This window comes from Paracidovorax sp. MALMAid1276 (assembly GCF_049198005.1).
GTDB lineage: Bacteria > Pseudomonadota > Gammaproteobacteria > Burkholderiales > Burkholderiaceae_C > Acidovorax.
This window is the reverse complement of record NZ_JBMIRS010000249.1, coordinates 1-56993: the sequence shown is the minus strand read 5'-3', so window position 1 is coordinate 56993 and position 56993 is coordinate 1. Positions and strand designations below refer to the sequence as shown.

The window sequence follows — 56993 nt, the reverse complement described above, 5'->3', positions numbered from 1 at the left end:
GTAGGTTCGTGCGCAAAGTGGTTGCTCCGTGGCGCCAAGCAACTGTCTCGGGACTGATGAAGGCTTGTTTGACCAGTGCCAGTTCCTGATCCTGAGGAACGAGCGCTTGCCGGCGCCCTCCATGCTTAAGTGGCTTCTGCTCACGAATGAACAGGTTGCGCGTGCGGGAGACCCAATAGCGATCACGGCCGAGTAGGAGGGCGGTCTGGTCCAGCGTCAGACCCGCGAGTGGCAGGAGGTATGCCTGCGCAGCTCGCAGCTCTTCGATGTCCGAAGTCTTTTGCAAGATCCGGTGGGCGCGCTGTTCGGCGCCAGCAGAGTGGTTCACTGGGCGGGGCATGTTGTCCTCAATAGGGCAGGGGCGACAATGGTAGGCGGCACCAAAAAACGGCACGAGAGCCAGGGAGTGCAGGCGAGATGCCAAGTGCGGCCGATTTGGGCTAGCCGCAGCATCTATCTGCAGTCGGCCCGGGCAGCCCACGCATCGTGCCTACTTTAGGCGGTTGGGCCAGTCGCCAAATCGACCGACTGACTGCTAACGCTGCCAAGCAGCCGGAGCTCTGAGAATTCAGTCTTTTGGGCCACTGAGCTAACTAGCGCCCCCGCCCCCCACGCCCCCTCCGCGCCCCCCCCGCCACCTGACAAGCCCTCCGATACCCCCGCAGCGTCACCTCCGCCCGCTGCATCACCGTGTCCTCCACCGTAGCCGCCCCCCCGGCCAGCTCGACAGCCTGCGCCGGCAGCAACTCCGCCGGGCTCATGCCCGATGCCTCGCCCGTCAGCAGCGCAATCCCCTCGCTCACATGCCCCATGGTGTAGACGTGGAACAGCCCGCGTTCTACCGCGTCCAGCACGCTGCGGTCCAGCATCAGGTGGCGCTGGTTGCGGGCGGGGATCAGCACGCCGTGGGTGCCGTCCAGCCCGGCCGTTGCGCAGGCGCGGAACCAGCCTTCGATCTTTTCGTTGATGCCGCCCACGGGTAGCACCTCGCCGTGTTGGTTGAGCGCACCCGTCACGGCAATGCCCTGGCGCAGGGGCAGGCCTGACAGGCTGGACAGCAGCGCGTACAGCTCGGCGCACGAGGCCGAGTCGCCTTCCACGCCGCTGTATTCCTGCTCGAACACGATGGAGGCGTTCAGCGCCAGCGGTGCGACGTGGCTGAACAATGCGGTGAGGTAGCTGTGCAATATCAGCACGCCCTTGTCGTGGATGGGGCCGGACAAATCGACCTCGCGCTCGATGTTGAGCAGGCCCTCTTGCCCGGCAAAGGTGCGCGCGGTGATGCGCACGGGGAATCCAAACCGGTAGTCGCCCAGGTCGATCTGCGTCATGGCGTTGATCTGGCCGGCCACGCTGCCGGTCAGGGTGATCAGGCGCTCGCCTTCGGTGATGGATTCGTGCAGTTGCTCTTCGGGATAGTTGTGGCGCAGGCGGCGGGCGTGAATGGCGGCTTGCACGTCGGTGGCGTCCACCAGGGTGCCGCTGCGCTGCTGGCACTGGGCGGCGCTTTCGATGAGCAGCGCCTCGGTGTGGGCGAAGAGGGCGCTTTGGCGGCCCTGGTCGTCGGCTTCGCGGTGCGATTGCTCCAGCAGCAGGGCCACGGCGGCGGGGCCGAAGTGGGGCAGGCCGCGCTGGTGGCAGGTCTGCGCGACAAAGATGGCGGTGGCCTGGCGGGTGGCGGGGGTGGCGGCAAAGCGCTCCACAAAGTCCACCTTGGCGCGAAAGCGGCGGGCGGCGTCGGGGTCGGCCTCTTGCAAGGCGTAGTAGTCCTCCACCGATCCGATCAGCACGATCTTCACGTCCACATCCACGGGCTCGGGCAGCAGCGCGGCGGGCGCGCCGGGGATGTGGGCAGCGGCAGCGCCACCACCACCACCGCCTGCGCCTTCTTCGATCTGTAGGCGCCCGCAGCGCAGAAAGCGGCGCAGGCGCGGCCACAGGCCTTCTTCCGCCGCCAGGTCTTGCAGGTGCAGCAGGATGAAGCCGCCGTGCGCCTTGAGCAGGCTGCCCGCCAGGATGCTGGTGTGGTCGGCCTGCACGGTGTCGGCGTCCAGGCCGTGTTCGATGCTGCCGAACAGGGTGCGCGCGGTGGGGTGGTCTTCGACGATGACGGGGGCGGCGGTGCGGCCGTCGTTGTCCACCACCAGGTTCACCTGGCAGCGCGCCAGCAGGTCGTCCAGCGCGTCCTTGCGGTCGGCCTCGGCGTCGCCGTGGTCGCTGTGGTCGCTGTCGGGGGCCTGGTCGTGCAGGGGCTCGAAGAGGTCGATGTGCTCCAGCAGCGCGCGCTCCACGCGGTCCAGCCATTGCGATAGTTTGGCGCCGTCCTTGATCTGCTTGCGCAGGCTCTGGCGCACGGCGTGCAGGTGCTGCTCGACCAGCGGCTTGACGGTGCGTTTGCGCAGCGTGGCCACGGCCTCGTCGCGGGCACGCTCCAGCGGGCGCAGGGTGTCCATGAATCGGCCGATCTCGGCACGCAGGGCCTGCTCGGCCTGTTCGATCTCTGCGCGGCGCTCGGGCGTCAGGGCGCGGGCTTCGGCTTCGGTCAGCGGCTCGCCCTGTGCGCCGGTGAGGGTGAAGACCATTTGCCCACCGTCGCGCGACAGGTTGAACTGCCGCGCCTGCGCAAACTGGTCGAGCTGCGCAAACGCTGCCGATTCTTGCGCCTGCCACTGCTGCTGGATGCGTTCGGCTTCGGCCTTGAAGTCGGGGCTGGCCAGGCGCTTGGGGATGTCGGCTTGCAGGTGGCGCGCCACATCGGCCATGGACTGGCGCAGCTCTCGGCCTTGGCCCGGCGGCAGGCGCAGGGCGCGCGGGCGCTCGGGGTGGTCAAAGTGGTGCAGGTAGCACAGGTCGGGCGGCACGGGGCGCAGGGCGGCGGCTTCGTGCATGGCCTGGCGCAGCAGCGATGCGCGGCCGCTGCCCACTTCGCCCAGCACAAAGAGGTTGTAGTCGGGCTGCTGCAGGTTCAGGCCAAACTGCGCGGCGGCGTAGGCGCGCTCCTGTCCGATCCAGGGCAGGGGCAGGCCCGCCAGCTCGGCCGTGGTGGCAAAGCCCAGGCTGTCGGGGGCGATGGTGAGGCGCAGTTGCTGGGGGGCGAGGGCGTGGGCGGGCATGGGCGGTGGTGGGTGCGGCGGGGCCTGGTCAGAAGGAGGGCCAGCGCGCAATATGGATGAAAAAGGCCGGGTGGGGTAGCGGTGTCAGTGAGGGTTGTCACTCCCTCTCCCCTCGCGGGAGAGGGTCGGGGAGAGGGGGTGACACGTGGTGACTGGGGCCCGGTGCGGGTGCTGCCCCCTCTCCCCAACCCTCTCCCGCGAGGGGAGAGGGGGTAAGACCGGAAAGCCGCTGTGGGTGGGCGGGGTGGTGTCCTGGTTTGAGAGGGGAAATTATTTGGATAAAAATGGCCGTTAGCGCTTATTGGGTAAGCGCTGAAAGCTATAAAAATAATAGTGATTGATCAATGGACCACGGGACAGGTGCCCTGCGGCGCGCCGCCGGCCAGTGCATGGCTGCGCGCGTCGGCCAGGGCCGCGGCGGTGGGCGCCTCGGTGGGCCAGCCGGCCAGGTGCTGCTGCGCGATGCGGCTGAGCGCGGTGATCCAGTGGTTGTTGTCGTTCAGGCAGGGGATGTAGTGAAACTCCTGGCCCCCTGCGTGCAAGAACGCCTCGCGCACTTCCATGTTGATCTCTTCCAGCGTCTCCAGGCAGTCGCTGGTGAAGCCGGGGCACACCACGTCCACCCGCCGCGTACCGGCCTTGCCCAGCGCTTCGATGGTGGGCTGGGTGTAGGGCTCCAGCCACTTGGCCTTGCCAAAGCGCGACTGGAAGGTGATGCGGTACTGGTCGGGCCGCAGGCCCAGGCGCTCGGCCAGCAGGCGGCCGGTCTTGCGGGCTTCGCAGTGGTACGGGTCGCCCAGGTGCAGGGTGCGTTCGGGCACGCCATGAAAGCTCATCACCAGCTGGTCGGGCTGGCCGTGGGTCTTCCAGTGGGTCTCGATGGTGCGGGCCAGCGCGTCGATGTAGCCGGGGGCGTCGTGGTAGCGGTTGACGAAACGCAGCTCGGGCACATGGCGCGTGCGTGCGGCCCAGGCGTACACCGCGTCGAACACGCTGGCCGTGGTGGTGGCGGAGTACTGCGGGTACAGCGGCAATATCAGGATGCGCGTGGCGCCCTCGGCCTTCAGCGCATCGAGCTGGCTGGCGATGGAGGGGTTGCCGTAGCGCATCGCATGGCGCACCAGCACGTTGTGCCCGGCCTCGCCCAGCCAGCCGCGCAGCAGCGTGGCCTGCTTGGCCGTCCACGTCGCCAGGGGTGAGCCTTCGGGCGTCCACACGCTCGCGTACTTGGCGGCCGACTGGGCCGGGCGCGTGCGCAGGATGATGCCGTGCAGGATGGGCCACCACACCAGCTTGGGAATCTCCACCACGCGGTGGTCGCCCAGAAACTGCGCCAGGTAGCGGCGCACGGCGGGGGTGGTGGGCGCGTCGGGCGTGCCCAGGTTGCACAGCAGCACGGCAGTGCGCTCGGCCTGACCGTGGGTGTAGGGGGGTTCGGGGGCAAAGGTGGAGGGCATGGGGCATTTTCGCCCAGGCGCGGCGCGTGCCCGGTGCGGGTTCTTGTGGGTGGATAAAGCAGCGGTTTTTGCGTGCCTGGGGTAATCCCCAATGCCTTTCTGAAACCGGTTTCATACACTGGGCGCACTTCGGATCAACGCCTTCTTGCACCGTGAATTACCAGTTCCAGTTCGATGCCGTGTTTGCAGCGTGGCCCTTGTTGCTCAAGGGCACCTGGATCACCGTGCAGCTGTCGCTCACCGCCACGCTGCTCGGGCTGGTGGTGGCCATTTTTTGCGCCTGGGGCAAGACGGGCGGGCCGGGCTGGCTGCGGTTTCTGATCAACGCCTACATCGAGGTCATCCGCAACACGCCGTTTCTGGTGCAGCTGTTTTTCTTCTTCTTTGCGCTGCCCACCATCGGCCTGCGCTGGTCGCCCTACACGGCGGCGCTGACGGCCATGGTGGTCAACCTGGGGGCCTACGCGGCCGAGATCGTGCGGGCGGGCATCGAGTCGATTCCCAAGGGGCAGATCGAGGCCGGCCGGGCGCTCAACCTCAAGCCCTGGGAGATCTTCCGCTTCATCATCCTCAAGCCGGCGCTCAAGGCCATTTACCCCGCGCTCACCAGCCAGTTCATCCTGCTGATGCTCAGCTCGGCCGTGGTGTCGGTGATCTCTGCGGACGACCTCACCTCGGTGGCGGCCAACCTGCAGTCGCAGACCTTCCGCAGCTTCGAGATCTACATCGTGGTGACGGCCATCTACCTGGCGCTGGCGCTGTCGTTTTCGGCGCTGTTCAAGCTGATCTACGAGCGCACCCTGAACTACCCCGACCGCCGCTGAGAAGCGCCCGCCCCGGATCTCTTTACAGCTTCTGAGCCAGGACCGCACCCATGCGTACTTTCGGACTCTCCGAGTTTCTTTTCATCGTGCAGGCCGCGCAGTGGACGCTGGCGCTGTCGGCCATCGCCTTTGTGGGCGGGGCGCTGCTGGGCCTGGTGGTGGCGCTGTCGCGCACGTCCGAGAACGCCCTGGCGCGCAATGCGTCGCGCGTGTTCATCCAGGTGTTCCAGGGCACGCCGCTGCTGTTGCAGCTGTTCCTCATCTTCTTTGGTGCGCCGGTGCTGGGGTTTGACATCAACCCCTGGGTGGCAGCAGGCGTGGCGCTGGTGCTCAACAGCGCGGCGTTTCTGGCCGAGATCTGGCGCGGCTGCATCGAGGCGGTGCCGCGCGGGCAGTGGGAAGCGTCCCACGCGCTCAACCTCAAGTATGTGGACCGCATGCGCTTCGTGGTGCTGCCCCAGGCTTTCAAGATCGCGCTGCCGCCCACGGTGGGCTACATGGTGCAGATTATCAAGGGCACGTCGCTGGCGGCCATCATCGGCTTCACCGAGATCACGCGGGCCGGGCAGATCATCAACAACGCCACCTTTCAGCCGCTGCACGTGTTCACCACCGTCGCGGCGCTGTATTTCATCATCTGCTGGCCGCTGTCGCTGCTGGCCGCGCGCATGGAGCGCAAGCGCGCCCGGGCGCTTGCCCGCTGAGGTGGCCTGCAGGCCTGCCCTTTCCAGATTTCCCTTCCCCTTCCCCTTCCCTTGACCGACCACCACCACAGGAGACATTCCATGCGCTTTTCAGCCACACGCCGCACCGCTGCCACCACACTCGCCGCCATCGGCCTGGGCGCCGCGCTCTCGGCCTTTGCGCCGCTCGCGTCGGCGCAGAGCATTGCCGACATCAAGAAGAAGGGCGAGATCACGGTTGGCATGCTGGTGGACTTTCCGCCCTACGGCACCACCAACGCGCAGAACCAGCCCGACGGCTATGACGCCGACGTGGCCAAGCTGCTGGCCAAGGACCTGGGCGTGAAGGCCAACATCGTGCCCGTCACCGGCCCCAACCGCATTCCGTTCTTGCTGACCAACAAGGTCGATGTGCTGGTGGCGTCGCTCGCCATCACGCCCGAGCGCGCCAAGCAGGTGCAGTTCTCGCAGCCCTACGCGGCCGCCACCATCGTGCTGTATGGCAAGACCGGCGCCAACATCAAGAGCGCGGCCGACCTGAAGGGCGTGCGCGTGGGCGTGGCCCGTGCCAGCACGCAGGACGTGGCCGTGACCAAGGCCGCGCCCGAGGGCACCGAAATCCGCCGCTTTGACGACGATGCATCGGCCATGCAGGCGCTGATCTCGGGCCAGGTCGATGCCATCGGCTGCTCGGTGACGGTGGCGGCGCAGATCGCCAAGCGCGTGCCCGCCAACACCTTTGAGAACAAGTTCAACCTGCTGCAGCAGGCCATGGGCATCGCCATGCGCCCCGGCCAGGACGAGCTGGCCAAGGCCGTGAACGACTTCGTGGAGCGCAACACCGCCAACGGCGAGCTGAACAAGCTGTACCAGAAGTGGCTGGGCGCCGACCTGCCAAAACTTCAGTAAGCCCGGCACGCACAAGGAGCCTTTTGATGAGCGACGCAGTCACGAGCACCCCCGCCACGCCACCCATCATCCGCATGGAAGGGGTCAACAAGTGGTATGACAGCTTTCAGGTGCTCACCGACATCCACCTGTCGGTGCGGCCCGGCGAGCGCATCGTGATCTGCGGCCCGTCGGGCTCGGGCAAGTCCACGCTGATCCGCTGCATCAACCGGCTGGAGACGGTGCAAAAGGGCCGCATCGAGGTGGATGGCATCGACCTGACCGCCGGCGGCAAGAACGTGGACGCCGTGCGCGCCGAGGTGGGCATGGTGTTCCAGCAGTTCAACCTGTTCCCGCACCTGACCATTCTGGAAAACTGCACGCTGGCGCCGATGCGCTCGCGCGGCATGTCCAAGGCCGAGGCCGAGGACGTGGCCATGAAGTACCTCACGCGGGTGCGCATTCCCGAGCAGGCGCACAAGCACCCCAGCCAGCTGTCGGGCGGGCAGCAGCAGCGCGTGGCCATTGCGCGCGCGCTGTGCATGGCGCCCAAGGTCATGCTGTTCGACGAGCCCACCTCGGCGCTCGACCCCGAGATGGTGAAAGAGGTGCTCGACACCATGATCAGCCTGGCCGACGACGGCATGACCATGCTGTGCGTGACGCACGAAATGGGCTTTGCCCGCAGCGTGGCCGACCGGGTGATCTTCATGGCCGAGGGCAAGATCCTGGAACAGGCCCCACCCCAGCAGTTCTTTGGCCAGCCGCAGCACGACAAGACGCGGCAGTTTTTGGGCCAGATTTTGACTTCGCACCACGCGCATTGAGACCCGACGGGTCGTGCGATAGATGGCCCGCGCCCCCGGGGCCGGGCCTGAAAGAAACACATGAAGGTTTTGATTTCCCTGTCCTCCTTCGGCGCGGCCGAAACAGGACGCCACGGCCAGCTGTGGTGCACCGACCTGGCTGCGCAGGCGGGTGCCGATGGCGTGGAGGTGCGCGGCGAGCTGCTGCGCGATGCCGCCACCGAGCTGCCCGCGCTGGCGGGCCGCGCGGCGGTGTATTCCAGCCCCGAAGGCCTGTGGTCGCCGGTGGGCCAGCTCGATGAAGCGGCGCTGGCGCGCGGCCTGCAGGCGGCGCAGGTGCTGGCCGCGCCGCGCCTGAAGATGTCGATTGGCGGCTTTGGCCCGCACGCGCATGCGTCGCTGCCGCGCCTCCAGGCCCTGCTGCAACAGGCGCCGGGCGTGGAGCTGGTGATTGAAAACGACCAGACTGCCACCGCAGGCACGCTGTGCGCCATGCAGGCCTTCTTTGCCGCGCAGGCGCAGGCGGGGCTGGACCTGGGCATGACCTTTGACATGGGCAACTGGCACTGGCAGGGCGAATGCCCGCTGCAGGCCGCGCAGGCCCTGGCGCCGCATGTGCGCTATGTGCACTGCAAGGGCGTGCAGCGCCTGCCGGGCAAGTGGGTGGCCGTGCCGCTGGCCGATTCGGCCGCGCCCTGGCGGGCCGTGCTGCGCGCGCTGCCGGGCAACGTGCCGCATGCCATTGAATATCCGCTGGTGGGTGACGACCTGGTGGCCGTCACACGCGCGCAACTGGCCTTCATCCGGGCCGCACGGGAGACCACCGCATGAGCGACACGGCATTTGACGTTGCCCTGTTTGGCGAGGCCATGCTGCTGCTGGTGGCCAACGAGCCCGGACCGCTGGAGAACGCCACCGGCTTTCACAAGCGCACGGCCGGGGCCGAGACCAATGTGGCCATCGGCCTGGCGCGCCTGGGGCTGAAGGTGGGCTGGGCCAGCCGCCTGGGCACCGATTCCATGGGCCGCGCGCTGCTGGCCGCGATGCAGGGCGAGGGCATCGACTGCTCGCACGTGGTGTGCGACGCAGCGCAGCGCACGGGCTTTCAGTTCAAGGAGCGCGTGACCGACGGGCGCGACCCCCAGGTGGAATACCACCGCAAGGGCTCGGCCGCCAGCCAGATGGGGCCTGCCGATGTGGACGAGCCCTGGCTGCGCTCGGCGCGCCACCTGCACGCCACGGGCGTGTTTGCCGCCATTTCGGACACCAGCCTGCAGGCGGCCATTCGCACGCTGGAGGTGATGCGCGCGGCGGGCCGCACCATCTCGTTCGACCCCAACCTGCGGCCCACGCTGTGGTCGTCGGCCGACACCATGCGCCACTGGATCAATACGCTGGCCACCTATGCCGACTGGGTGCTGCCCGGCATGGAAGAAGGCGTGCTCCTGACGGGCGAGACCACGCCCGAAGGCGTGGCGCGCTTTTACCGCGAGCGGGGTGCCAAGCTGGTGGTGGTGAAGCTCGGGCCCGACGGCGCCTATTACGACAGCGATGTGGCCGGCACCGGCCGCGTGCCCGGCGTGCCCGTGGCCGAGGTGGTGGACACCGTGGGCGCGGGCGACGGCTTTGCGGTGGGCGTGATCAGTGCGCTGCTCGAAGGCCTTGACGTGCCCGCCGCTGTGCGCCGCGGGGCCTGGATTGGCGCGCGCGCCGTGCAGGTGCTGGGCGACACCGAGGGGCTGCCCACCCGGGCCCAGCTGCAGCAGGCGGGCCTGTGAGCTTGCAGGCCGCTGCGGCTGCTGCCGGGGGCGCGCCACAGCGCAAGCAGGTGCTGGTGTTTCGCCCCCTGCCGCCCGACCAGCTTGCGCGGCTGACGGCCGTGCACGACGTGACGGTGGCCGACCCGCGCAAGCCCGATGAGCGTGCGCGGTTTGATGCCGCGCTGGCGCAGGCGCACGGGCTCATCGGATCCAGCTTTCCCATCGATGCCGCCCTGCTGGCGCGTGCGCCCCGGCTGCAGGTGGTGTCGAGCATCTCGGTGGGGGTGGACAACTACGCGCTCGACGTGCTGCAGGCGCGCGGCATTCTGCTGTGCCACACGCCGGGGGTGCTTGACGAAACGGTGGCAGATGCGGTGTTTGCCCTGCTCATGGCCACGGCCCGCAGGCTGGTGGAGCTGTCGCAGCTGGTGCGCGAGGGCCGGTGGACCCGCAACATTGGCGAAGACCTGTTTGGCAGCGACGTGCACGGCAAGACGCTGGGCCTGCTCGGCTTTGGCCGCATCGGCCAGGCCGTGGCGCGCCGTGCCGCGCTGGGGTTCGGCATGCCGGTGATGTACCACGCCCGCCGTGCGGTGGACCTAGCCACGCAGGCGCCTGAGCTGCAGGGCAAGGCCATCCACACACCGCTGGCCGCGCTGCTGGCGCAGGCCGATTTCGTGGTGGCGCTGCTGCCCTTGTCCGCCAGCACGCGGGGCATGGTCAATGCCGAGCTGTTTGCGGCGATGAAGCCCGGCGCCATCTTCATCAACGGCGGCCGGGGCGCCACGGTGGTCGAGCCCGACCTGCTGCACGCGCTGGACCACGGCCCGCTGCGCGCGGTGGGGCTCGATGTGTTTGCCACCGAGCCGCTGCCGCTGGCATCGCCCTTGCGCACCCACCCGCGCGTCACGCCGCTGCCGCACATCGGATCGGCCACGCACGGCACACGCCACGCCATGGCGCAGCTTGCCACCACCAACCTGCTGCAGGCGCTGGCGGGCGAGCGGCCGGCCGCCGTGTATAACCCTGCGCAGACATGAGCACGCCACTGCCCGCAGCCCTCCGCGCCCGCCCCACCATTGCCGATGTTGCAGCCGAGGCCGGCGTGTCCAAGGCCACGGTGTCGCGCTACTTCAACCACCGCGAGCGGCTGCTCAGCCCCGACATCGCCGCGCGGGTGGAGGCCGCCATCGCCAAGCTGGCCTACGTGCCCAGCCCCATGGCCCAGGCGCTGAGCCACGGTCGCTCGCGCCTCATCGGCCTGGTGGTGGCCGACATCACCAACCCCTATTCGGTGGCTGTGCTGTGCGGCGCCGAGAAGGTCTGCCAGGAAGCGGGCTACCTGGTCATGCTGTTCAACCTGGGCAACGACCGCGAGCGTGAACGCGCGGCCATCGACGCGCTGGCCAGCTACCAGGTGGACGGCTTCATCCTCAACACCCTGGGCGAGGGCGAGGCGCACCACGACCTGCACCACCTGCACGGCAAGCCCGCCGTGATGGTGGATCGGCGCCACGCGGGGCTGGCGGCCGACTTTGTCTCGCTGGACAACCGGGGCGCCATGCGCGAAGCCTGCGCCCACCTGCGGCAGCAAGGCTGGCAGCGCCTGCTGTACATCACCCAGCCCCTGCAGGGCGTGAGTTCGCGCGTGGAGCGCGCCAAGGCCTTTCGCGCCATGGTGTCGGCCAAAGGCTCGGCCGTGCGGGGCGAGGTGCTGGAGCTGGCCGCGGAGCAGGGCGACGACGTGCTGGACCAGGCGCTGGCCGAACTGCGCCGCAAGGCACCGCCGGGCGAGCGCTGCGCCGTGGTGGCGGGCAACTCGGTGGTCACCCTGCGGGTGGCGGCGAGCATGTCGCGCCTGGGCTGGACGTTCGGGAACGAGCTGGGGTTTGTGGGCTTCGATGACCCCGACTGGGCCTCGCTGATCCGCCCCGGGCTGAGCGCCGTGGCCCAGCCCACCGACGCGATCGGGCAGCGTGCGGCCCAGTGCCTGCTGGAGCGGATCGGCGGCCTGCAAGGGCCCGCCCGCGAAAGCCTGCTGCCGGGCCTGCTGGTGGTGCGCGGCTCGTCGCTGGCCGCGCCCGGCCTGGCGGCGGCCGTCTGACCGCGCACCTTGCCCTGAGAACGTGTTTACGATCTCCTAGGGGATCCCCTGCGAGATCGTAAACACGGTCAGAGCGCTGCAGTATGCTGTGCGGCCCGCGCGGCACGCCCGCCGCCGCATCCAGCAATCCCGCAACTTTGCAATCCCGCGCAGCGTGCGGGATGTCTTTCACCATTGCCTTCCATCTTCAGGTGCGCGCCGTGCCCACACCCCCTCTGGACCTCTCCCGCATCCGCGCCATCTCCATCGACCTGGACGACACGCTGTGGCCCATCTGGCCCACCATCGCGCGGGCCGAGGCGGTGCTGCTGCAGTGGCTGGGCGAGCAAGCGCCGGCCACGGCGGCGCTGTTTGCCAGCACCGAGGCGCTGCGCGCCATCCGCAACCAGATGGTGACGCTGCGGCCCGACCTGCAGCACGACCTGAGCGCCATGCGGCGCGAATCCATCCGCCTGGCGCTGACGCAGGCGGGCGACGACCCCGCGCTGGCCGAGCCCGCGTTCGACCTCTTTTTTGCCGAACGCCAGCGGGTGGAGCTGTTTGCCGACGCGCACGACACGCTGGCCTTTTTGTCGGCCCGCTACCCGGTGGTGGCACTGTCCAACGGCAACGCCGATGTGCACCGCATCGGCATCGGTCACTACTTTCAGGCCAGCATCAGTGCCACGGTGTTTGGCGTGCCCAAGCCGGATGCGCGCATCTTCCACGCGGCCGCGGCGGCGGCCAAGGTGCTGCCCCACGAAGTGCTGCATGTGGGCGACGATGCCACGCTGGACGCCCACGGCGCCCTGAACGCGGGCATGCAGGCCGTGTGGATCAACACCCCCGGCCACCCCTGGCCGCACGATGCGCTGCCGCACGCCACGGTGGACGGCCTCACTGCGCTGTGTGCGCTGTTTCGCTGACGCAGTGATGCGATGACGCAGAGATGCGGTGATGTGCCTCCATGGGCGCCACGGTCGGCCCACATCTGCTCGCTATATTTTTTATAGCTATCAAGTCAATGTGGATAAGCGGTGGGGCCTTGAAAGGCTTCAAGTTTTGTGCGCTGTGCAGCTCTGCGCACGCCGGGCTGCATCAGCGGGGCTGCGGTAAGCCTGCGGACAGTTGCCGGGCCACGCCCGTGCCGCTCAGCACTGCGCCTTCCAGCGTGGCGGGGTAGGGGCCTTCGGTGTAGTCGCCGCAAGCCCACAGGCCCGGCGCCACCACCGTGGGGGGGCGATGCAGCGCGGGGGTGCAGGCAAAGGTGGCGCGCTTTTCCACCACCGTCTGCAGTGCCTGCAGGCCGGGCAGGCCCAGCTGCTGCGCCGCCTGGTGCAGCACACCGGCTTCGAGCGTGGCGCGCTCGCCTTCGGCGGCGCTGACCACAAAAGCCAGAAGCCCGGGCGGGCCACCCAGCTGGCCCCGGTCGAACACGAACTGCGCCGGCTGGCCCGGCGCGGGGCGCAGTGCGAGCATGGGCTCGGGCAGCACGGCACCGTTGGCGCCGATGTGCGGAGCGCTCGCCTGCGCATACACGGTGGCAATGGCGGTGAACCGCAGGGCCTCGGCCGTGGCGGCCCAGGCGCCTGCGCGGGCAGCATCGGGCGCGGGCAGGGTGGGCTGGGCCACGCGCACCAGGCGCGCCGCTTCGGTGCTGGGCGTGGCCAGTACCACGGCGTCGAACAGGGCGCCGTCCACGCGCCAGCCCTCGGCCGTGAGCGCCAGTGCCTGCACGCGCTGCCCCATGTGCATCACCGCCCCGCGCGGCTGCAGCCAGCGGGCGGCGGTCTCGGGGAACAGCGTGCCCAGGTCGGTGCGCGGCAGCAGCAGGTTGGAGCCGCCCCGGCCGCTGAACAGGCTGTCGCGCAGCACGCGCAAGAACACCTGGCCGCAGGCCTCGGCCGCTGGCGTGTTCAGCGCCGACACGCACAGCGGGTCGATGAATTCGTCGACGAGCCGGCGCGGCAGACCCGCGCACAGCTGTTGCACCGTGGTGCCGGGCGCGCAGCGAAAGCCGCGCAGGCGCCACAGCGCGGCGGTGCGCAGCAGGGCCAGCTTGTCGCCCGCCCGCCAGCCGCGCGCGTGGGCAATGCCCCACAGCGCGTCCCAGGGCGGCGCGGCATCGGGCAGGCGCAGGCCGGTGCCGTCTGCAAAGGCCAGGGCCAGCGGGGCGCGCAGCAGGGCGCGCTCCACATCCACGCCCACGAGGCGCATCAGGCGCAGGCTTTCGGCATAGGCGCCAATCAGAATGTGCTGGCCGTTGTCCAGCACCAGCGGCTGGCCGCCTGCGCCCTGGCCCGCCGCGAAGGCCCGCGCCCGGCCGCCGATGGCGCGTGCGGTTTCGAACACCGTGGGCGCAAGCCCCGCCTGCGCCAGGCCCACGGCGGCGGCCATGCCGGCCCAGCCGGCGCCGATGACGGCGACCTTCACGGCCTGTACCACGTCGCCATCACATCCTGCCCAGCGCCTGCACCTTCCACGCCAGCCAGAACTTGCGCAGCGGCGTGAGGCGGATGCGCTGGTGCAGCACCTGGAAGTTGTCGCGTTCGATCTCGCGCAGCAGCGTGCGGTAGATGCTGGCCATCATGAGGCCGGGCTTCTGCGCGCGGCGGTCCGCATCGGGCAGCAGGGCCAGGGCCTCGTCGTACAGGCGGTGCGCGCGCTCGGCCTGAAAGCGCATCAGCGCGGTGAACCGGTCGGAGTAGGTGCGCTTCAGGATCTCGTGCGCCTTCACATCAAACTGCTGCAGCTCGTTCACCGGCAGGTAGATGCGGCCCATCATGGCGTCTTCGCCCACGTCGCGGATGATGTTGGTGAGCTGGAAGGCCAGGCCCAGCGTGTGGGCGTACTGCGTGGTGCGCTCGTCCGTCTGGCCGAAGATGCGGGCCGTGACCTCGCCCACGATGCCCGCCACCAGGTGGCAATAGCGGGTGAGGCCTGCAAAGTCGAGGTAGCGGGTCTGCTCCAGGTCCATCTGGCAGCCGTCGATGACGGCTTGCAGGTGGCGCTGCTCGATCCCGTATTCGGCGGTGTGCGGCATCAGCGCCTGCATCACAGGGTGGCTGGGCTGGCCGCCATAGGCCTTGGCCACCTCGGCCTGCCACCAGGCCAGCTTGGTGCGGGCCACGCCCGGGTCGCTGACTTCGTCGACCACATCATCCACCTCGCGGCAGAACGCATAGAACGCCGTGATGGCCGCGCGGCGCGGCGCAGGCAGGAACAAGAAGGCGTAGTAGAAGCTGCTGCCCGAGGCCACGGCCTTTTGTTGTACGTACTGCTGGGGGGTCATGGGGCGCGATTGTCCCACGCAAGCGATGCCCTGCCGGGCTACTGGGAGGGGGCTTCGGCAGCGTCCGGAGCGTCCCCGGCAGGGGCCGACATCTCCCGCATCAGGGCGTCCAGGTCGTCGCCGTCGATGGTCATTTCGGGCACCGTGGCGGGGTTGGTGCGCAGCCAGTGGGTGGTGGCCGGCACGGCCAGCACCAGCGCCACCACACTGGCCAGCGATAGCAGATAGGGCGCCAGCGCGCGCACCATGTCGCGCAGGGGGGGGCGCGGGTGGGCCTGGCCCATGGCCAGCACCAGCGCGTAGCCCAGCGGTGGCAGCAAGAAGCCGGCCTGCAGCACCAGCAAGGCCAGCGCAGCCACCCAGGCCGCGTCACCCACCAGCGCCAGCAGCGGTGGCATGACGATGGGCACCACCAGAAAGATCAGCTCGAACGCGTCCAGCACAAACGCCGACGCCAGCAGCACCAGCAGCACCACGGCCATGGCCAGCGCGGGCTGGGCTTGCAGGGTGCGCATCCATTCGGCCACCAGCACGTCGGTGCCAAAAGCGCGCAGCAGCAGCGAAAACGTGACGGCCGCTACCAGCAGCGCAAACAGCGCACCAGTCAGGGCGAGCGCATCGTCCAGCACCCGCGCCATCACCGGGCGGGTGAGCTGACGCGACACCAGGCCCCATATCAACAGGGCCACGCCAGCGGTGGCGGCGGCTTCCACCGCGCGGATGCGGCCGGCGGTGACCAGCGCCAGCAGCGCAATGATGAAGGCGGGCACGATGCACAGCGTCCAGCCCTCGCCACGCGTCAGGGCGCTGGGGGCGGCCGTTGCAGTGGGTGTAGAGGGCGGGGCGGACCGGTCATGCCGCCGCGCCACCCACCAGGTGACGGCCAGCCAAGCCAGCAGCAGCAGGGCGCCGGGCGCAAGGGCCGCTTGCAGCACGTCCTGCGTGTTGATGATGCGCGTGCCGGCCTGCGCCGCGGGCAGGCTGAGCTGGCGGGCCAGCGTCAGGCCCTCGGTATGGGCGCGCAGCATGGCGTCGCCCAGCAGCAGCAGCACCAGCGAGGGCGGCACGATCACGCCCAGCGTGCTGGCCACGGCCACCAGCGTGGCGCGCCGCGCGGGGGGCAGGCCTTCGGCGGCCCATGCCCGCCCTGCGGTGCGCGACAGCGTGACCAGGCTGGCGCCCACCGATCCGTTCATGGGCGCCATCAGCATGCCCACGCCCAGCCCCGCCATTTCAGAGGCAGCGCGCCGCCCTGTCAGCCGCGCCAGCGTCTTACTGAGCCCGCCGTAGAGGCCGTTGACCAGGGCCAGGTGGTTGAGCAGCGCGCCCACCACGGCATACAGCACCAGGGCCTGCAGCAGGTCGTGCTCCAGCAGGCCCACCATGCGCTCGGGCAAGGTGCGAAGCACGCCGGTATCGAATGCGCCCAACGCCAAGCCCATCACGGCGCCCAGCGTGCTTACCGCCAGCAGCACGGCGTAGGTAGCCCATCCGGTGGTCATCATCAGCACCAGGGCCAGCACCAGCAGCAACAGCCCGAGGGCGCTCATGCGGCGCCGCCTTCCGCGCGGGCCACGGCCAGGCGCACCGCGCGCCACAGGTCCACCAGCGCCTGCAAGGCCATCAGCGCTGCCAGAAGCAAGAGCGCTGCCTTCACCACAAAGTAGCCGGGGTTGGCGGTTTCAGGAAAGCTCTCCAGCCCTCGCACCGAGCGCAGCACCATGGGCGTGCCCTGCCAGCACACGAAGACTGCCCAGGGCAGCACAGCCAGCGGCGCGCCCACGCTGCGCAGCGTGCGCAGCCACCGCCCGCCCGCGTGGGTCAGGTCGGGGCGGCTGACGAGGTGGGCGTCGCGCCGCGCCGCATGGCGCAGGGCTACCGCCACATACAGCGCAAACAGCGCCTGGGCCAGGTCGTTGGCCTTGCTGGACCCCGCGCCGATCCCGTCGCGCAGCGGCCATTGCATGAAAAGCAGTACCACGATGGCCAGAGCCACAGGCATGAACAGCCCCGTGAGGCGGTCAAGCCAGCGTTCCAGCCGGGGGGAGGGGGCGTTGTGTGCGTCTGGGGCGGTGGTGGCTGCGTGCATGGGCGGGACGGTGGCGGAAGGCGGTCAGCATTCCACCACATTCACCGCCAGGCCCCCCCGCGAGGTTTCCTTGTATTTCACCTTCATGTCCGCGCCGGTCTGCATCATGGTCTTGATGACCTTGTCGAGCGAGACCACGTGCGTGCCGTCGCCGCGCAGCGCCATGCGGGCGGCGTTGATGGCCTTGATGGCGCCCATGGCGTTGCGCTCGATGCAGGGGATCTGCACCAGCCCGCCCACCGGGTCGCAGGTCATGCCCAGGTTGTGCTCCATGCCGATCTCGGCGGCGTTCTCGATCTGCTCGGGCGTGCCGCCCATGACGGCCGCCAGCGCGCCAGCGGCCATGGAGCAGGCCACGCCCACCTCGCCCTGGCAGCCCACCTCGGCGCCCGAGAGCGATGCGTTTTCCTTGTAGATGATGCCGATGGCGCCTGCGGTGAGCAGAAAGCTGGCAATGCCGTCGTCATGGGCGCCGGGCACAAAGTTGACGTAGTAGTGCAGCACCGCCGGGATGACACCTGCCGCTCCATTGGTGGGGGCCGTCACCACGCGGCCGCCGGCGGCGTTTTCCTCGTTGACGGCCATGGCGTACAGGTTGACCCAGTCCAGCATGGACAGCGGGTCGCGCAGCGAGGCCTCGGGCGAGCGGCTGAGCTTGTGGTGCAGCTCGGCCGCGCGGCGGCGCACATGCATCGGGCCGGGCAGCTCGCCCGTGCTGGCACAGCCGCGCTGCACAGCGCCTGCCATGGTGCGCCAGATGGCCATGAGCCGGCGGCGCACCTCGGGCGCGCTGCGCCAGTGCTCTTCGTTCGCGGCCATGAGCTGGGCCGGCGTGAGGCCGGTGGCGCGGCACTGCGCCAGCAGCTCGGCGCCGGTGCGGAACGGGTGGGGCAGCCCGCGCGCGTGGCCCTCGGCGTCGGCGTCCTGAAACGCCGGGTTGAGCACGCGCTCGCCGGACGCGTCCACCACAAAGCCGCCGCCCACGGAGTAGTACTCGCGCTGCGCAATCTCCCGGCCCTCGGCGTCGAAGGCGTGGAACGCCATGCCGTTGGGGTGCAGGGGCAGGCTCTTGCGGCGAAACAGCAGGTGCTCCTTCTCGACGAAGGGCACGGGGTGTGTGCCCAGCAAGGCCAGCGTCTGGCGCGCGCGGATGTCGGCAATGGCGGTGGCGATGTGGTCGGGGTCGATCTGGTCGGGCTCGTGCCCGGCCAGGCCCAGCATCACGGCGGTGTGGGTGCCGTGGCCCACGCCGGTGGCCGACAGCGAGCCGAACAGCTCCACGCTGACATGGTGCACGGCGGCCAGCCCGGCCGTGTCCCGCAGCAGGCAGGCGAACTGGCGCGCGGCGATCATGGGCCCCACGGTGTGGGAGCTGGACGGGCCGATGCCGATCTTGAAAAGGTCGAAAACGCTGACGGACATGGTGGGTGGTGTGCCGGCTGAAGGCCGTGGCCCGGCGCTTGTGGCGCGCAGGCCCCGGCGGGTGGGGGGTGGGCAGGGGTGTGCGACGGCGCCGGCGCCACGCTCGGGCGACTTCGAGTGTTCCCCGTCGGTGTGTGCAGGCTAACCGCGCGCGGCCGCGGCGGCATGCTCGCTATCCCTGCCCGGCGCGGCGCGCGGGCCGGGGCGGGCTGGTGGCTTTGCGGATGTTTGCTATTAATGTAATAGCTTGAAGTGCTTGATGGATAAGCGCTGAAGACTGTTTTTGTTCAAAGTTGGGCAGGCTGCGGCCACCCCGGCAGCGCAGCTTGCGGCCCATGAATCTTTCTTCTGGCGCGCGGCCGATGCGCTGGGTTCAGCGGACCAGCGCCCGGCCCGCCATCACCAGCCAGTCCCACGCGTGCAGGCGCGGGCGGGTGTGCAGGCTGCCGCCCTTGAGGGCGTCGACCTTGTCGAGGATGCGCAGGCCGCCCTGCACCACCAGCCGCAGCTCCCAGCCGGCGCGGCCGGGCAGGCGGCGCGCCAGCGGGGCGCCGCTTTGCATCATGGCGCGCGCCCAGTGCGCGCAGTCCTGGATGAGGCGGGCGTTCTCGGGCGTGCTTTTGAGCGCCAGCAGCTCGGCCTGGCAGGCGCCGTGCGCTGCGCAGTCGCCGCGCGGCAGGTAGTGGCGGCCCCGTGGGATGTCGACGGACAGGTCTTGCCAGAAGTTGATGAGCTGCAGCGCAGTGCAGATGGCGTCGCTTTGCGCCAAGGCCTTCGCATCGGTCACGCCATACAGGTGCAGCAGCAGGCGGCCCACGGGGTTGGCCGAGCGGCGGCAGTAGTCGAGCAGTTCGTCGCGTTCGGCATAGCCCTCGCCGTCGCGGGTCTTCTCCACATCCTGCGCAAACGCGCTCAGCAGATCGGCCAGCAGCGCCACCGGCAGCCGATGGCTGTGCAGCACGGCCTGCAGCGGCACAAAGACGTCCGCCCAGCGGGGCGAGGGCGGCTGGCCGGAAGCAGCCGCCATCAGGTCGGCGTGGTAGGCCGCCAGATCCGCGAGGCGGGCGGCTGGCGGCGCGTCGCCTTCGTCGGCAATGTCGTCGGCCGTGCGCGCAAACGCATAGATGGCCGCAATGGGCTGGCGCAGGTGCGGCGGGCACAGCACCGAGGCGACCGGAAAATTCTCATAGTGCGTGACGGGGGCGGCCTGCATGGCGGCGTTGACGGAGGCCGGGCTGGGAGACTGTGGCGCGGAAGTTGCGGCGCGCGGCGAAGAGGTGCGGGGAAGGTCGTTCACCCCGGGATTGTCGCTTGACAACACGGGGCGTGTTCTCATAGATTACTAACCGGTCAGTCAGTAAACAACGATAACCCTGCACCCGGGACAAGGGGCTGGCCCGGTTTTCAAAGTTCGGCGCAGGCCAGGAGGCCCACCCTGGGCGTTGCGCCGTGATTCCCTTTTCCCTTTTCATCACCGGATCTCCCATGCGCATACCCACAGCCTTGCGGCCCCTTCAACGGCCTTCGCGCACACTGCTGTTGCTGGCCACTGCGGCAGTGCTGGCCGCCTGTTCGCGCCCCGAGCCGCCGCCGGAGCCCGTGCGCTCCGTCAAGCTGCTCACCGTGGGCGTCGCACCGCTGCAGTCCAGCCTGGAATATGCGGGCGAGGTGCGCGCGCGGGTGGAGTCGCGCCTGGGCTTTCGGGTGGCGGGCAAGATCGTCAAGCGCCAGGCCGAGCTGGGCCAGCCGGTGAAGGCGGGACAGGTGCTGGCGCAGCTCGACCCCCGCGACTACCAGCTGGCGGCCGACGCGGCGCGTGCGCAGCTGGCATCGGCCACCACGCAGCGCGACCTGGCGGCTGCGGACCTCAAGCGCTATCAGGTGCTGAAGGACCAGAATTTCATCAGCGGGGCCGAGCTGGAGCGCCGCGAAGCCTCGCTCAAGGCCGCGCAGGCCACGCTGGACCAGGCCCGCGCGCAGCTGTCGTCGCAGGGCAACCAGGCGGCCTACACCACGCTGGTGGCGGACGCGGCCGGCGTGGTGACGGGCATCGACGCCGAGCCGGGTCAGGTGGTGGCCGCCGGCTCGCCGGTGGTGCGCATCGCCCAGGACGGCCCGCGCGACGTGGTCTTTGCGGTGCCGGAAGACAAGCTGGCGCAGCTTGAGGTGGGATCGGAAGTGGCGGTGCGCGGCTGGTCGGGCGGGGCGCCGATGACCGGCACCGTGCGCGAAGTGGCGGCCAGCGCCGACGCGGCCACCCGGACCTTCCAGGTCAAGGTGGCCATCGACGGCGAACAGCTGCCGCCGCTGGGCGCCACCGTGTATGCCACCCCCAAGGCGCTGAGCCACGCAGGCATCCCGGCCATCAAGCTGCCCACGACTGCGCTGCGCCGGGAAGGGCAGGCCACGGCGGTGTGGGTGTTCGACCCCGCCACCAGCACCGTGAAGTCCCAGACCGTGCAGATCGCCACGGCCGATGGCAATGAAGCGGTGGTGGCGTCGGGCCTGGCGCCCGGCATGCAGGTGGTGGCCACGGGCGTGCATGTGCTGTCGCCGGGGCAGAAGGTGTTGGTCTATCAGCCAAAAACGGCTGCAGCGCCTGCCAGTCAAGCGCAGAAAGCTCCTGAATCAGTAGCATCTTCGGCCTCGGCGGCCAACTGAGGGGCGCCCCATGACACAACAACAACCCAAAGAGGGGTTCAACCTCTCCAAATGGGCGCTCGACCACCCGGCGCTGACGCGCTATCTGATGGTGGTGCTGATGCTGCTGGGCTTTGCGGCGTATTTCCAGCTGGGCCAGGACGAGGACCCGCCCTTCACCTTCCGCGCGATGGTGGTGCGCACCTATTGGCCAGGCGCCACGGCGCAACAGGTGGCCGAGCAGGTCACCGACAAGCTCGAGCGCACGCTGCAGGAGGTGCCCTATGCCGACAAGATCCGCAGCTATTCGAAGCCCGGCGAGTCGCAGATCATTTTCCAGATCAAGGATTCGTCCAAGCCTGGCGACGTGGCCAACGTCTGGTACACGGTTCGCAAGAAGGTGGGCGACATGCGCTACACCCTGCCGCAGGGCATCCAGGGGCCGTTTTTCAACGACGACTTCGGTGATGTGTATGGCGTGATCTATGCGCTGGAATCGGAAGGCTTCAGCTATGCCGAGCTGAAGCAGTTTGCCGACGACGTGCGCCAGCAGCTGCTGCGTGTGCCGGACGTGGCCAAGGTCGAGTTGTTTGGCGTGCAGGACGAGAAGGTCTTCATCGAGATCTCGCAAAAGCGCCTGGCCCAGCTGGGCCTGGACATGAACCAGGTGCTGGCCCAACTGGGCCAGCAGAACGCGGTGGAAAGTGCCGGTGCCATCCAGACGCCGCGGGACCAGGTGCAGGTGCGCGTGCAGGGCCAGTTCAACGCGGTGCAAGACCTGGCGGCCATGCCCATACGCGGGCCTTCGGGCGCGCAGCTGCGCCTGTCGGACATCGCCGAAGTAAAGCGCGGCTATGTGGACCCGGCCACGGTGAAAGTGCGCCACCAGGGGCGCGAGGTGATCGCGCTGGGTGTCTCCATGGCCAAGGGCGGGGACATCATCCGCCTGGGCAAGGCGCTGCACGAAGCCACCGACCGCATCGACAGAACGCTGCCCGCAGGCGTGAAGCTGGTGAATGTGCAGGACCAGCCCCAGGCCGTGTCCACTTCGGTGAACGAGTTTGTCAAGGTATTGATCGAGGCCGTGGTCATCGTGCTGGCGGTGAGCTTCATCAGCCTGGGCTTTCACCGGCGGCCCGGCAACCACCCGCTGTGGAAGCGCTGGTACATCGACCCGCGCCCTGGGCTGGTGGTGGGCATCACCATTCCGCTGGTGCTGGCCGTCACCTTTCTGGCCATGTGGTACTGGGGCATCGGCCTGCACAAGATCTCGCTGGGCTCGCTGATCATTGCGCTCGGCCTGCTGGTGGACGACGCCATCATTGCCGTGGAGATGATGGTGCTCAAGCTCGAAGAGGGCTATGACAAGGTGCGTGCCGCAACCTTTGCCTACGAGATCACGGCCATGCCCATGCTCACGGGCACGCTGATCACCGCGGCGGGTTTTCTACCGATCGGCCTGGCGAAATCGACCACGGGCGAATACACCTTTGCAATCTTTGCCGTGACGGTGATTGCACTGGTGCTGAGCTGGATCGTGTCGGTGTACTTCGTGCCCTACCTCGGGACGCTGCTGCTCAAGCGGCCCGCGCACGTGATGCATGCGCAGGAGCACCACGGCGTGGGCGAGGGCGCGCATGAGGTGTTCGACAGCCCGTTCTACCGCACCTTCCGCCGGCTGGTGAACTGGTGCGTGGCGCACCGCTGGCTCACCATCGGCGCCACCATCCTCACTTTCGTGCTGGGCATCGTGGGCATGGGGCAGGTGCAGCAGCAGTTCTTCCCCGATTCGAGCCGACCCGAGATTCTGGTGGACATCTGGTTCCCTGAGGGCACGTCGTTTGCGGGCAACGAAGAAGTCACCAAGCGGGTGGAACAGCGCCTCATGGCCGAGCCCGGCGTGACGGCCGTGAGCACCTGGGTGGGCTCGGGCGTGCCGCGTTTCTACCTGCCGCTCGATCAGGTGTTCCCGCAAAGCAACGTGTCGCAGTTCATCGTGTTGCCGCAAGACCTGAAGCTGCGTGAATCGCTGCGCGTAAAGCTGCCGGCGCTGCTGGCCGAAGAGTTCCCCGAGGTGCGCGGCCGCGTCAAGCTGTTGCCCAATGGGCCGCCCGTGCCGTACCCGGTGCAGTTCCGCGTGGTGGGCCCCGACCCGCAGGTGCTGCGCGAGCGTGCCGATGAGGTGAAGGCCCAGCTGCGCCAGAACCCCGACATGCGCGGCGTGAATGACAACTGGAACGAATCCGTCAAAGTGCTGCGCCTGGAGGTAGACCAGGCCAAGGCGCGCGCGCTGGGCGTGACCAGCCAGTCGATCGCGCAGGCGTCCCGGACCATCCTCTCGGGCATGCAGGTAGGCCAGTTCCGCGACGGCGACAAGCTCATCGACATCGTGCTGCGCCAGCCGCTGGACGAGCGCAACGCCATCACCGACATCGCCAATGCCTACCTGCCCACGGCTTCGGGCAAGTCGATCCCGCTCACGCAGATCGCGAAACCCGTATTCACCTGGGAGCCGGGCGTGATGTGGCGCGAGAACCGCGACTACGCGATCACGGTGCAGGGCGACGTGACCGAAGGCCTGCAGGGCGCCACCGTGACGGCGGCGCTGTTGCCGGGGCTCAGGGAGATCGAGGCGAAATGGCGCGCGGCAGGGCAGGGCGCCTACCGCATCGAGGTGGCGGGCGCGGTGGAGGAGAGCTCCAAGGGCTCGGCTTCGATCGCGGCGGGCCTGCCGGTGATGCTGTTCATCACGTTCACGCTGCTCATGCTGCAGCTGCACAGCTTCAGCCGCGCGATGCTTGTCTTCCTGACCGGTCCGCTGGGCCTGGCAGGGGTGGCGGCGGCGCTGCTGGTGCTGAACCGGCCCTTCGGGTTCGTGGCGCTGCTGGGCGTGATTGCGCTGATGGGCATGATCCAGCGCAACTCCGTGATCCTGATCGACCAGATCGAACAGGACCGCGCACGCGGCGTGCCCGCGTGGGACGCTATCGTCGAATCGGCTGTGCGCCGCTTGCGCCCCATCGTGCTCACGGCGGCGGCGGCAGTGCTGGCCATGATCCCGCTGTCGCGCAGCGTGTTCTGGGGCCCGATGGCCGTGGCCATCATGGGCGGCCTGATTGTGGCGACCGTGCTGACGCTGCTGGCGCTGCCCGCGATGTACGCGGCCTGGTTCCGCGTGAAGCGGTCCACGCCGGGCAACCTGCAAGGGGTTTGATTCCCACCCTCTCCGCATCAGGGTAAAATAGAAGGTTGACCGATTTCATGCAGGCGGCAGCTGAAGGGTTGCCGCCTGTTTGTTTGTAGAACCGCGCGGGTGGCGAAATTGGTAGACGCACCAGGTTTAGGTCCTGACGCCAGCAATGGTGTGGGGGTTCGAGTCCCCCCCCGCGCACCACCCAGTGAGACTTTGCGGAACACGGCGCTGCTGCGCTGCAGCCAGCACGATCCACATCCATAAGAGGAATAGCCATGGCCGTTACTGTTGAAACCCTTGAAAAGCTCGAGCGCAAGATCACGCTGAGCCTGCCTGTCACCCTGATCCAGTCCGAAGTGGACACGCGCCTCAAGCGCCTGGCCCGCACCGTGAAGATGGACGGCTTCCGTCCCGGCAAGGTGCCCATGAACGTGGTCGCCCAGCGCTATGGCTATTCGGTGCAGTACGAAGTGCTGAACGACAAGGTGGGCGAAGCCTTCGCCACGGCGGCCAACGAAGCCAACCTGCGTGTGGCCGGCCAGCCCCGCATCACCGAGAAGGAAGGCGCCCCTGAAGGCCAGGTCACCTTCGACGCCGTCTTCGAAGTGTTCCCCGAAGTCAAGATCGGCGACCTCGCCGGTGCAGAAATCGAGAAGCTGTCGGCCGAAGTGACCGACTCCGCCATCGACAAGACCGTGGACATCCTGCGCAAGCAGCGCCGCAGCTTCGCCCAGCGCGCCCAGGGCGCTGCCGCCGAAGACGGCGATCGTGTGACCGTGGACTTCGAAGGCAAGATCGACGGCGAGCCGTTTGACGGCGGCAAGGCCGAAGACTTCCAGTTCCTGGTCGGCGAAGGCCAGATGCTCAAGGAATTCGAAGACGCCGTGCGCGGCATGAAGTCGGGCGAAAGCAAGACCTTCCCGCTGGCGTTCCCTGCGGAATACCACGGCAAGGAAGTGGCCGGCAAGACCGCCGACTTCCTGGTGACGGTCAAGAAGATCGAAGCGGCCCACCTGCCCGAAGTGAGCGACGCCCTGGCCAAGTCGCTGGGCATCGCCGACGGTTCCGTGGAAGGCCTGCGCGCCGACATCAAGAAGAACCTGGAGCGTGAAGTCAAGTTCCGCCTGCTGTCGCGCAACAAGGCCGCCGTGATGGACGCGCTGGTGGCCAAGGCCGAACTGGACCTGCCCAATGCCAGCGTGCAGGCCGAGATCGCCCGCCTGATGGAAGGCGCCCGCGCCGAGCTGAAGCAGCGCGGCATCAAGGATGCCGACAAGGCCGAGATTCCTGAAGACGTGTTCCGCCCGCAGGCCGAGCGCCGCGTGCGCCTGGGCCTGGTGGTGGCCGAGCTGGTGCGTGCCAACGAACTGCAGGCCAAGCCCGAGCAGCTCAAGGCCCACATCGATGACCTGGCCGCCAGCTACGAAAAACCTGAAGACGTCGTGCGCTGGTATTTCGGCGACCGCCAGCGTCTGGCCGAAGTCGAGGCCGTGGTGATTGAAAACAACGTGACCGACTTCGTGCTGAGCAAGGCCAAGGTCGTCGAGAAGGCCGTTTCTTTCGACGAACTGATGGCGCAGCAGCAACAAGGCTGATGAGCCTCTGCCGGTTGCAGCGCTGCAAATGGCGCTGTTTCTGGCAGATGCGATGCTGACGAGGGGCTTGTGCTTTGATGCGCAAGCCCCAATTCATTTCTGGGTACAGTACCTGCTTGTCTGGAGGAATACATGAGTGCATTGGAAACACAAGGCCTGGGCATGGTCCCCATGGTCATCGAGCAGTCCGGCCGCGGCGAGCGGTCGTATGACATCTATTCGCGCCTGCTCAAGGAGCGGGTGATCTTTCTGGTCGGCCCGGTCAACGACCAGACGGCCAACCTGGTGGTGGCGCAGCTGCTGTTCCTGGAGAGCGAAAACCCCGAGAAGGACATTTCGTTCTATATCAATTCCCCCGGTGGATCGGTCAGCGCCGGCATGGCCATTTTCGACACCATGAACTTCATCAAGCCAGACGTTTCGACCCTGTGCACCGGCATGGCCGCCAGCATGGGTGCGTTTTTGCTGGCTGCAGGGGCCAAGGGCAAGCGGTTTGCGCTGCCCAACTCCAAGGTCATGATTCACCAGCCCCTGGGCGGCATGCAGGGTCAGGCGACCGAGATCGAGATCCACGCGCGCGAGATCCTCAAGACCCGCGAGCAACTCAACAAGATCCTCGCCGAGCGCACGGGCCAGCCGCTGGAGAAAATCCAGCGCGACACCGAGCGCGACTACTTCCTGTCGGCCGACGAAAGCAAGGAATACGGCCTGGTGGACCAGGTGATCAGCAAGCGTTCCTGAGCACTCCCGGGGTCGCGCGGCGGCGTTTTCCCTGAGGGAAGACGCCGTTTTTTATTTGGTTATCATCCCGACAACTTTCCGTACGTAACAAGGCATTGCCCCCATGGCCGAGAAAAAAGGCTCTTCCAGCGAAAAAACCCTTTACTGCTCTTTCTGCGGCAAAAGCCAGCACGAAGTGAAGAAGCTGATCGCTGGCCCGTCGGTCTTTATCTGCGACGAGTGCATTGACCTGTGCAACGAAATCATCCGCGACGAACTGCCTGCCAGTGACACGTCGCGGGAGGGCAAGCGCGACCTTCCCACGCCGGCCGAGATCAAGGCCAACCTCGACAACTACGTCATCGGCCAGGATGTGGCCAAGCGCACGCTGGCAGTGGCCGTCTACAACCACTACAAGCGCCTGCGCCACAAGGACAAGGCGCCGAAGGACGATGTGGAGCTGTCGAAGAGCAACATCTTGCTGATCGGCCCCACGGGATCGGGCAAGACCTTGTTGGCCCAGACCCTGGCGCGCATGCTGGACGTGCCTTTTGTGATGGCCGACGCCACCACGCTGACCGAGGCTGGCTATGTGGGCGAGGACGTGGAAAACATCGTGCAGAAGCTGCTGCAAAGCTGCAACTACGAGGTCGAGCGCGCTCAACGCGGGATTGTGTATATCGACGAGATCGACAAGATCTCTCGCAAGTCCGACAACCCGTCGATCACGCGCGATGTGTCCGGCGAAGGCGTGCAGCAGGCGCTGCTCAAGCTCATTGAAGGCACGATGGCCAGCGTGCCTCCCCAGGGCGGGCGCAAGCATCCGAATCAGGACTTCCTGCAGATCGACACGACCAATATCCTGTTCATCTGCGGCGGAGCGTTTGCGGGCCTGGAGAAGGTGATCGAGAACCGCACCGAGGCTTCTGGCATCGGCTTTGGTGCGTCGGTCAAGAGTAAGAAGCAGCGCTCGCTGACCGAGGTGTTCACCGAGATCGAACCCGAAGACCTGATCAAGTTCGGCATCATCCCCGAGCTGGTGGGGCGCATGCCCGTGGTGACAGCGCTGGCAGAGCTGAGCGAAGACGCGCTGGTGCAGATCCTCACCGAGCCCAAGAATGCGCTTGTCAAGCAGTACAGCAAGCTCTTGTCGATGGAAGGTGTGGACCTGGAGATTCGCCCTGCGGCGCTGAAGGCCATCGCCCGCAAGGCCCTGGCCCGCAAGACGGGAGCCCGCGGGCTGCGTTCCATTCTGGAGCAGTCGCTGATTGGCACCATGTTCGATCTCCCCAACACCAGCAACGTCGAGAAGGTGGTGGTGGACGAATCCACCATCGAAGAAAACAAGGCGCCATTGCTCGTCTATCGAGAAGCCGCCAAGAAGGCTTGAGAAGTTGTGAAAAAACCCGCCATGCCCGCTCGTCCCGCAAAAATCGCACCCGCTCGGCGTTGCGCCTGCGGCGAGCTCGGCCACAGTGGGTTCATTCGCACCTTCTGAATGACCGGAGTGGGCGCCCTGTTGTCGCCCCCTGAACCATCAACCCTGGCGCCAGTACGGCTGCGTGCGAGGGTTGAAAATCCCCACAAGTGGACTCATGTCCACAGAGCACTTTGAGGATTTCCATGTCCGGACATACCCCCCTGCCAGCCACCCCCATCGATCTGCCCCTGCTGCCCTTGCGCGATGTGGTGGTCTTCCCCCACATGGTGATCCCGCTTTTTGTCGGCCGCCCCAAGAGCATCAAGGCGCTCGAGATGGCCATGGAGGCCGATCGCCGCATCATGCTGGTGGCCCAGAAGGCGGCAGCCAAGGATGAGCCCTCGGTCTCTGACATGTTTGATGTGGGCTGCGTGTCCACCATCCTGCAGATGCTCAAGCTGCCTGATGGTACCGTGAAGGTGCTCGTAGAAGGGCAGCAGCGCGCTGTCGTCACGTCCATCGAGGATGCCGAAACCCATTTCACCGCCACGGTGACGCCGGTCGAAGTGAATGCAGAGGCCAACAAGCCCAGCGAGATCGAAGCGCTTCGCCGTGCGGTGATGCAGCAGTTCGACCAGTACGTCAAGCTCAACAAGAAAATTCCGCCTGAGATCCTGACGTCCATTTCCAGCATTGACGACCCGGGCCGCCTGGCGGACACGATTGCCGCACACCTGCCCCTCAAGCTCGAGAACAAGCAGGTGGTGCTGGATCTCTCGGACGTGAAGGCGCGCCTGGAAAACCTGTTTGAACAGCTCGATCGTGAAGTCGACATTCTCAACGTCGACAAGAAGATCCGTGGCCGAGTGAAGCGCCAGATGGAGAAGAACCAGCGCGACTTCTACCTGAACGAGCAGGTCAAGGCCATCCAGAAGGAGCTCGGCGAGGGCGACGAGGGTGCGGACATCGAGGAGATCGAGAAGAAGATCAAGCTCGCGAAGATGCCCGCCGAAGCGCGCAAGAAGGCCGATGCCGAGCTCAAGAAGCTCAAGCTCATGTCGCCCATGTCGGCCGAGGCGACGGTCGTGCGCAACTACATCGACGTGCTCACCGGCCTGCCCTGGAGCAAGAAAACCAAGATCAAGCACGACCTCATCAATGCCGAGGGCGTGCTCAACGAGGATCACTACGGCCTCGACAAGGTCAAGGACCGCATTCTTGAATATCTTGCTGTGCAGCAGCGCGTGGACAAGGTCAAGGCGCCCATCTTGTGCCTGGTCGGGCCGCCAGGCGTGGGCAAGACCTCGCTCGGGCAATCGATTGCCAAGGCGACGGGCCGCAAGTACGTGCGCATGGCACTGGGCGGCATGCGCGACGAGGCCGAGATCCGCGGGCACCGTCGCACCTACATCGGCGCGCTACCGGGCAAGGTGCTGCAGAGCCTGTCGAAGGTGGGCACGCGCAATCCCTTGTTCCTGCTCGACGAAATTGACAAGCTGGGCACAGATTTCCGTGGCGACCCGTCCAGTGCGTTGCTGGAGGTGCTGGACCCCGAGCAAAACCACACCTTTGGCGACCACTATGTGGAAGTCGACTTTGATCTGTCCGACGTGATGTTCGTCGCCACGTCGAATTCGATGAGCATTCCACCAGCGTTGCTGGATCGCATGGAGGTCATTCGGCTGTCTGGCTACACCGAGGACGAGAAGACCAACATCGCCATGAAGTACCTGCTGCCCAAGCAGCTCAAGAACAACGGCGTGAAGGAAGAGGAACTGCTCATCACCGAAGCCGCCGTTCGTGACATGGTGCGTTACTACACGCGCGAAGCGGGGGTGCGCTCGCTGGAGCGAGAACTCTCCAAGATCTGCCGCAAGGTGGTCAAGGGCCTGCAGCTCAAGAAGCTCACACCCCAGGTGGTTGTGACTGCGGACAACCTGCCGGATTTCCTGGGTGTGCGCAAGTACACCTATGGACGGGCTGAAGCACAAAACCAGGTGGGGCAGGTGGTGGGGCTCGCGTGGACCGAAGTGGGGGGCGACCTGCTGACCATCGAAGCCGCTGCGATGCCTGGCAAGGGCGTGATCACGCGCACGGGCTCGCTGGGCGACGTGATGAAGGAGTCGGTGGAGGCTGCTCGCACGGTCGTGCGCAGCCGCTCGCGCATTCTGGGCATCAAAGACGAAGCGTTCGAGAAGCGCGACATCCACATTCACGTGCCCGATGGTGCGACCCCCAAAGATGGCCCCAGTGCAGGTGCCGCCATGACCACCGCATTTGTGTCGGCGCTCACCGGCATCCCTGTGCGCAGCGATGTGGCCATGACAGGCGAGATCACCCTGCGCGGAGAAGTCACCGCGATCGGCGGCCTGAAGGAAAAGCTGTTGGCCGCGCTGCGCGGGGGCATCAAGACGGTGTTGATCCCTGAGGAAAACGTCAAGGATCTTCAGGAGATCCCCGACAACGTGAAAAGCGGCCTGGAGATCGTGCCCGTTCGCTGGATCGACAAGGTGCTGGAAGTGGCGCTCGAAAGCAAACCTGTGGCTTTGACGGACGAGGAAGTGGCTGTGGTCGCAACTCCCGCGCCCGACAAGTCGCCTGTGTCTGCCGTGGCCGGCGATGGACTCAAACATTGATGCAAAAATTTCTGGGGAGCCCCAAAAAATGCGCTACAATTCATTCCATCGCAGCAAACGTTGTACAATGTGAGGCTCCGGTAAAATGCGGGAATAGCTCAGTTGGTAGAGCGCAACCTTGCCAAGGTTGAGGTCGAGAGTTCGAGACTCTTTTCCCGCTCCAATTTCCAAAAAAAGGGAAGCAGATGCTTCCCTTTTTTGTCAGAGGAATGTGAATTCCTGGCGCGGTAGCAAAGCGGTTATGCCCCGGATTGCAAATCCGGTTAGTCCGGTTCGACTCCGGACCGCGCCTCCAGATACCCCAGCGGTTGCCTTGCTGTGCGAATGAGAACAGGCGATGCGCGGGAGGTTGATGGGATGTGGGTTGGATGGGCTTTGGCGGACGATTTTTTGAATTTTGTCCGGAAGAGCTCAAAACAGCGATATAATTTGAGGCTTGCTGATTCGCGTGACGGTAACGGATCGTGAGGCAGGCAAATGCGGGAATAGCTCAGTTGGTAGAGCGCAACCTTGCCAAGGTTGAGGTCGAGAGTTCGAGACTCTTTTCCCGCTCCAAATTTCCAAAGGGAAGCTCAGGCTTCCCTTTTTTCTTGGTGGCGCAGGGATGTGCAGGGCCTGTGACCACAGATGCGACAGGGCATTGCGTGCATGCGCGGCCCGGGTTACGCTGCGGCGCAGGTGTGCGCTGGGCATCCGGCGCCCCGATGGTGAAATTGGTAGACACTGCGGACTTAAAATCCGCCGCTTTCCTGAAAAGGGGCGTGCCGGTTCGACCCCGGCTCGGGGCACCACGAAGAGCCTGTTCGAAAAATGGCTCCAGGATTCAAACATGTCAAGTTACAACCCTCCCTTCGAAATCCACGTCCACGGCCAGGTGCCCATGCGCGCCGATGTCAGCTTCGAGCAGCTGCAGGACGCGCTGAAGCCTCTGTGGAAGTACGCCGGTGCGCGGTCGCTCGTGGAGGGGGCAAGCAGCGCCTACGAAGAAGAGCCAGGCATCACCTTTGATTCCAAGGAGCATCTGCTGCAGGTGTGCTGGACGGTTCGGGGCGACGAGGATTTCCGCCAGGCGCTCGATGAGATGTGCATGAACCTCAATGAGCTGTCTGAACAAGGCGCCGCCCTTGAAGTCACCTTCTACGACACGGATTTTGACGAGGACGAAGAAGAGCAGGGCGCGGAGTCGCGCGACGACTTCGTGATGCTGTTCGTGGGCCCTACGCCCGCCGCAATCATGCAGGTGCAGCGGGATCTGCTCGTGCAGGATGTGGTGAACATGATGGAGCGCCATTTTGACGGCGCCGAACTCGGTGGCGTGGTGGCCGAGATCGACAAGTTGTTCAGCCAGCGGTTTGATGCCCTGGTCAATTCGCTCGAAATTGGCAAGCCGCCCCGCGGCCCCGGTGGACCGGGTGCCGGGCACGGCGGTGGTGGCCGCCGCCCGCGCCACCTGCACTGATTTCGCGCCCCGCGTCGCTGTACGGCCGAGCCCATCGGCCAAAGCTCGGGGCCCGGCATCCCTTCGATCCCGAGCGATGGCCGTGGGGCTTAAGGGGATGTTTTCCAACGCGCTTCGGCCATGACGGTTTCTTCAGACCTTCCCTATCTGCGCTCTTACCCGCAGGCCTTGCAGGAACAGGCGCGTGAGCTGCTGGCGCAAGGGCGGCTGGGCGACATGTTGCAGCGCAGGTATCCCGTGGCGCACGCGGTGCGCAGTGACAGGGCGCTGTATGACTTTGCGCAGGAGCTGAAAACCCGCTACCTGCGCAACGCCGGCACGGTGAACAAGGTGCTGTTCGACAACAAGATCCACGTGGTGCGGCACGCCTTGGGGCTGCACACGGCTGTGTCGCGGGTGCAGGGCAGCCGGCTGGCGGCCAAGCATGAAATCCGCATTGCGGCGATGTTCAAGCAGGCACCGGAAGAGTTTCTGCGCATGATCGTCGTTCATGAACTCGCCCATCTGCGCGAGAAGGACCACGACAAGGCTTTCTACCAGCTGTGCACCCACATGGAGCCGCAGTACCACCAGTATGAGTTTGACATGCGGCTGTATCTGACGCATGTGGAGCACACAGGGGCGCGGCTGTGGGCGGGTGAGATGCCATGAGTGCGCCCATGCATCAAGAGTTGCTATTAAAATTATAGCTACAGGCGCTTATCCATTAAGCGCTGAGGGCCATTTTTATTCGGATTATTGGACCTGCACCGACTGGCACCAGCCTGCGGGCAGTCCCAGCCATCGCTGTGCGGCCGCTGCGAGCATGTCGACCGGCCCGGTGGTGAGCAGTTGCACCGTGACCGGGGCGCCCGGCGCGTCGTTGGCAGACTGCGGAGGCTGGGGGCCTTCAACGGTGTTCAGCAGGCCTGCGGCTTTGAGAACCCGCTGCGTCTGCCGGGCCACGGCTTCGCCGGTTTCGATGAATTGCACTTCGGGGCCCACCAGCGCGCGCAGTTCGTGGGCAACGAAGATGTAATGCGTGCAGCCCAGCACCAGCGTGTCCATCTGGCCCGGGGCCGTGCCGAATGCACCCATGGCGGTGATGTAGCGTTTGCAGAGCGCTGCCGTTTCGGTAGCGTCTGCAAGGTCCGGCGCGTTTGTGCTGCAACCCATTGGTTCGGGAGTGCCTGCGGCCGAAGGCACGGGCAGCGCCACGCTGCGTTCGATCGCGTGGGCCAGGCCATCGCAGGGCTGCACCACCATGCGGGCCTGGCCGTCCAGCGAGGCCATGAGCTTGCCGAACTTTGCGCTGGTCAAGGTGCCGCGCGTGCCGATCACGCCGATGTGGCCCGTTTTTGTGGCGGCCAGGGCTGGTTTGATGGCCGGCTCCAGGCCCACCAGGGGCAGCGTGGGGTGGCTGCTGCGCACTTCGTGGATGGCGGCTGCCGTGGCCGTGTTGCAGGCCACCACCATCGCCTTGACGTCGTGCTGCTCTCGCAGGTAGTGCGTGATCGCATGCGTGCGCGCAGCCACATAGCTGTCACCCCGTTCGCCGTAGGGCGCGTGCGCACTGTCGGCCAGGTACACAAAACGTTCGTTCGGCATGGCGGCCAGTAGCGCACGCAGCACGCTCAGACCACCGACGCCACTGTCAAAAACACCGATGGGGGAAGAGGCCTGCGGCATCGAGAGAAACCAAGCTCTGGCAGTTGGACGAAACCGTGGATTGTAGGGAAGACCACCTTGCCCTGCTGGGGTGGGCGGCACAAGAAAAAACCGCCCGAAGGCGGTCTGTGAGGGAGGCTGGCAGTGGTCAGGCAGTGTTTCTGGCAGGCGACGGGCTGGGGTCCGCAGGCCGTCGCGCCCACGCCGCTGCGCGGCGCAGGAGACCCGCTCAGGCGGCTGCGACGCCGATGCCCTTGAACTCGCCCGAGGCGATGCGCTTTTGCCATTCGGCCGGGCCCGTGATGTGGGCGCTGGTGCCGCCGGCGTCCACGGCCACGGTCACGGGCATGTCCACCACGTCGAATTCGTAGATGGCTTCCATGCCCAGGTCTTCGAAGCCCACGACCTTCGCGGTCTTGATGGCCTTGGAGACCAGATAGGCCGCGCCGCCCACGGCCATGAGGTAGGCACTCTGGTGCTTCTTGATGGCCTCGATGGCGACCGGGCCGCGCTCGGCCTTGCCCACCATGGCGATCAGGCCGGTCTGGGCCAGCATCATGTCGGTGAAGCCGTCCATGCGCGTGGCGGTGGTGGGGCCTGCAGGGCCCACGGCCTCGCCCTTGACGGGGTCCACAGGGCCCACGTAGTAGATGACGCGGTTGGTGAAGTCCACGGGCAGCTTTTCCCCCTTGGCCAGCATGTCCTGGATGCGCTTGTGCGCGGCGTCTCGGCCGGTCAGCATCTTGCCGTTGAGCAGCAGGGTGTCGCCGGGCTTCCAGCTGGCCACTTCTTCCTTGGTCAGGGTGTCGAGGTTGACCTTCTTGCTCTTGTTGTAGTCGGGCGCCCAGTCCACGTTGGGCCACAGGTCCAGGCTGGGGGGCGTGAGGTACACGGGGCCTGAGCCGTCCATCACGAAGTGCGCGTGGCGTGTGGCGGCGCAGTTGGGGATCATCGCAATCGGCTTGCTGGCCGCGTGCGTGGGGTACATCTTGATCTTGACGTCCAGCACCGTGGTCAGGCCGCCCAGGCCCTGCGCGCCAATGCCCAGGGCGTTGACCTTGTCAAACAGCTCCAGGCGCAGCTTTTCGACATTGTCGAGTTCAGCCCCGCTGGCTTGCTTGGCCTGCAGCTCGTACATGTCCAGGTCGTCCATCAGGCTTTCCTTGGCCATGAGCACGGCCTTCTCCGCCGTGCCGCCAATGCCGATGCCCAGCATGCCGGGCGGGCACCAACCGGCGCCCATGGTGGGCACGGTCTTGAGCACCCAGTCCACCACGTTGTCGCCGGGGTTCAGCATGTACATCTTGGACTTGTTTTCCGAGCCGCCGCCCTTGGCAGCCACCGTCACGTCCACCGTGTTGCCGGGCACGATCTCGGTGAAGATCACAGCGGGCGTGTTGTCCTTGGTGTTCTTGCGGGCGAACTGCGGGTCGGCCACGACGGAGGCGCGCAGCGTGTTGTCGGGGTGGTTGTAGCCCCGGCGCACGCCTTCGTTGATGGCGTCATCGAGGCTCCCTGCGAATCCTTCCCAGCGCACATCCATGCCCACTTTCAGGAATACGTTGACGATGCCGGTGTCCTGGCAGATGGGGCGCTGGCCGGTGGCGCTCATCTTGCTGTTGGTCAGGATCTGCGCAATGGCGTCCTTGGCCGCCGGGCTCTTCTCGCGTTCGTAGGCGCGCGCCAGATGGGCGATGTAGTCGGTGGGGTGGTAGTAGCTGATGTACTGCAGCGCGGCAGCAATGGACTCGACGAGGTCGTCGTATTGGATCGTGGTGGTCATCGTGGTGGTGTCGTGAGGCGGGAGGGCAGGTGCATGCGCAAGCACGCAACCCGCAATTATCCCACCCGTCCCCTGACACGGCGCTGGCGCGCCCCAGGCGCCATGCTCTATGCGCGCTCAACGGGATGGCCGACGGGTTTCGCCGTTCAGCCGGGGTCCGGTATCACGCCACTTTTCCATCGTCCCCGGTGTCGCCCTCGTCCGCATCGGCGCTGCCAGGGGTCTCGTCCGCCGGGTCATCGCCGGGATAGTCGTCTGCGCCTGCATGCACGCGCGGTGCGTCGCCTGGCTCGTCGCTGTCGCTGTCCATGGATTCGAGATGGTCGGGAAGGATGTCGCGCGATTCGACCCGTATTCCGGGCTCGACGCTGGCGCGTTCTCCTGTGCCGTGGCGGTCGGTGTCATTGTCGGGGTCGGTGCCATACAGGCCGGCGCTGTCGCTGCCCGAATCGGACGCGTCGCTGGGCCCCAGGCTGTCATTGCCCGTGGCGCTGTGAAGATGGGCAAGGGGGTCGGCATCGATGCCGAGAAGGCTGCTGTGGGCCATGGTGGTCTCCGTGGAGTCGGGCGTTGCCCGGTGGCATGAAGAGGGTCGAAGGCGCGGCGCATCGGGCCGCTGCATGCCCATGGTCACTCTGCCATCGCCGCACTGCTGTAAGAACATGCCGACGATTGGGTGCAAAACTTGCAACAGCGCCGTTACGCGCGCAGGCGCTGCCCCAGCGCCGCATCCTCGGGGCGCCACACCGACATGGGGCCGACTGTCAGAGCGAGCCGATCACGGACGGCGTGAAATCCACGGCGCCGTCGGGTTTGTCGCCCTGCGACCATGCCAGCAGCGAATCGGCGGGCATGGGGCGGGCAAAGAAGAAGCCCTGCAGTTCGTCGCAGTCCATGGCCAGAAGAATGTCGCGCTGGCCCTCGGTTTCCACGCCTTCGGCCACCACCTTCAGGCCCAGCGCGTGGGCCAGGCTCACCACAGCGCTGACCACGGCGCGCGCGTCTTCGCTTTCCTCCAGGTCGTTCACAAAGCTGCGGTCGATCTTGAGCTGTTGCGCCGGCAACTGGCGCAGATAGTTCAGGCTCGAATACCCGGTGCCGAAGTCGTCGATGGACAGAAAAACTCCGATGCGCGCCAGTCCGTCGAAGGTGCGCTGCGTGGCCCGGATGTCTTCCATGGCGACGGACTCGGTGATCTCGCACAGCAGCTGCGAGGCGTCCAGGCCGTGAAACCGCAACGCCTGTTCAATGCGGTCGGGCAGGCCGCTCTCGCGCAGCTGGTGCACCGACAAGTTGATGGCCACGCGCATGCGCATCCCGTTGCGGCCCCATTCAGCCGTCTGGCGGCAGGCCTCGTTGATCACCCAGTTGCCCAGCTTGTTGATCAGGCCGAAGCGTTCGGCCAGGCCGATGAACACCAGCGGGCTGACCATGCCATGGCGCGGGTGGTTCCAGCGCAGCAGGGCTTCCACGCCGCTGATCTGGCCGCGCGTGCTGTCAATCTTGGGCTGATAGTGCAGTTGCAGCTCGCCCCGCTCGATGGCTTGCCGCAGGTCGCTTTGCAGCTCCAGCTGTTCCGAGGCATCCGAGCCCATGTGCGGCTCGAACAAGGTGTAGCACCCGCCGCCCGCGCGCTTGGCGGCGTACATGGCGGCATCGGCGTTGGCCACCAGCTTGGTGCGGTCGCCATGGTCGGGGTGCACCACGATGCCGATAGAGCAGGTGATCTGGACCTGCTTGCCCGAGACCTCGAACGGGCGCGACAACGTGGCGAGCACGCGATTGGCGACCGACACGCAGGCCGCCACGTCCGTCACGTCTTCCAGCAGCACCAGAAACTCGTCTCCGCCCACGCGGGCCACGGTGTCGCATTCGCGCGCCTCGTGGCGCAGCCGATCCGCCGCGCCGCGCAGAATCGTGTCGCCCGCCGCGTGGCCGAACGAATCGTTGATGGGCTTGAATCCGTCGAGGTCTACGAACAGCACGGCCAGGCGGTCCACCACGCGCAAATGATTGGTGCGGTCCAGCCGCAGCAGGGCGTGGATCAGCCGATCTTCAAACAGCAAGCGGTTGGGCAGGCCCGTGAGGGCGTCGGCGAACGCGCGTTTTTGCAGTTCGTCGTTGGCGGCCTGCAGGCGCGCGTTGCTCTCCTTCAGCGACCGTGTCAGGTTCAGCGCCGTGCTCTGCAGCCGCGCATCCAGGATGGAGGTGAACAGCGTGCTGATCAACAGCATGCCCGTGGCGATCAGCACCAGGGCTGTCAGCCCCGGGCCGCCCAGCGCCCCTGCGCTGCGGCACACCGACCCTGCCGCAAAACTCGCGGCGGCCATGCCCGTGTAATGCATGCCGCAGATGGCAATGGCCATCACCAACGCGGCGGCCACCTGCCAGGCCACCCGGCGCGACGGGCGCACCCTGCGCAGCAGCTTGAACATCATCAGCGCAGCCGCCGACGCGGCCACGGCAACCAGCACCGAAAGCGCAACGATCCGCAGGTTCCACACGATGCCTGGCACCATGTCCATCGCTGCCATGCCGATGTAGTGCATGCCGCTGATGCCCGCGCCCATCGCTAGCGCGCCCAAGGTGAGGGGCAGGGCGCCGAAGTGCTCGCGGCTTGCCAGCCCCAGCGCCACTGCCGAAGCGGCCACGGCTGCCAGCCACGACAGCAGCGTGAGGCCCGCGCCAAAACCAATGTCGATGGGCAGCTGGAACGCCTGCATGCCCAGGAAGTGCATGGACCAGATCCCCGTGCCCATCACCAACGAGCCCGCCGCCCACCATGCCAGCCCCACCCGCCGGTGCGACGTGCGAACACGTCCGGCCAGATCCAGCGTGACATACGAGGCGAGCATCGCGATGGCAAACGAGGCCGCTACCACGTACAGGTTGTAGCTGAAGGGCATGAACGAACTCATGGAGGGCTGCCAGGGAAACAAGTGTGAGCGATGAGGTCGGCGAGCCGCAAGAGGCCACGAGGGCGTCGCGCCGACAAGCCGCCTCGTGGAGAGGCCGCGCGGGTAGAAAAAAGTTGTGGAGGCGGGCGTCGGGGCCCAGGTGAGGGCGCCAGGGCAGCGCTCTGGCGCTAAAAAAGCCCATTGGCAGGCTCAAGTGGGTGCAAATTGTACCAATTTGTTGCAATTTCACTCCCTCGGGCGGTAGAGAGGGATACCCACAATGGCCGACAGATGCGTGCATATTGCCCTGCAAGCGCCATGCAACCCTATGACGAACCGTCCGCAGTGTTGTAAATAAGAATCGTTATATTTTAGATTATCCTCGTGGCGTACCTTGGCGCATCCGCACCCATGTTTTTATGCATGGTGCGCCCGCCTTCTCGCTTTTCCGCTTTCTCGCCTTCTTCAGGAGAGCCCTTTCATGACCACCCGTACCGAACGCGACACCTTTGGCCCCATTGACGTCCCGGCCGACAGGCTGTGGGGCGCGCAGACGCAGCGCTCGCTGCAGAACTTCGACATCTCGGGCGAGCAGCAGCCGCGCGAAATCATCAAGGCGCTGGCCCAGGTCAAACGTGCCTCCGCCGTGGTGAACCAGGCCCTGGGCCTGCAGGACGCGAAGAAGACCGAAGCCATCGTGGCGGCCGCCGATGAAGTCATCGCGGGCAAGCACCCGGGCGAATTCCCGCTGGTGGTGTGGCAGACCGGCTCGGGCACGCAGACCAACATGAATGTCAACGAGGTGCTGGCCAACCGCGCCAGCGAGATTTTGGGCGGCGAGCGCGGCGAAGGCCGCCGGGTGCACCCCAACGACGATGTGAACCGCAGCCAGTCGAGCAACGACGTGTTCCCCACCGCCATGCACGTGGCGGCCGTGGACGCGATCACGCACCGCCTGCTGCCCGCCATCGCCAAGCTGCGCGCCACGCTCGACAAGAAAGCCAAGGATTTCGACGGCATCGTCAAGATCGGCCGCACGCACCTGCAGGACGCCACGCCGCTCACGCTGGGCCAGGAGTTTTCGGGCTATGTGGCGCAGCTGGACCATGGCGAGCGCCACGTGCGTGCCGCGCTGCCCCATCTGTGCGAACTGGCGCTGGGCGGCACGGCCGTGGGCACGGGCCTGAACGCGCCCAAAGGCTATGCCGAGCAGGCCGCGGCCGAGCTGGCGCGCCTCACCGGTCTGCCCTTCGTGACCGCACCCAACAAGTTCGAGGCCCTGGCCAGCTGTGATGCGCTGGTGCATGCGCACGGCGCGCTCAAGACCCTGGCCGCCAGCATGATGAAGATCGCCAACGACGTGCGCTGGCTGGCCAGCGGCCCGCGCAGCGGCATCGGCGAGCTGAGCATTCCCGAGAACGAGCCCGGCTCGTCCATCATGCCCGGCAAGGTCAATCCCACGCAGAGCGAGGCCGTGACCATGCTGGCTGCCCAGGTGTTCGGCAACGACGTGGCCATCAACTTCGGCGGTGCCAGCGGCAACTTCGAGCTGAACGTGTTCCGCCCCATGGTGGCGCACAACTTTTTGCAGAGCGTGCGCCTGCTGGCTGATGGCATGGTGAGCTTCAACGACCACTGCGCCGTGGGCATCGAGCCCAACCGCGAGCGCATCACCGAGCTGGTGGACCGCTCGCTGATGCTGGTGACCGCGCTCAACACGCACATCGGCTACGACAAGGCCGCGTTCATTGCCAAGAAGGCGCACCAGGAAGGCACCAGCCTGCGCGACGCCGCCGTGGCCTCGGGCCATGTCACCGGCGAGCAGTTTGACCAGTGGGTGGTGCCCGCGAACATGGTGGGGCGCTGAAGGGCGCATGGCGCCGCGTTCCGGCGCCTGGCAGCGTCTTCAGCGGGCTGAGGCCGGGCTACGCGGGACCGGCCGGTTCTGCGGCCGGCGAAGAAACGCCAACAGGCGCCGCTCCGCCGCGCTGAGCCCGCGCGGCGACGCGGCGCCGCCCAGCCTGTCCCAGATGTTCTGCATGCTGGGGCCCGCGTCGGACGCCAGGCGCGTGCCCAGTTCCAGCACGGCGGGGTGCACATACGATTTTTTGCACACGGCCGGGGTGTTGCCCAGCTGGCGGGCGACCTCGGCAAGGATGGCCTTGGCGCTGTAGCGCTGGCGGGCCTCGGCGCCCGTGTCGTTGCTGCCAGCCTGGGGCGCGCAGGCCAGCCGCGTCAGTTCCAGGGCCTGGGCAGTGCCGTGCCAGGTGCGGAAGTCCTTGGCCGTGAAATGCTCGCCCTCCGCGCCGGGGCTGTGCGTGATCTCGCGCAGGTAGTCGTTCACGTCGCTCGAACCGACCGTGCGCGGCGTGCCGTCTTCGTCCACATACTGGAACAGCTCCTGCCCCGGCAGCTGCTGGCAGCGGCGCACCACGCGGGCCACGCGCGGGTCGTCGAGTGCGGCTTCCTGCATCACGCCGCTCTTGCCGCGAAAGCGCAGCGTGACCTGATTGCCCTCCAGGCGCGCATGGCGCGTGCGCAGCGTGGTCAGGCCATAGGATCGGTTGCTGGCCGCGTATTCCTCGTTGCCCACGCGCAGGTAGGTGGTGTCCAGCAGGCGCACCAGCGTGGCCAGCACCAGGGTGCGTGTGAGCGGCCGGCCCGGGCGGTGCGCGGCCAGATCGCGCGCCACGCGGCGGCGGATGCGTGGCAGCGCGCGGCCAAAGGCCTGCATGTGTTCGAACTTGCCGGCGTCGCGTTGCTGGCGCCATTCGGGGTGGTAGCGGTACTGGCGGCGCCCCCGCGCATCCAGTCCCGTGGCCTGCAGGTGGCCGTGGGGCAAGGGGCAGATCCATACGTCGGTGTAGGCGGGCGGAATGGCCAGCCGCCGGATCCGCATGATCTCGTCGGAATCCTGGAGCCATTGCCCGTCGGGCAGTCGATAGCGAAACGCCTTGGCGCCGCTGCGCACGCGCGTGAGGCCGGGCAGCGTGGGGCTGACATACACCAGGCCCCCGGGCAACGGACGTGGGCGCACCGGCGTGGCGGCGAGGGCGGCGGTTGCGGTGTTGGGGGCAGGGCGGGTGGCTGCGGGTGTGGACGTGGACGTGGACGTGGACGCGGGCATCGGGAAATGGCGGGAGGGGCGGGAGGGGTGGGAGGGACGTGGGGACAACGAATGCGCGGTCTGCGCACCGCCGGACCGGCAAGGCCTCCCATCACACCGCTGCGCGCAGGGCTGCGGTGTAGGCGGCCTGCGTGTGTGCGGGTGGGGCGCATCCCAAGGCGCTGGCACCGGCAGTGCGGTGCGTCCACTGGCCATGGGGGGATTGAATATGAATAAAAAACGCCTTCAGCGCTTTATCCATAAAAGTTTTTGGCTATACAAAATATAGCTAAAGGCGGGCGGCAAACTTCCGGGTCCAGGGCCTCAGCCCGCCGCCGCAGGCGCCTCCAGCGCAAAGCCCACGCCGTACACCGACCGGATCCAGTCTGTGCCGTCGCCGCTGGCGGCCTTGAGCTTCTTGCGCAGGTTCTTCACGTGGCTGTCCACGGCGCGTTCGTTCACGTCCAGCGTGTCGTCGTAGGCCTGGTCCAGCAGCTGCGCGCGCGAGAAGATGCGCCCCGGCTGCCGGGCCAGCACCTGCAGCAGCCGGAACTCGCGGGGCGTGAGCCCCAGCGGCTGGCCGCCCAGCGTGGCTTGCCACTGCGCGGTGTGCAGCTGCAGGCCAGCGGCAATGGGGGCCTCAGGCAGGGTCGGGGCCGTGCGCCGCAGCACGGCCTTCACCCGCGCCACCACCTCGCGCGGAGAAAAGGGTTTGCAGATGTAGTCGTCTGCGCCCAGCTCCAGGCCGATGAGGCGGTCCACCTCCTCGACGCGGGCGGTGAGCATGATGATGGGGTTGGCGGTGTGGCGCCGCGCCTCGCGCAGGATGGCCAGGCCGTCCATGCCCGGCAGCATGATGTCCAGCAGGGTGAGGTCCGGCGGAGCGGCCACGAGGCTGGCCAGCGCCGCGCGCCCGTCGGCGTGGTGTTCGACGGTGTAGCTGGCGTGGCGCAGGTAGTCGACCACGATGGCGGCGATGTCAGGCTCGTCTTCGACGACCAGGATGCGGGGGCTCATGGGTGGGGGTTGTCCAGCAGGGGCAGCTCCAGCGTGATGCGCAGCCCGCCCAGCGGTGATTCGGAAGCGGCCAGCGTGCCGCCGTGCGCCTGCACGATGGCGCGGCAGATGGCTAGGCCCAGGCCCGCGCCGCCGTGGTCGCGGTTGCGCGAGGTCTCGGCGCGGTACAGGCGCTCGAAGATGCGGGGCAGCTCGTGCGCGGGCACGCCGGGTGCGCTGTCGTCCAGCTGCAGCTGCAGGCGCGGCGCACCCTGCGGCCCGGCCACTGCACTGGCGCCGACGTGCAGCTGCCCGCCGCGGTCGGTGTAGCGCAGGCTGTTCTCCAGCAGGTTCATGAACACCTGGTGCAGCTGCTGCGCATCGCCCAGCACCAGGGGTGGGGGCGTCTGCGCGGCCAGGTCCTGCAGGCCGGATGCGTCCACACCGATGCCGGCCTGCGTCAGGCGCGCCTGCATCGACGCCAGCGCCTCCTGCAGCAGCGGCAGCGGGTGCACCGGCACCTGGGCGGACGGCGCGCTGCTGGCCCCGGCGTCCAGGCTGGCGCGCAGGTCGCCCACCAGTTGGATGAGGCGCATCACCTGCCGGTGCATGCGCAGCGCGGTCTTGTCGTCGAAGGGGCGCACGCCGTCCTGCACCGCCTCGATCTCGGCGCGCATGGCGGCCAGCGGCGTGCGCAGCTCGTGGGCCACGTCGCCCAGCCACTGGCGGCGGCTGGCTTCGATGCTGGAGAGCTGCTCGGCCATGGTGTTGAAGGTGCGCGCCAGCTGGGCCAGCTCGTCGCGGCCCTGTACCGGCACGCGGGTATGCAGTTGCCCCTGTGCCACCGCCCGCGCACCCTGCGCCAGCGCCTGCACCGGCCCCAGCCAGCGGCGCGCCAGCCAGCCCGACAGCAGCAACGCCAGCGCCAGCCCGGCCAGCCCCGTCCAGGCCACAAAGCCCAGGTGCTGCGCGAGGAAGGCCTGGGTGGCCTCGCTGCGCACGCCCTGGGGCGGCGCCAGCACCAGCTGGCCGATGGGCTGGCCGCCTTCGCCGCGGAGCGCCAGGCGCGCGCCACCGGGCTGCGGCGCGGCGCCCACCACCAGACGGTCCTGTGCGTCGAGCAGGCCCAGGCGGGGGTAGATGTCGTTGGGGTGGCGCAGGGGCGGCCCGCCGCTGCCCTGGCCCGGGTGGTTCAGATCGTCGGGCGGTGGCGGTGGATGCCCCGATTCCGACTGGCCCGGGGGCGGGCCGGGGCGCGGCTCGCGCGCACTGCCAGGGTCGCCGGGGGGCGGTGGACCGGGCCGGCGCGCGCCGCCGCCCGGGTGGCTCAAGCGGCCCCACAGGCTGGGCTGGCTGCGCAGGCTGTCCCACCCGCCCGCCTGCGTGTGATGGGCCTGCAGGCGCTCGGCCAGCCAGTCCATGCGGGCCAACTCGATCTCGGCCACATACGGCCCCAGCCCGCGCTGAAGGCCCAGGCGCGAGAAGCCCGCAAAGATCAGCAGCAGGGCCACCAGCAAGGCGGCCAGCGCGATGAAGGCTTTGCGGTGCAGGGTCAGGTGGGGCATGGGGCTGTGATGGCGGCCAGCGTTCAGCGGGAAGGGGGCGGGCCGCCCGGTCCGCCAGGGCCACCGGGCCCGCCGGCGGGCATGGCCACCAGGGTGCCGTTCATTGTGCGGCATGTGCCGGCGAGCGTTTTGCCGTCCGGCAGGGTCAGCGTGACGGACGCGCCTTCGGCCTGGCCCTGGCAGGCGGCGTAGGCCTCGGGCGGCGGGGCGGGCGGTGTGCCGCCGCGCTGCGGCTGGGCCGATGCGGTGAACGCGGTGGTGCCCAGGGCCAGCAGGATCATCAGGGGGGCGAGCGAGGTGTGAATGGGGGACATGGGCGGGGCCTGGTGAAACGGTGGGCGGTGAATCAGGCGGCGATGGAAATCGTGATGCTGGCGGCGTAGCCACCGCCCGTGGTGGCCTGCATGCTGGTCATCTCCAGCTCGGTGCCGTCGCTGAACACGTTGTCGGTGGCGAAGCTGATGTTGGCCAGGTTGCGCACGCTGGCGCTGTAGCCCGCGTTGCTGTTGTAGATGCTGCTGAGCAGCGCGGTGGGGAACGCGAGCTGCGTGGTGCGCACCTTGTTGCGCGCGTTGTTGGCCGAGGCCAGCGTGGAATAGATCTCGAGGTGCATGTGCGGCATGCGGCCCGCGTAGCAGCCCGGCACGATGGTGGTGAAGCTGACGGTGCCATTGGCGTCGGTGGCCTGCACGCCGCGCAGGTAGTTGTCGGCAATGTTGTTGGACGAGTACACCGAATAGTTGCCGTCCTGCGTGCAATGCCACAGGTAGATGGCATAGCCCGACAGCGGCGCGCAGCTGGCCCGCGTGTTGGTCAGCGTGATGGTGATGGTGAGCGGCACGCCGCTGGCCGGGGTGGCCGAGCCGATGGAGCTGCGGATGTCCGAGCGCACGATGCCGCTGAGTGCGAGCACGTTGTAGGTGGCGTTGCTGGCGGTGGAGCCATCGGCCGGGTAGGGGCCGGCGGTTTCCTCGGGGACGACGGAGCAGGTGGTGGTGGTTCCCGTGCCGGTCCCTGTCCCAGTACCTGTGCCGGTGCCTGTTCCCGTCCCGGTGCCGGTCGTGTCCGTCGCGGCGGCCGCTGCGTCATCGCTCCCTCCGCCGCAGCCCAGCAAGGTCGCCATGCCCAGCGAACCCAGCGCGCCCAGTGCAAGGCGGCGGCTGGCGGCGGGCACCGCCGCGCGGGTTGCTGCTGCGCTGCGCAGCGCCGTGGTGGGCATGCCCTGCGGGGACAGAGCCGGGTCGAGGGCGGCACCTGGCGTGGCAAAAGTGGCGTTGGAACGGGCGATAGGCGCGGGAAGGCGGGCCATGGGGGAACTCCTGCAAGTGGGGATGGCCTGCACTGTGCCCATCGATTGAGGAGAAATCTGGGAGGCCGGTCTGCCCGGTCAGGACCGTCGCGAAAACGCTTGCTTCAGCGCTGCACCACCAAGCGATTCGCGCTATGTTTTTGAAAGCATGAAGCGCCAATGCGGCAGGGTCTGCGCCCACCACAGCCGCAGGCGCATGGCCCATTCGGGGGTGTAGCCCGAGGTGGAAAACCGCACCTGGCCGTGGGCGTCGATCACCACCAGCGCGGGCACGGCGCGCACGCCCCAGCTGCGCGACAGGGTGCCGTGCGGGTCCACCGCCGTGGGCCAGGGCATGCCGCGCTGGCGTTGCACCTGGGCCACCCGCTCGGCGTTGCCGGACTGCATGGCCACGCCCAGCAGCGGCCAGTCGGCAGACAGGCTGGCGATGCTGGGCTCTTCGAGCTTGCACACCGTACACCATTCGGCCCAGAAGTGCACGGCCACGGCCTGGCCGGGGTGCTGGGCGCGCCATGTGGCCAGGGTGGTGGGGGTGGGGGTGGGGGTGGGGGCGCCAGCGCGGGCGGCCATCACCAGTGCCACGTCGGGCGCAGGGCCCTGGGGCAGGTCGCGCGTGCGCCAGGTGTCCACCGCCACGACGGCCATCCATGCGAGTGTGAGGGTGGCAAGGTGTTGTTTCCAGCCCCTGCGCAAGTCTTGTGCTGCGCGGGTGATGCGGGCCTTCAGCATGAATGCGCTGCAGTGCCGAGGTGGATCAGCGCAGCACTTCCAGCAGCCGGTCGAGTCCACCCTGGTTGATGGCGACCTTGGCCTGCGCGCGCACGGCAGGCTTGGCATGGTAGGCCACCGACAGGCCTGCAGCTTCCATCATGGGCAGGTCGTTGGCGCCGTCGCCCACGGCAATCGCCTGCTGGGGGGAGATGCCCATGAGCGAAGCCACTTCGAGCAGCGTGCGGCGCTTTTCGGCGCCGTCGCAGATGTCGCCCCAGGGCTGGTCCACCATGCGGCCGGTGAGCAGGCCGTCTTCCACCTCCAGCATGTTGGATCGGGCGAAATCAATGCCCAGCCCGGCCTTCACGCGGTCGGCAAAAAAGGTGAAGCCGCCAGAGACCAGCAGCGTCGTCAGGCCTGCGGCCTTGGCGGCCGTGATCAGCGCCTGGGCGCCGGGGTTGAAGCGCAGGCGTTCGGTGAATACCTGCTCCATGTGCTGCACCGTCACGCCCTTGAGCAGGGCCACGCGCTGGCGCAGGCTCTCTTTGTAGTCGGTGATCACGCCCTGCATGGCCGCTTCGGTGATGGCGGCCACCTCGGCCTTGCGGCCTGCGGCATCGGCGATTTCGTCCACACACTCGATGTTGATGAGGGTGGAGTCCATGTCAAACGCGATGAGCTTGTAGGCCGACAGGGACAGCGGGGGCGTGATGCCCTGGACGACGAGGCCGGGGGCGAATTCGGTGGCGTGTTGCATGGAAGGACTGAAAGCGTGAAGGGACAAGACGGGGACGGGAGGGAAAGGTGCGATTGTCGATGAGCGCGGGCCCGCCCTGGCAGGCCTGCTGTCAGATCTGGCTGCAGATGGTTGCTACAAATTAAATAGCTGCAAAGTCTTTTGCAATAAGCGCTGAGGGGCAAAATCGGTCAAAATTTTATGCCGCCAGTGGCTGCCCCAGGCTGCGCAGCACGTCGCGCACCATCTGCGCGCGGTCTTTCGGCTCCTTCAACTCGCGCTCGATGCGCAGCTTCTCGTTGCCCGCCAGCTTGATGTGCTTGTTCTTCTGGATCAGCTCGATGATGCGCATCGGGTCAATCGGCGGCTGGGGCTTGAAGGTGATGTTGATGACGCCCGGCGCCGCATCGACCTTCACCACGCCGTAAGGCTGGCTCAGCACGCGCAGGCGGTGCACGTCGATCAGCGTCTGCGCCTGGGGCGGCAGCTTGCCGAAGCGGTCCACGATCTCTTCGAGCAGGCCGTCGATCTGGTCGGGGTTCTTGGCCGTGGCCAGCTTCTTGTAGAACGACAGGCGCAGGTGCACGTCGCCGCAGTAGTCGTCGGGCAGCAGGGCGGGGGCGTGCAGGTTGATGTCGGTGGTGACGGACAGGGGCGAGAGCAGGTCGGGCTCCTTGCCGGCCTTGAGCGCCTTGACGGCCTCGCTGAGCATCTCGTTGTAGAGCTGAAAGCCGACTTCGAGCATGTTGCCGCTCTGGTTTTCGCCCAGCACCTCGCCCGCGCCGCGGATCTCCAGGTCGTGCATGGCCAGGTAGAAGCCGCTGCCCAGTTCCTCCATCTGCTGGATGGCATCGAGGCGCTGCGCGGCCTGCTTGGTCAGGCCCTCGGTGTCGGGCACCATGAGGTAGGCATACGCCTGGTGGTGGCTGCGGCCCACGCGCCCGCGCAGCTGGTGCAGCTGCGCCAGGCCGAACTTGTCGGCGCGGCTCATGATGATGGTGTTGGCCGTGGGCACGTCGATGCCGGTCTCGATGATGGTCGAGCACAAGAGGATGTTGAAGCGCTGGGCCACGAAGTCGCGCATCACGCGCTCCAGCTCGCGCTCGGGCATCTGGCCGTGGGCCACGGCGATGCGGGCCTCGGGCAGGATCTCTTCGAGCTTCTGGCGGCGGTTCTCGATGGTCTCCACCTCGTTGTGCAGGAAGTAGACCTGCCCGCCGCGCTTCAGTTCGCGCAGCACGGCTTCGCGGATCACGCCCGTGCCCTCGTTGCGCACAAACGTCTTGATCGCCAGGCGCCGCTGCGGCGCGGTGGCGATGACCGACAGGTCGCGCAGCCCCTCCAGCGCCATGCCCAGCGTGCGCGGGATGGGCGTGGCCGTGAGGGTGAGCACGTCCACCTCGGCGCGCAGGGCCTTCATCTGCTCCTTGTGGCGCACGCCGAAGCGGTGCTCCTCGTCGATGATGAGCAGGCCCAGGTTGTGGAACTTGGTGGATTCGGAAAGCAGCTTGTGCGTGCCCACCACGATGTCCACCGTGCCGTCGCCGATGCCCTTGATGGCCGCGGTGATCTCCTTGCCCGAGCGAAAGCGCGAGACCTCGGCCACCTTCACGGGCCACTTGCTGAAGCGGTCCACCAGCGTCTGGTAGTGCTGCTCGGCCAGCAGCGTGGTGGGCGCGAGGAAGGCCACCTGCTTGCCCCCGGTGACGGCCACGAAGGCCGCGCGCAGGGCGACCTCGGTCTTGCCGAAGCCCACGTCGCCGCAGACCAGGCGGTCCATGGGGCGGGGGCTGATCATGTCCTGGATCACCGCGTGGATGGCGGCGTTCTGGTCGGCCGTTTCTTCAAAGCCGAAGTCGTTGGCAAAGGTCTCGTAGTCCTGCGGGCTGTAGCGGAAGGCATGGCCCTCGCGCGCGGCGCGGCGGGCGTAGATGTTGAGCAGCTCGGCCGCGCTGTCGCGCACCTGCTCGGCGGCCTTGCGCTTGGCCTTTTCCCACTGGCCGCTACCGAGCTTGTGCAGCGGCGCCTCATCGGCGCTCACGCCGGTGTAGCGGCTGATGAGCTGCAGCTGGCTCACGGGCACATACAGCACAGCCTTGTCGGCGTATTCGAGGTGCAAGAACTCCTGCATGGCGGGCGTGCCGTCGGGGTTCTTGTTGCCCACGTCCATGTTGACCAGGCCGCGGTAGCGGCCGATGCCATGCGCGCTGTGCACCACCGGGTCGCCTACGTTGAGCTCGGCCAGGTCCTTGATCAGCGCTTCGACGTCGCTCACCTGCTCCTGCTTCTTGCGCCGACGCGTGGTGGGGCCGGCGGCAAAAAGCTCGGTCTCGGTGACGAAGTCGATGCTGTCCTCGACCCAGCTGAAGCCCACGGTGAGGCCGGCGGTGGCAATGCCCACCTTTTCGCCCTCTGTGCCCTGGAACTCGGCCAGCGAGTCGAAGGCGGGCGGGTTCACGCCGCTGGCGCGCAGAAAGTCGAGCAGGCTCTCGCGCCGGCCAGCACTTTCGGCCAGCAGCAGCACGCGGTGCTGGGTGTTGCGGATGTGGGCGTGCAGCCGGGCCAGCGGGTCTTCGGCGCCGCGCACCACGGACAGGTCGCCCAGCTTGTGGAAGTGTGAGTTGTCATCCACGTCCTCCACACCGGGGCGGATGGACAGCTGGGCATGCTCCTTGGCGCGGGTGTAGAACTGGTCGACCGAGAGGAACAGCGACTCGGGCGGCAGCACCGGGCGTTCGGGGTCGCCCTGCACCAGGCGGTAGCGGTCGCTCGTGTCCTGCCAGAAGCGCTGAAAGGCCGGTTCCAGGTCGCCGTGCAGCACCACCGTGGCCTCGTTGCCAAGATAGTCGAACACCGTGGCCGTGTCGTCGAAGAACAGCGGCAGGTAGTACTCGATGCCGGCTGTGGCCACGCCGGCGCCCATGTCCTTGTAGATGCGGCTCTTGGTGGGGTCGCCCTCCAGCATCTCGCGCCAGCGGCTCCTGAATTTGGCGCGCGCCTCGTCGTCCATCGGGAACTCGCGGCCGGGCAAGAGGCGCACCTCGGGCACGGGGTACAGGCTGCGCTGGCTGTCGGGATCGAACGTGCGGATGCTGTCGATCTCGTCATCGAACAGGTCCACGCGGTAGGGCACCAGCGAGCCCATCGGAAACAGGTCGATCAGCCCGCCGCGCACCGCGTATTCGCCCGGGCTCACCACCTGGGATACATGGCTGTAGCCGGCCAGCGTGAGCTGGGCCTTGAATTTGGCCTCGTCGAGCTTTTGCTTGACCTTGAAGTGGAAGGTATAGCCGGCCAGGAAGGACGGCGGGGCGAGGCGGTACAGCGCCGTGGTGGCGGGCACCAGCACCACGTCGGCGCCGGTGTCCTTGTCCTTCTGGCTGATGCGCCAGAGGGTGGCCAGGCGTTCGCTGATCAGGTCCTGGTGCGGGCTGAAGGTGTCGTACGGCAGCGTCTCCCAGTCGGGGAACAGCGCGCAGCGCAGGTGGGGCGCAAAGAACGCCATCTCGTCGATGAGGCGCTGCGCATCGGTGGCGTCGGCCGTGACGATGGCGGTGGTGCGGCCTGCCGCCTTGTCGCGTTCGGCCAGGCGGGCCAGCAGCAGCGAATCGGCGCTGCCCACGGGGCGGGGCAGGGCAAAGCGTTTTCCGGGGGAGAGTTTGGGCAGTTCCATGCGGACGGGGGAGGGCGTCGGTGGGCTTGCCGCATCCCCCGGGACGCAGAACGCGCGCGGGCTGGATGGGCGGGCAACCGGGGATTTTAGAATGACCGTCCCATGACCGCACCGTTGCTGCACCCCCCGCTCGCCCCGTTCTCCGCCCACGGGCGCTTCTGGGCGCTGCTGCCCTGTGCGGGCCTGGGCTTGCGGGCGGTGGCGGGCACCCCGGGCACCCCGGGCGCTGCTGCGCCAACAGCGATTCCAGCGATTTCAGTAGCTGCTGCGGTTGCTCCGGCTTCACCGGCAGCGCATGGTGCGGCGCGGTCGACGGTTGCCGCCTTTTCGGCGGCGTCCGATGCCGCTCCCGTGTCTTCAGCACCTGGCGCGGCCGTGCCGGCGCAGCTGCCCAAGCAGTACCACCTGGTCGCAGGCCAGCCCATGGTGCTGCACACGCTGGCAGCGTTTGCGGGCGTGACGCGCCTGCTGGGCACGCTGGTGGCCGTGGCCCCCGGTGACCGCTTTCTGGATGCGTACCCGCATGCGAGCTACTTCGCGGTGGAGTGCGGCGGCCCCACCCGCGCGGACACGGTGCTGGGCGGGCTGCGTGCGCTGCTGGCGCGTGGTGCGCGCAACGACGACTGGGTGCTGGTGCACGATGCGGCGCGCTGCCTGGTCACCTCGGGCCAGATCGATGCGTTGATCGACCAGTGCGCGGGCGACAGCGTGGGCGGCCTGCTCGCCCACAAGCTGGCCGACACGCTCAAGACCTCCATCGACGGGCCGGGGGGCGTGCGCGTGTCCGCCACGGTGGACCGCAGCGACAAGTGGCTGGCGCAGACGCCGCAGATGTTCCGCATCGGCCCGCTGATCGAGGCGATTGACAAGGTGGGCTCGGGCGTGACGGACGAGGCGAGCGCCATGGAGGCCATGGGCCTGCATCCGCGCCTGGTGCCGGGTGGGGCGCAGAATTTCAAGGTCACCTACCCGGACGACTTTGCGCTGGCGGCTGCGGTGCTGGCCCAGCGCGGGCATGGCACCACACTCGAACGCTTCGGTGGCGACCGGGGCCAGGCCTCCGGCGCGGCAGGGCGCAAGACCATTTTCTGACGCGCCCGGCGCGGGCGCATCACCCAAGGGAACACATGAATTTCAGAATCGGCGAAGGGTGGGACGTGCATGCCCTCGTGCCAGGGCGGCCCCTGGTGATCGGCGGGGTCCGCATTCCCCACACCATGGGCCTGCTCGGCCACTCGGACGCCGATGTGTTGCTGCATGCGATCACCGACGCGATCCTGGGTGCGGCTGCACTGGGTGACATCGGCCGGCACTTTCCGGACACGGACGCGCAGTTCCGCGGGGCGGATTCGGCCGTGCTGCTGGCGGAAGCAGCCCGGCGCGTGCGCGCCGCCGGATTCGCCATCGGCAATGTGGACAGCACGGTGGTGGCGCAGGCGCCGCGGCTGGCCGCACACATCCCGGCCATGCGCGAGTGCATCGCGCGGGCCCTGCAGGTGGCGCCCGACCAGGTCAATGTGAAGGCCAAGACGGCCGAGCGCCTGGGCCCGGTGGGGCAGGGGCTGGCGATGGAGGCGCGGGCGGCCGCGCTGATCTACAAGGCCTGAGCTTCGGCAGCCCAGGCGGCCACATAGCCGGGCGTGGGCGCCGTGTTCAGCGGGTCTGCCACGGGCGCGCCGCGCACCTGCACCAGCGGCAGCACGCCGGCCCACACCGGGTGCTGCATGTCCTCGGCGTCGTCCACCGGCGGGCCGCTGCGCACCTTGCACGCGGCCTCGTCGAGGGCAATGCGCATCACCGTGGTGGCCGCGAATTCTTTGTCGTTGCCTGCGCGAATTTCGGCCTGGCGGCCCACGGCAAGGTGGTTCATCAGTGCCGCGAGTGCCGCATGCTTGTCGGCCACGGGCTCGAAGCGGCCATACACCATGGCCGAGCGGTAGTTCATCGAATGGTTGAAGGCCGAGCGCGCCAGCACCAGTCCGTCGAGGTGGGTGATGGTCACGCAGGCCTGTATGCCCTTGCCCAGCCACTTGACCAGGCGCCCGCCGTTGGAGCCATGGATGTACAGGTGCTCGCCCTCGCGCCAGCAGGCGGTGGGAATGCAGTGCGTGCCCTTGTCGTCGGCAAAGGCCACATGGCACAGGTAGGCGGCGTCGATGATGGCATGCAGCGTGGCGCGGTCGTAGCGGGCGTTCTCGGCCACGCGGCGGATGCGGGTGCGGTCGGTGGCGGGCAGGGCGGTGGCAGGGGTGTCGTTCACGGGTCGTGGTTCCGGCGGGGGTGTTGCTGAGGCAGCGGAATGTAGGACCTGCGTGGTGCCAGAATAAGACCCACAACATGAGTATTTTTTAGGGCCACAGCTACTGCGATGGAGTTTCAGCTGATGTTCAGCGCGTTTCGGGCGCAACCTGCGCATGCCCGGTGGCCCCAGCAGCGCCAGCTGCACGAATGCCTGCGCCAGGGCATCAGCAGCGGCACGCTGGCCAGCGGCGCGCGCCTGCCCGCCAGCCGCGCGCTGGCGGCCGAGCTGGGCGTGGCGCGCAACAGCGTGCTCTATGCCTACGAGCAGCTAGCGAGCGAGGGCTTCATCGTGGCCAGCCGGCGCGGCAGCGTGGTGGCACCGCTGGCCGGGCGGTTGGCAGCGGTTGCCGAGCCTCAGAAGCATTCGGCTGTGCCGCGCGCGAGCCTGTCGCGGCGCGCGCAGAACATGCCACTGCTGCCCGGATCAGAGACGGCGGCTGCATTCGCGCCCGGTGTACCCGCGCTGGGCGAGTTTCCGGTGCTGCGCTGGCGGCGCACGCTGGACAAGGCCTGGGCCGCGCTCAGGCCCGCCGACCTCAACTATGCCGACCCGGCGGGCGAGCCCGCGTTGCGCGAAGCCATTGCCGGGCACCTGCGCGTGGCGCGCGGTGCGCGGGTCGAGGCCGCGCAGGTCTTCATCACCGATGGCACGCAAAGCAGCCTGGACCTGGCCGCCCGCGCGTTTGCCGATGCCGGCGACACGGTGTGGATGGAAAACCCGGGCTACCAGGGCGCCGTGGCGGCCTTCCGCGCGGCGCAGCTCAAGACCGTGGGCATCGTGGTCGATGCCGAGGGCATGGCCCCCGCCGCCAGCGACTGGCTGCGCCAGCGCCCGCGGCTCATCTACACCACACCCTCGCACCAGTATCCGGTGGGCAGCGTGCTGAGTCTGGCCCGGCGCCTGGCGCTGATCGACGGCGCGCGCCAGGCCGGCGCGCTGGTGATCGAGGACGACTACGACAGCGAATTCCGCCACGACGGCCCGCCCATGGCCTGCATGCAGGGCCTGGCGCCCGATGCGCCCGTGGTCTACCTGGGCACCTTCAGCAAGACGTTTTTTCCGGGCCTGCGCATCGGCTTCATGGTGGTGCCCTCGGCCCTGGTGCCCGCGCTGGCCCTGCTGCTGGACCGCGCCGCGCCGCGCGGGCGCACGGCCGAGCAGCGCGCGCTGGCCGAGTTCATCGTGAGCGGCCAGTTCGCCCTGCACCTGCGGCGCATGCGCCGCCTCTACCGCCAGCGCCGCGACGCGCTGGTGGCGGCACTGGCGCAGCATCTGGGCGGTGTGGCCAGCGTGCACGGCGGCACCGCCGGCATGCACCTGGCCCTGCGCCTGCACGACGGCGGGGTCGACGATGTGGCGCTGAGCGCGCGCCTCATGGCGCAGCACGGCATCATGGCCCCGGCCCTGAGCCGCCACGCCGTGGGTCTGCGCGCCCAGCCCTGGCGCGGCTTTCTGCTGGGCTATGCGCAGGTGCCGGTGGAGGCGATGGAGCCGCTGGTCAAAAAACTCGCGGACGTGGTGCGGCTTGGCGCCTGAGCGCTCAGGCGCTGTCGCGTTCGATGATCGAGAAGCCGATGTCCACCACGGGCTCGGCGACGGTCTTGCCATCGGCGCGATCCGCGATCAGGCGCGCCGCTGTCTGGCCCATGCGCGTGCCATCGATGCGCACGGTGGAGAGGCTGGGACTGACCGTGCGGGCAAAGTCGAGGTCGCCAAAACCCATCACGGCCAACTGCTCTGGCACGGCGATGCCGAGCACCCGGGCCTCGGTGAGCACGCCCAGGGCCAGCATGTCGGAGCTGCAGAACACCGCGTCCATGTCGGACACTTCGGCCAGCAGCGCGCGCAGGCCATCGCGCCCATCGGCGTGGGTGGTGGGCGACTTGCCCAGCCGCACGGTGGGGGCGCGCAGGCCCAGCCGCTGCGCCGCTGCGGCAAAGCCCTGCGCGCGGCGCGCCGCACGTTCGTCGCCGCCGCTCAGCAGCGCAAGCCGGCGCCGGCCCCGGGCATGCAGGTGCTCGCACACGGCAGCGCCCAGCGCCTCATGGCGCAGGCCCACGAGCATGTCGATGGGGGTGTCGGTGAAATCCCAGGTCTCCACCACGGGGATGCCCGAGGCGGTGAGCAGCCGCCGGCCTTCGGGGGAATGCATGATGCCGGTGAGCACGATGCCGTCGGGCCGGCGTCCCACGATGGCGCGCAGCAGCTCGTCCTCGCGCGAATGCGCATAGCCGACCTGGCCCACCATGACCTGAAAGCCGCGCAGTTCCAGCGCATCGGTGAGCGCCTGCACCATGCTGCCGAACAAGGGGCCCGTGAGGGTGGGCACGAGGGCGGTCACCACATGGCTGCGCGCCGAGCGCAGCCCGCCCGCCACCAGGTTGGGCACATAGCCCAGCGCCGCAACGGCCTCCTGCACGCGCGCCCGCGTGGCGTCGGAAACCTGCCTGGGCGTGTTGATCGCGCGCGACACCGTGATCATCGACACGCCCGCGCGTTCGGCCACCTCGCGCAGCGTGACGGCGGGGCGGTCGCGCGGGGCAGGGTGCTGCGGCGGCAGTTCGTCGAGGGGGGGCGGGGGCACGGTCCCTGTCATGTCGGACGGCCTAGGGCTTCGGCGCCTGCGCCGGATTGGGCACCGGATCGCGTTCGGCAGCGGCAACGGGCGCGGGGTCCGGCCCGGGCTCCGTTGCAGGGGGAGGGGGTGCCAGCGATTGCAGCATGGCCTGCGCCAGCGTCTCGTACAGCGGCCGGGCCAGCATGCGCGAGACCAGGCTGGCCAGCATGGCGGCTGCCATGAGGCTCAGCACCATCGCGTGCCCGTCGACCATTTCCATCACGATGATGAAGGCGGTGAGCGGTGCTTGCGTGACGGCGGCCAGAAACGCGGCCATGCCCATGGCGATCAGGGCAGGCCCGATGTCCGCGCCCATGAGCAGCGATACGTTGTGGCCCACCCCGGCGCCGATGGACAGCGAAGGTGCAAAGATGCCGCCCGGCACGCCCACCCATGCCGACAGCCAGGTGGTGATGAACTTGAGCGTGACGTAGAAGGCGGGCACGTCCGCCTCGCCAGCCAGCATGTGCTTGACGGCTTCGGATCCCGCACCGAAGGTTGCGCCCCCGGTGACCAGGCCGATGATGGCGACGACCAGCGCCCCGCCCGCCGCAAAACGGATGGGAAAGCGCGCGCGCAGGCGGCACATGCGCTCGCTCGTGCCGGTCAGCGAGGCCGCCAGCAACTTGGCAAACAAGCCGCCCAGCACGCCGCAGACCAGGGTCACGGCCAGGCCGGGCAGCAGCGCGTCCCAGTCGAGGTGGGGCACCTGGATGCGCCCGAAATAGCTGAGGTTGCCGAACGCGGAAACGCCCATCAGGCCTGCCAGCACGATGGCCGCGATGATCACGCCGCTGCTGCGCGATTCCATCTTGCGCGACAGCTCCTCGATGGCGAACACCACGCCGGCCAGCGGTGCGTTGAACGCAGCGGCAATGCCGGCCGCACCACCCGCCACCAGAAGCGCATGGGCGGTGATGCCCGAGCGCACGTCAAACCAGCGCCGCGCATGGTGCATGACGCCGGCCGCCACCTGCACCGAGGGCCCCTCGCGCCCGATGGAGAGGCCCGCCAGAAAGCCCGCGCTGGCCAGCACGATCTTGGCAAACGACAGCCACAGCGACACGAAGCGGCCGCGCTCTGCCGGCGGCAACCCGGGGCTGAGTGCGCTGATGACTTGGGGAATGCCGGACCCTGCCGCACCCGGCGCATAGCGACGCGTGGCCCAGACCACGGCGGCCGTGACGGCGGGCACCCAGAGCAATACGCCCCAGCCCCCCTGCCAGTGGTAGATGTGCATGAACAGTTCGAACGCCGCATCGGCCATGAGCGTGAAGGCCACCACACACAGGCCTGCCGCACAGGCGTAGGCCAGAACGATGCTGCGGTCCACCCATCGCCGTCCATCCTTGAGTTCTGCGCGGACGTTTTCCAGAAAGTCGGGCTCTTTGTTCATGCGGATGCGATGGGCTGCGGGAAGGGTCAGGGTGTGGACAGGCGCGGGGGGCATGCCGGGGGCATGCAAAAAGCCGACCAGCCAGGAGTCTGCGCGGTAGAAGGCATCGAAGCGAAACGCGCGAAAACCGAGGATCGCGGGGTACTACCGACAAGCCCAGGGTGGCGCCCTGGGC

General features: G+C 67.7%; 44 protein-coding genes, 5 tRNA genes and 2 pseudogenes (1 of these 51 running past the window's edge). 26 read left to right on the top strand and 25 right to left on the bottom strand.

Annotated features, from left to right (window positions below; genetic code table 11):
• The 4 genes and pseudogenes from ACOQFS_RS20850 to hemH form a co-directional block, all read right to left on the bottom strand.
• Positions 1-340 carry the 5' portion of a hypothetical protein gene (locus ACOQFS_RS20850; RefSeq protein WP_421564721.1) on the bottom strand. The gene continues 191 nt to the left of window position 1, outside the view, so 340 of the gene's 531 nt are visible here — the first part of the coding sequence; it begins with the start codon at positions 338-340; the stop codon falls past the left edge of the window.
• A 253-nt stretch (positions 341-593) separates the two neighbouring features.
• Positions 594-1085 (bottom strand): annotated as a pseudogene (locus ACOQFS_RS20845) (S16 family serine protease); the annotation flags it as partial.
• A gap of 351 nt (positions 1086-1436) precedes the next feature.
• Positions 1437-2888 (bottom strand): annotated as a pseudogene (locus ACOQFS_RS20840) (AAA family ATPase); the annotation flags it as partial.
• A gap of 566 nt (positions 2889-3454) precedes the next feature.
• Positions 3455-4570 carry a ferrochelatase gene (gene hemH / locus ACOQFS_RS20835; protein ID WP_421564720.1) on the bottom strand — a complete coding sequence of 372 codons (1116 nt, stop codon included), beginning with the start codon at positions 4568-4570 and terminating at the stop codon, positions 3455-3457.
• Positions 4571-4722: 152 nt separating this feature from the next.
• Here hemH and ACOQFS_RS20830 point away from each other — a divergent pair, with 152 nt between their 5' ends.
• From ACOQFS_RS20830 to ACOQFS_RS20790, 9 genes are all read left to right on the top strand, one after another.
• Positions 4723-5394 (top strand): amino acid ABC transporter permease, encoded by a 672-nt coding sequence (locus tag ACOQFS_RS20830; RefSeq protein ID WP_421564719.1) that lies wholly within the window; start codon positions 4723-4725, stop codon positions 5392-5394.
• Between the two features lie 50 nt (positions 5395-5444).
• A complete protein-coding gene (locus ACOQFS_RS20825) occupies positions 5445-6098 on the top strand; it encodes an amino acid ABC transporter permease (protein WP_421564718.1) in 654 nt (217 codons plus the stop codon).
• An 81-nt stretch (positions 6099-6179) separates the two neighbouring features.
• The gene (locus ACOQFS_RS20820; RefSeq protein ID WP_421564717.1) at positions 6180-6986 is read left to right on the top strand and encodes a transporter substrate-binding domain-containing protein; all 807 of its coding nucleotides are present in this window, start codon (positions 6180-6182) and stop codon (positions 6984-6986) included.
• A gap of 26 nt (positions 6987-7012) precedes the next feature.
• A complete protein-coding gene (locus ACOQFS_RS20815; protein ID WP_421564716.1) occupies positions 7013-7792 on the top strand; it encodes an amino acid ABC transporter ATP-binding protein in 780 nt (259 codons plus the stop codon).
• 60 nt (positions 7793-7852) lie between these two features.
• Complete coding sequence (locus ACOQFS_RS20810; protein WP_421564715.1) at positions 7853-8602, top strand: sugar phosphate isomerase/epimerase family protein; 750 nt, start codon at positions 7853-7855, stop codon at positions 8600-8602.
• The gene (locus ACOQFS_RS20805) at positions 8599-9549 is read left to right on the top strand and encodes a sugar kinase (RefSeq protein ID WP_421564714.1); all 951 of its coding nucleotides are present in this window, start codon (positions 8599-8601) and stop codon (positions 9547-9549) included. Before ACOQFS_RS20810 ends, ACOQFS_RS20805 begins: the two co-directional genes overlap by 4 nt.
• Positions 9546-10571: a 2-hydroxyacid dehydrogenase gene (locus tag ACOQFS_RS20800; protein WP_421564713.1), complete on the top strand. Its 1026-nt coding sequence runs from the start codon at positions 9546-9548 to the stop codon at positions 10569-10571. The genes ACOQFS_RS20805 and ACOQFS_RS20800 overlap by 4 nt, the downstream gene beginning before the upstream one ends.
• On the top strand, positions 10568-11635 hold the full coding sequence (locus ACOQFS_RS20795) for a LacI family DNA-binding transcriptional regulator (RefSeq protein ID WP_421564712.1): 1068 nt from the start codon (positions 10568-10570) through the stop codon (positions 11633-11635). Before ACOQFS_RS20800 ends, ACOQFS_RS20795 begins: the two co-directional genes overlap by 4 nt.
• A gap of 161 nt (positions 11636-11796) precedes the next feature.
• A complete protein-coding gene (locus tag ACOQFS_RS20790; RefSeq protein ID WP_421564711.1) occupies positions 11797-12540 on the top strand; it encodes an HAD-IA family hydrolase in 744 nt (247 codons plus the stop codon).
• 172 nt (positions 12541-12712) lie between these two features.
• On the opposite strand, the gene hpnE is transcribed toward ACOQFS_RS20790, so the two are convergent.
• The 6 genes from hpnE to hpnC form a co-directional block, all read right to left on the bottom strand.
• Positions 12713-14047: a hydroxysqualene dehydroxylase HpnE gene (gene hpnE / locus ACOQFS_RS20785; protein WP_421564710.1), complete on the bottom strand. Its 1335-nt coding sequence runs from the start codon at positions 14045-14047 to the stop codon at positions 12713-12715.
• 19 nt (positions 14048-14066) lie between these two features.
• Complete coding sequence (hpnD, locus tag ACOQFS_RS20780; RefSeq protein ID WP_421564709.1) at positions 14067-14906, bottom strand: presqualene diphosphate synthase HpnD; 840 nt, start codon at positions 14904-14906, stop codon at positions 14067-14069.
• 38 nt (positions 14907-14944) lie between these two features.
• On the bottom strand, positions 14945-16456 hold the full coding sequence (locus tag ACOQFS_RS20775) for a TRAP transporter large permease subunit (protein WP_421564708.1): 1512 nt from the start codon (positions 16454-16456) through the stop codon (positions 14945-14947).
• Positions 16453-16995, bottom strand: a complete 543-nt coding sequence (locus ACOQFS_RS20770) for a TRAP transporter small permease subunit (RefSeq protein ID WP_421564707.1) — start codon at positions 16993-16995, stop codon at positions 16453-16455. The genes ACOQFS_RS20775 and ACOQFS_RS20770 overlap by 4 nt, the downstream gene beginning before the upstream one ends.
• 24 nt (positions 16996-17019) lie before the next feature.
• A complete protein-coding gene (locus ACOQFS_RS20765) occupies positions 17020-18417 on the bottom strand; it encodes an L-serine ammonia-lyase (RefSeq protein WP_421564706.1) in 1398 nt (465 codons plus the stop codon).
• A 373-nt stretch (positions 18418-18790) separates the two neighbouring features.
• On the bottom strand, positions 18791-19630 hold the full coding sequence (hpnC, locus tag ACOQFS_RS20760; RefSeq protein WP_421564755.1) for a squalene synthase HpnC: 840 nt from the start codon (positions 19628-19630) through the stop codon (positions 18791-18793).
• Between the two features lie 272 nt (positions 19631-19902).
• Here hpnC and ACOQFS_RS20755 point away from each other — a divergent pair, with 272 nt between their 5' ends.
• The 13 genes from ACOQFS_RS20755 to ACOQFS_RS20695 all read left to right on the top strand — a co-directional run bounded on the left by ACOQFS_RS20755 (position 19903) and on the right by ACOQFS_RS20695 (position 32731).
• Positions 19903-21078 carry an efflux RND transporter periplasmic adaptor subunit gene (locus tag ACOQFS_RS20755; protein WP_421564705.1) on the top strand — a complete coding sequence of 392 codons (1176 nt, stop codon included), beginning with the start codon at positions 19903-19905 and terminating at the stop codon, positions 21076-21078.
• Positions 21079-21088: 10 nt separating this feature from the next.
• Positions 21089-24271, top strand: coding sequence for an efflux RND transporter permease subunit (locus tag ACOQFS_RS20750; protein ID WP_421564704.1), 3183 nt, complete (start codon positions 21089-21091; stop codon positions 24269-24271).
• Between the two features lie 93 nt (positions 24272-24364).
• Positions 24365-24451 (top strand) — tRNA-Leu (locus ACOQFS_RS20745).
• A gap of 74 nt (positions 24452-24525) precedes the next feature.
• The gene (tig, locus tag ACOQFS_RS20740; RefSeq protein WP_421564703.1) at positions 24526-25845 is read left to right on the top strand and encodes a trigger factor; all 1320 of its coding nucleotides are present in this window, start codon (positions 24526-24528) and stop codon (positions 25843-25845) included.
• 132 nt (positions 25846-25977) lie between these two features.
• Positions 25978-26586 (top strand): ATP-dependent Clp endopeptidase proteolytic subunit ClpP, encoded by a 609-nt coding sequence (gene clpP / locus ACOQFS_RS20735; protein WP_409830793.1) that lies wholly within the window; start codon positions 25978-25980, stop codon positions 26584-26586.
• 103 nt (positions 26587-26689) lie between these two features.
• Positions 26690-27955, top strand: coding sequence for an ATP-dependent Clp protease ATP-binding subunit ClpX (clpX, locus tag ACOQFS_RS20730; protein WP_421564702.1), 1266 nt, complete (start codon positions 26690-26692; stop codon positions 27953-27955).
• A gap of 233 nt (positions 27956-28188) precedes the next feature.
• Entirely contained in the window at positions 28189-30621 is a 2433-nt protein-coding gene (lon, locus tag ACOQFS_RS20725) for an endopeptidase La (RefSeq protein ID WP_421564701.1), read from the top strand.
• An 87-nt stretch (positions 30622-30708) separates the two neighbouring features.
• Positions 30709-30784 (top strand) — tRNA-Gly (locus ACOQFS_RS20720).
• Positions 30785-30842: 58 nt separating this feature from the next.
• A tRNA-Cys gene (locus tag ACOQFS_RS20715) sits at positions 30843-30916 on the top strand.
• Between the two features lie 184 nt (positions 30917-31100).
• Positions 31101-31176: transfer RNA gene (locus ACOQFS_RS20710), tRNA-Gly, on the top strand.
• 143 nt (positions 31177-31319) lie between these two features.
• Positions 31320-31412, top strand: a tRNA-Leu gene (locus ACOQFS_RS20705).
• Positions 31413-31450: 38 nt separating this feature from the next.
• Positions 31451-32080 (top strand): DUF6806 family protein, encoded by a 630-nt coding sequence (locus ACOQFS_RS20700; protein WP_421564700.1) that lies wholly within the window; start codon positions 31451-31453, stop codon positions 32078-32080.
• 120 nt (positions 32081-32200) lie between these two features.
• Positions 32201-32731, top strand: coding sequence for a M48 family metallopeptidase (locus tag ACOQFS_RS20695; protein ID WP_421564699.1), 531 nt, complete (start codon positions 32201-32203; stop codon positions 32729-32731).
• Positions 32732-32815: 84 nt separating this feature from the next.
• Here ACOQFS_RS20695 and ACOQFS_RS20690 read toward each other — a convergent pair whose 3' ends face one another.
• From ACOQFS_RS20690 to ACOQFS_RS20675, 4 genes are all read right to left on the bottom strand, one after another.
• Positions 32816-33748, bottom strand: coding sequence for a glutamate racemase (locus ACOQFS_RS20690; protein WP_421564698.1), 933 nt, complete (start codon positions 33746-33748; stop codon positions 32816-32818).
• A 208-nt stretch (positions 33749-33956) separates the two neighbouring features.
• Positions 33957-35510: a fumarate hydratase gene (locus ACOQFS_RS20685; RefSeq protein WP_421564697.1), complete on the bottom strand. Its 1554-nt coding sequence runs from the start codon at positions 35508-35510 to the stop codon at positions 33957-33959.
• Between the two features lie 163 nt (positions 35511-35673).
• The gene (locus tag ACOQFS_RS20680; protein ID WP_421564696.1) at positions 35674-36057 is read right to left on the bottom strand and encodes a hypothetical protein; all 384 of its coding nucleotides are present in this window, start codon (positions 36055-36057) and stop codon (positions 35674-35676) included.
• Between the two features lie 217 nt (positions 36058-36274).
• A complete protein-coding gene (locus tag ACOQFS_RS20675) occupies positions 36275-38428 on the bottom strand; it encodes a putative bifunctional diguanylate cyclase/phosphodiesterase (RefSeq protein ID WP_421564695.1) in 2154 nt (717 codons plus the stop codon).
• A 460-nt stretch (positions 38429-38888) separates the two neighbouring features.
• On the opposite strand from ACOQFS_RS20675, the gene fumC reads away from it, so the two are divergent.
• Positions 38889-40274: a class II fumarate hydratase gene (gene fumC / locus ACOQFS_RS20670; protein WP_421564694.1), complete on the top strand. Its 1386-nt coding sequence runs from the start codon at positions 38889-38891 to the stop codon at positions 40272-40274.
• Between the two features lie 39 nt (positions 40275-40313).
• On the opposite strand, the gene ACOQFS_RS20665 is transcribed toward fumC, so the two are convergent.
• The 8 genes from ACOQFS_RS20665 to mfd form a co-directional block, all read right to left on the bottom strand.
• Entirely contained in the window at positions 40314-41534 is a 1221-nt protein-coding gene (locus ACOQFS_RS20665) for a DNA topoisomerase IB (RefSeq protein ID WP_421564693.1), read from the bottom strand.
• Between the two features lie 303 nt (positions 41535-41837).
• Complete coding sequence (locus tag ACOQFS_RS20660) at positions 41838-42530, bottom strand: response regulator (protein ID WP_421564692.1); 693 nt, start codon at positions 42528-42530, stop codon at positions 41838-41840.
• Positions 42527-44074 (bottom strand): ATP-binding protein, encoded by a 1548-nt coding sequence (locus tag ACOQFS_RS20655; protein ID WP_421564691.1) that lies wholly within the window; start codon positions 44072-44074, stop codon positions 42527-42529. Before ACOQFS_RS20655 ends, ACOQFS_RS20660 begins: the two co-directional genes overlap by 4 nt.
• A gap of 23 nt (positions 44075-44097) precedes the next feature.
• The gene (locus ACOQFS_RS20650) at positions 44098-44388 is read right to left on the bottom strand and encodes a hypothetical protein (RefSeq protein WP_421564690.1); all 291 of its coding nucleotides are present in this window, start codon (positions 44386-44388) and stop codon (positions 44098-44100) included.
• Between the two features lie 32 nt (positions 44389-44420).
• Positions 44421-45383 carry an intradiol ring-cleavage dioxygenase gene (locus ACOQFS_RS20645; protein ID WP_421564689.1) on the bottom strand — a complete coding sequence of 321 codons (963 nt, stop codon included), beginning with the start codon at positions 45381-45383 and terminating at the stop codon, positions 44421-44423.
• 132 nt (positions 45384-45515) lie between these two features.
• Positions 45516-46112, bottom strand: coding sequence for a redoxin domain-containing protein (locus ACOQFS_RS20640; protein ID WP_421564688.1), 597 nt, complete (start codon positions 46110-46112; stop codon positions 45516-45518).
• 25 nt (positions 46113-46137) lie between these two features.
• A complete protein-coding gene (gene serB / locus ACOQFS_RS20635) occupies positions 46138-46851 on the bottom strand; it encodes a phosphoserine phosphatase SerB (RefSeq protein ID WP_421564687.1) in 714 nt (237 codons plus the stop codon).
• 178 nt (positions 46852-47029) lie between these two features.
• Positions 47030-50503 (bottom strand): transcription-repair coupling factor, encoded by a 3474-nt coding sequence (gene mfd, locus ACOQFS_RS20630; RefSeq protein ID WP_421564686.1) that lies wholly within the window; start codon positions 50501-50503, stop codon positions 47030-47032.
• A gap of 102 nt (positions 50504-50605) precedes the next feature.
• Between mfd and ACOQFS_RS20625 the strand changes: the two genes are divergently transcribed.
• Together ACOQFS_RS20625 and ispF are read left to right on the top strand one after the other, a co-directional pair.
• Positions 50606-51595, top strand: coding sequence for an IspD/TarI family cytidylyltransferase (locus tag ACOQFS_RS20625; RefSeq protein WP_421564685.1), 990 nt, complete (start codon positions 50606-50608; stop codon positions 51593-51595).
• 35 nt (positions 51596-51630) lie between these two features.
• Entirely contained in the window at positions 51631-52110 is a 480-nt protein-coding gene (gene ispF / locus ACOQFS_RS20620) for a 2-C-methyl-D-erythritol 2,4-cyclodiphosphate synthase (RefSeq protein ID WP_421564684.1), read from the top strand.
• On the opposite strand, the gene ACOQFS_RS20615 is transcribed toward ispF, so the two are convergent.
• The gene (locus ACOQFS_RS20615) at positions 52098-52763 is read right to left on the bottom strand and encodes a pyridoxamine 5'-phosphate oxidase family protein (protein ID WP_421564683.1); all 666 of its coding nucleotides are present in this window, start codon (positions 52761-52763) and stop codon (positions 52098-52100) included. The genes ispF and ACOQFS_RS20615 overlap by 13 nt on opposite strands.
• A 108-nt stretch (positions 52764-52871) precedes the next feature.
• Between ACOQFS_RS20615 and ACOQFS_RS20610 the strand changes: the two genes are divergently transcribed.
• A complete protein-coding gene (locus ACOQFS_RS20610) occupies positions 52872-54341 on the top strand; it encodes a PLP-dependent aminotransferase family protein (RefSeq protein WP_421564682.1) in 1470 nt (489 codons plus the stop codon).
• 4 nt (positions 54342-54345) lie between these two features.
• Here the strand turns inward: ACOQFS_RS20610 and ACOQFS_RS20605 are convergent, their stop codons facing one another.
• The gene (locus ACOQFS_RS20605) at positions 54346-55401 is read right to left on the bottom strand and encodes a LacI family DNA-binding transcriptional regulator (protein WP_421564681.1); all 1056 of its coding nucleotides are present in this window, start codon (positions 55399-55401) and stop codon (positions 54346-54348) included.
• A gap of 10 nt (positions 55402-55411) precedes the next feature.
• Positions 55412-56818: a chloride channel protein gene (locus ACOQFS_RS20600; RefSeq protein ID WP_421564680.1), complete on the bottom strand. Its 1407-nt coding sequence runs from the start codon at positions 56816-56818 to the stop codon at positions 55412-55414.
• Positions 56819-56993: the final 175 nt, after the last annotated feature.

Bases quoted from the DNA above. Each gene is read 5' to 3' on its own strand.
- hemH (WP_421564720.1), bottom strand. From the start codon at position 4,570: ATGCCCTCCACCTTTGCCCCCGAACCCCCCTACACCCACGGTCAGGCC.
- ACOQFS_RS20825 (WP_421564718.1), top strand. From the start codon at position 5,445: ATGCGTACTTTCGGACTCTCCGAGTTTCTTTTCATCGTGCAGGCCGCG.
- ACOQFS_RS20820 (WP_421564717.1), top strand. From the start codon at position 6,180: ATGCGCTTTTCAGCCACACGCCGCACCGCTGCCACCACACTCGCCGCC.
- ACOQFS_RS20815 (WP_421564716.1), top strand. From the start codon at position 7,013: ATGAGCGACGCAGTCACGAGCACCCCCGCCACGCCACCCATCATCCGC.
- ACOQFS_RS20810 (WP_421564715.1), top strand. From the start codon at position 7,853: ATGAAGGTTTTGATTTCCCTGTCCTCCTTCGGCGCGGCCGAAACAGGA.
- ACOQFS_RS20805 (WP_421564714.1), top strand. From the start codon at position 8,599: ATGAGCGACACGGCATTTGACGTTGCCCTGTTTGGCGAGGCCATGCTG.
- ACOQFS_RS20795 (WP_421564712.1), top strand. From the start codon at position 10,568: ATGAGCACGCCACTGCCCGCAGCCCTCCGCGCCCGCCCCACCATTGCC.
- ACOQFS_RS20790 (WP_421564711.1), top strand. From the start codon at position 11,797: ATGTCTTTCACCATTGCCTTCCATCTTCAGGTGCGCGCCGTGCCCACA.
- hpnD (WP_421564709.1), bottom strand. From the start codon at position 14,906: ATGACCCCCCAGCAGTACGTACAACAAAAGGCCGTGGCCTCGGGCAGC.
- ACOQFS_RS20775 (WP_421564708.1), bottom strand. From the start codon at position 16,456: ATGAGCGCCCTCGGGCTGTTGCTGCTGGTGCTGGCCCTGGTGCTGATG.
- ACOQFS_RS20770 (WP_421564707.1), bottom strand. From the start codon at position 16,995: ATGCACGCAGCCACCACCGCCCCAGACGCACACAACGCCCCCTCCCCC.
- ACOQFS_RS20765 (WP_421564706.1), bottom strand. From the start codon at position 18,417: ATGTCCGTCAGCGTTTTCGACCTTTTCAAGATCGGCATCGGCCCGTCC.
- hpnC (WP_421564755.1), bottom strand. From the start codon at position 19,630: ATGCAGGCCGCCCCCGTCACGCACTATGAGAATTTTCCGGTCGCCTCG.
- ACOQFS_RS20755 (WP_421564705.1), top strand. From the start codon at position 19,903: ATGCGCATACCCACAGCCTTGCGGCCCCTTCAACGGCCTTCGCGCACA.
- ACOQFS_RS20750 (WP_421564704.1), top strand. From the start codon at position 21,089: ATGACACAACAACAACCCAAAGAGGGGTTCAACCTCTCCAAATGGGCG.
- tig (WP_421564703.1), top strand. From the start codon at position 24,526: ATGGCCGTTACTGTTGAAACCCTTGAAAAGCTCGAGCGCAAGATCACG.
- clpP (WP_409830793.1), top strand. From the start codon at position 25,978: ATGAGTGCATTGGAAACACAAGGCCTGGGCATGGTCCCCATGGTCATC.
- clpX (WP_421564702.1), top strand. From the start codon at position 26,690: ATGGCCGAGAAAAAAGGCTCTTCCAGCGAAAAAACCCTTTACTGCTCT.
- lon (WP_421564701.1), top strand. From the start codon at position 28,189: ATGTCCGGACATACCCCCCTGCCAGCCACCCCCATCGATCTGCCCCTG.
- ACOQFS_RS20700 (WP_421564700.1), top strand. From the start codon at position 31,451: ATGTCAAGTTACAACCCTCCCTTCGAAATCCACGTCCACGGCCAGGTG.
- ACOQFS_RS20695 (WP_421564699.1), top strand. From the start codon at position 32,201: ATGACGGTTTCTTCAGACCTTCCCTATCTGCGCTCTTACCCGCAGGCC.
- ACOQFS_RS20690 (WP_421564698.1), bottom strand. From the start codon at position 33,748: ATGCCGCAGGCCTCTTCCCCCATCGGTGTTTTTGACAGTGGCGTCGGT.
- ACOQFS_RS20685 (WP_421564697.1), bottom strand. From the start codon at position 35,510: ATGACCACCACGATCCAATACGACGACCTCGTCGAGTCCATTGCTGCC.
- ACOQFS_RS20680 (WP_421564696.1), bottom strand. From the start codon at position 36,057: ATGGCCCACAGCAGCCTTCTCGGCATCGATGCCGACCCCCTTGCCCAT.
- ACOQFS_RS20675 (WP_421564695.1), bottom strand. From the start codon at position 38,428: ATGAGTTCGTTCATGCCCTTCAGCTACAACCTGTACGTGGTAGCGGCC.
- fumC (WP_421564694.1), top strand. From the start codon at position 38,889: ATGACCACCCGTACCGAACGCGACACCTTTGGCCCCATTGACGTCCCG.
- ACOQFS_RS20665 (WP_421564693.1), bottom strand. From the start codon at position 41,534: ATGCCCGCGTCCACGTCCACGTCCACGTCCACACCCGCAGCCACCCGC.
- ACOQFS_RS20660 (WP_421564692.1), bottom strand. From the start codon at position 42,530: ATGAGCCCCCGCATCCTGGTCGTCGAAGACGAGCCTGACATCGCCGCC.
- ACOQFS_RS20655 (WP_421564691.1), bottom strand. From the start codon at position 44,074: ATGCCCCACCTGACCCTGCACCGCAAAGCCTTCATCGCGCTGGCCGCC.
- ACOQFS_RS20650 (WP_421564690.1), bottom strand. From the start codon at position 44,388: ATGTCCCCCATTCACACCTCGCTCGCCCCCCTGATGATCCTGCTGGCC.
- ACOQFS_RS20645 (WP_421564689.1), bottom strand. From the start codon at position 45,383: ATGGCCCGCCTTCCCGCGCCTATCGCCCGTTCCAACGCCACTTTTGCC.
- ACOQFS_RS20640 (WP_421564688.1), bottom strand. From the start codon at position 46,112: ATGCTGAAGGCCCGCATCACCCGCGCAGCACAAGACTTGCGCAGGGGC.
- serB (WP_421564687.1), bottom strand. From the start codon at position 46,851: ATGCAACACGCCACCGAATTCGCCCCCGGCCTCGTCGTCCAGGGCATC.
- mfd (WP_421564686.1), bottom strand. From the start codon at position 50,503: ATGGAACTGCCCAAACTCTCCCCCGGAAAACGCTTTGCCCTGCCCCGC.
- ACOQFS_RS20625 (WP_421564685.1), top strand. From the start codon at position 50,606: ATGACCGCACCGTTGCTGCACCCCCCGCTCGCCCCGTTCTCCGCCCAC.
- ispF (WP_421564684.1), top strand. From the start codon at position 51,631: ATGAATTTCAGAATCGGCGAAGGGTGGGACGTGCATGCCCTCGTGCCA.
- ACOQFS_RS20610 (WP_421564682.1), top strand. From the start codon at position 52,872: ATGGAGTTTCAGCTGATGTTCAGCGCGTTTCGGGCGCAACCTGCGCAT.
- ACOQFS_RS20605 (WP_421564681.1), bottom strand. From the start codon at position 55,401: ATGACAGGGACCGTGCCCCCGCCCCCCCTCGACGAACTGCCGCCGCAG.
- ACOQFS_RS20600 (WP_421564680.1), bottom strand. From the start codon at position 56,818: ATGAACAAAGAGCCCGACTTTCTGGAAAACGTCCGCGCAGAACTCAAG.